The following is a 56,164-nucleotide window of genomic DNA, read 5'->3' as shown; positions in this document are numbered from 1 at the left end:
TCGATTTCAGCTTTGGCGACCTCCGCGCCGGCGAACTCGAGCACTTCTTTGGCACCCTCCTCGGAGTAGCCCTGTTCGATCAGCGCGTCGATCCACGCCGAGCGTTCGTCGTCGTCGAACTCGTTGGCGCTGACCAGCGCGGAGAAGTTGATGTTGTGTTTCTTGTCTTCCCAGAGCTTGCGCTCGAGCGCGCGGCGCAGGCGTTCGTTGTCCTGCGGGTTGAAGGCCTCTCCTTCGCGAGCGCGTCGGGAGACCCAGTTCGAGACCTCCTGACGGAAGTCCTCCTTGCGGTCTTCGGGAATGTCGAGTTTCTCCTCGACCGAGCGCAGGAACGTCTCGTCGGGTTCCTGCTCGCGACCCGTGAGTTCGTCCTCGATCGTGTCGTCGTCGATGTACGCCATCACGTGGTCCATGTACTTCTCGCCCTGGCGCTGGATCTCGTCCAGATCGTACGCGAGCGCGTGGCGGACGTCCTCGATGGCGCGTTCTTTGTACTCCTCGCGGACGGTCTCGAGGTAGCGGTAGTACTTCTCGAAGTTGTCCTCGGGGATGGAGCCGTGGTGTTCCAGGTTCTCCTCGAAGAAGTTGAACACCGTAAGCGGCGAGAGGAACCCGCGAGAGCGGTGTTTCGAATCCATGATCGCTTCGGCGATTTCGTCGCCGATGAAGCGAGGCGAGATGCCGACCATCCCCTCGCCGATCTCGGCTTTCGCCGCGGCCTCCTCGCGGAGTTTCTTGACGTCGATGTCGTCGCCCTCGTCGATCTCGCCGTTGTACGCTTTCGCCTTCGAGAGGAGATCGACCGTCTCGGCGTCGGGCTCTTCGATCCGGGTCAGGACGCCGAACAGCCCCGCCATCTCGAGCGTGTGGGGTTCGACGTTGATGTCGGGGACGTCGGCGTTGTTCAGCATCTTGTTGTAGATGCTGGCCTCGTCTTCGTACGAGAGGACGTACGGGAAGTCGATCCGCTTGGTGCGGTCGTTAAAGGCCTCCATCTTCTCGTCGCCTTTCTTGTCCTTGTACTCGGGCATGTTCGTCCGCCCGACGATCACCTGGTCGATGTCGATCCGCGGGTTGTTCTTGGGCTTGATCGTCTGCTCCTGGGTGGCGTGCAGGAAGTCATAGAGGAACTCCCGCTGGAGCTTGAGTAGCTCCTCGCCGGAGAAGACGCCGCGATTCGCGTTACAGAACGCCCCGGAGTAATCGAACGCCCGTGGGTCCGACTCGCCGTAGATGGCGATCTTCGAGTAGTTGACGTCGCCCGTGAGCTCGGTCTCGTCCTGGTTTTTCTTGTCCTTGGGCTCGAACGTCTCCAGACCCTGGCGTTTGTTCTCGTCGGCGATGAAGCGAACGATCTCGACGTGGTTCTCGAGGACCTGCTGGAGGTCGTCGTCGTAGTACGCGAGCAGTCTGTCCATGTAGAACTCGCTTTCCGGGTCGAGCGCCTGCTCGTTCTGGATGGTGTACGGTGCGTCGAGGCGCTCGTTCAGGTCGTCGATCACCCGCTGGCGCTGCTCGAGCGGGAGGAGGACGAGCGGATCCTGATTCATCGGCGATCGGACGGTGTCGTCGGCAGGATCCTGGTCCTTGATCACGTCACAGAGGTTCGTCCAGCGGAACGTGTACATCCGCCCGTCTTCCCGGAGCGTGTAGTCCTCGAAGTACCGGCGAACTTGCTTGTCGAAGTGGGATTTCCCCGACCCGACGGGACCGAGCAGGAGTTTGATACGTCGTTCGGGACCGAGTCTCCGTGCGCCGGATTTGACCTTGTTCACGAACTCGTGGATCGACTGGTGAATCACCTTCCCGTAGAAGGTGTTCTCGCCGTCGCCCAGCGGATCCTCGCTCGCGAGCTGGTACTCGACGACCCCTTCCGTCTCGTCGTAGGTCGTCCCGTAGTAATCGAACATATCCGCGACGCGTTGGTGGGCGTTGCGGGCGACCTTCGGATCCTCGTAGCACTCTTCTAGGTACCAATCGAAGGCCTTCGTCTCCCGCAGGTCCGCGGGCATCGATTCTTTGTAATCAGTACTGAGCTTCTCGAGGGTCTCGATGTCACCGTTCATGGTATCACTGCTAGTTGTCTTTCCCCCGCCGTCGGGTCGCCAACACCCGTCCGGCATCGATCCAGCGGCCTCCACACGGTCGGTTCCGGTCCGAACGCTCTCGAGGCGTGTGGGCCTCTACTGGCGACGGTCTGTCGGTTCGTACGTGTGCGTTTGCCACTGCTCGCTGTCTGAGACGCCGGTCGAGGGTCTCGTGCGAATCGCGCCGGGGACGGACGCGGAGTGGATCGATCCGCCATTCGGATATCGATAGTATTTAATGAGTGAGTAATCCAGATACTTAAAGCTGGCCCCAAAAGGTATTTACCAGGAGTTAATTGCAGGCAATATCTGCATGTACGTCTGAAGGTCGACACGAGCCACGGCACGGATTTGGGTGTCGGTGTCATAAGTTCGTGGCCTGCATTACCGCGGTTTGCTCGCGCGCGGTATGCACCCGATTACCACACCCGTCACCCTGTATTTCACGTTCGATTGCAATTGATGAGAACGACCTGATCTGCAGAAACCGATAGAGTAACAACTGAAACGAGTTACACATCGTTCGCCGATCCATCCCGCGGTCGAATGTGCACTGACGTTCAGTGGCACCCATACCGAACTGGTACGTACAATCCTTCGTCGACGCCTGCCGCGATTGCTCGCTCGAGGGAGTCGACGATAGGGTCGACCTCGGAGGCGAACGAGGCCCGCTCGGTGGCAGAAAGCTCCGCGAGTGTCTCCTCCTCGAGTGTCTTTGTTCGGAACCCACCAGACCGACGTCGATCGATGCCGACGGAGATTTAGGACGATCAGCCGTACTCGTTTACATGACGGATCTCGAGGGGCTCCCGACAGCCTGGGACGTCTGGTCCGACGGCGACGACGGTCGACTCGTTCTCGCGTACCGTCCGGACGTCTTCGACGGAAGGGAGTTCCCGCCAGCCTGCCTCCCGACGCTGTACCTGACCCACGGCCGGCGTACGCGACGGCCCGGCCGAAACCCCGCCGACACGACCGGGACCGACGACTGGTTCGTCACCCTGTATTTCGAACCCGACGTCTCCCTCGATGAGACGAACCGCTTTTCCGATCGAGCCGACGCCCTCGAGTACGCGGTGGACCTCGCCCGGCGGTTCGACGACGGCGACGTCGACTACCGGGGCAGTTATCAGGTCCCTCGAGAGCGCTACTTCGATCGGCTGGACGAACTGACGCGACAGGATTAACCGCCAGTGGCCCCGAGAGACGGGTATGTCGACCGTCACTCTCGTCGGAACCCGGCTGGCCGAACCGGGGACCGAGTTCGTCTACGAAGGCGAGGCCGACGGCTGTGCGGGCTGTCCCTACCGAAGTCAGTGTCTCAACCTCTCTACAGACACCCGATACCGGATCACCGCAGTTCGCGAGAACGCCCAGACCCTCGAGTGTGCGATGCACGACGGCGGCGTTCGCGCGGTCGAGGTCGAACCCGTCCCGGTGCGAGCGAACATCACCTCGAAGGGCGCGTTCGCCGGGAGCAAAGCCAGCCTCCCCGGACCGTGTCCGTACGTCGAGTGTCCGAGCCACGAATACTGCGAACCCGACGGCCTCGAGTTCGACGAGGAGTACCGAATCGACGAGATCGTCGGCGATCCACCCCACGACGTCTGTCACCTCGACAGAGGCCTACAGCTCGTCGAATTCGACGTCGAGGAGTGAACCGCCTCGGGGTCAAGCCCCGAGGCACTCGCCTTGAACCGCCTGTAGATTTCGACCGGTTACGCCTCGAGTTCGTCGTCCTCGAGCCAGCTCCCTGCCCAACACTCGATCTCGTCGAACACCGGCTCGAGCGACCGCCCCTTCGCAGTGAGGCTGTAGTAGGTGGCGATCGGTGCGTCCTCTTCCATACGTCGCTCGACGAATCCCATCTCCCCGAGATCGTCGAGCACGCGAGAGAGCGTCCGTGCGTTCGCACCGGTCGAGCGCTTGAGTTCGTTGAACCGCTGTTCGCCCGAGAGCAGTTCGTGTAACACCGCCAGCCGCCACTGGGAGCCGATCTGCTCGAGCGATTCGATGACTGGACAGGCCTCTTCGAGGCGCTCGCTTGCATCCGGTCGTTGCGAGGACATCTGGGTCGGAATTCGTCCTGGAGAACAATAGCAGTTCGGTACCGAACGTGGTGACACTGTGTTAGCTTCTGGAGTCGTCGCGCTCTCTAGGCTCGTCGTCGACGATCGTTTCGATTGCTCGAGCGCCTCGAGACAGACCGGGACGGACCCTGCGTCGTGGAGGGGAACCTCGAAGACGACGCGGGATCGCCGTTTCGAGAGGTCGTCGACGCGCTGGCCTGCAGAAGGGACGCCCGGCACGCGCGACGTCCAGCGGCGATCGGTTCGCGACGTGGCGGGAAACGGTACCCAGACCCCGGACAGCCTGATTCGGCCGGTCGTTCCCGTTCCGCCGGAACCGGAATGCCGTTCGATACCGCGAGCCGACGCCCGTCGGAAGTCCGTACGAACTGCACCCGGTAATCGTCGAACGCCTCCGTTTCGGCCGACCAAGGGGGTTTCCCGACTTCCATAGATCGATCGAACTGTCCGGAGCCGCTAGACTTTACTGGCGGGGATCCCTGCCTCGAGTCACGCAATGGCGATAGTCGAAGTCGCGGACCTCCGAAAGGAGTACGGCGGATTCCCCGCGGTCGAGGGAAGTTCGTTCTCGATCGAGCGCGGCGAGGTGTTCGGCGTGGTCGGCCCGAACGGCGCGGGGAAGACGACGACGCTGAAGATGCTCGCCGGACTCGTCGAGCCAAGCGGCGGCTCGGCGACCGTCGTCGGCCACGAGCCGGGTGAACCCGCGATGCAGCGACGGCTCGGGTTTCTCCCGGAGGAGTCGCCGCTGTACGAGGAGATGACCGCCATCGAGTACCTCACTTTTTTCGCCGACCTGTACGACGTCGCCGCGGACGTCGCGCGCGACCGGATCGACGGAACGCTCGATCGCCTCGATCTCGAGCACCGGAATCGGCGGATCGGGAACATGTCGAAGGGAATGAAACGAAAGGTCGCGATCGCTCGAGCGCTGGTGAACGATCCGGACGTGCTTATCTTCGACGAACCCGCCTCGGGGCTCGATCCGCTCACGACGAACTACATCATCGAGTTCACGCGCGAACTGAGCGAGGACGGGAAGACGATCGTCTTCAGCGCGCACAACCTCTTTCACGTCGAGAGCATCTGCGATCGGATCGCCGTCATGAACGACGGACGGATCGTCGCCCGCGGTACGATCGAGGAGATCCGCGAGGCCCACGGCGGAACCGAGTACCACGTCTACGCGACGGCCGACGGGAGCCACGGCGACGGCCTCGGTGAGATCGAGGTCGCTCGAGAGAACGGCCGCGTCAGACACGTCGTCTCGGAGATGAGCGACGTCGAGACGATCCGGGAGATCGTCGAGGCAGACGACGGACGCGTAACCGACATCCAGACGAAGACGCCGACGTTAGAGGAGATCTTCCTCGAGATCGCGAGCACGTCCGATTCCGACGGGGAGGCCGAGGCGTGAACGAAGGGGAGCAGGCCACTGGTCCGATTCGCCACAGGGCGATCCTCGTCGCTCGTCGCCTCGCCGGCTCGGTCGGACGAACCGCGAGAATCGCTCGCTGGGAGGTCAGCCGGAGTACGGGAACGATCGACCGGAAGACGATCCTCGTCGTTGCCGCGATGATCCTCGTCGTCGGTGCCGTCGGCCTCTCGGTCGCCGACGACGGGCTGGGTCTCGAGGACGAACTGTACGTCGTCGGCGTCGACGAGAACGACCCCTACGCCGACGTGGCAGCCGAGAGCGATCGCTTTCGGTCGGTTCCGCTCGAGGCGATCGAAATCTCCGAGGACGGATCCGAGTCGAACGTCGACGTCGTCGTCACTCCCGACGGCGAACTGGGGTACGTCGGTGAAAACGGTCAGCAGGCGTTCGACGCGTTTCGAGACGCCATCGAGTCGTACAACGACGAGCGGATGGCGAACGCTGAGGACGAAATCGCCGCCTATCCGGTGCTCGTAACCGTCGACTATCAGGAACGGGATCCGATCGAGTCTGGCGGGACGAGCCAAAGCGAGAGGGCGGATTCGGACGGAACGACGGATTCGGACGGAACGGGTTCAGACGCCGCCGACGATCCGGCCACCGGATCGATCGAGGACGGCGGAGAAACGGGGACCCTCACGAACGGAGGCGATGACGAGGACGGGCTCCAGGTCCCGGACGTCGGTGGAACGGTCGCGGAGCAGTCGACTCCGGGGACGCCGGAGACGCTCTCGCCGCCGTTTCCCTTCCAGTCGCTCGTGCTCGCGTTTCTGTTTATCGTGCCGATGAACTTCCTCATTCAGGCCTACGGGAGTACGATCATGGACGAGCGAATCAAGCGCCGCGGTGAACTCCTGCTGGTCTCGCCATCCTCCCGATACGAGATCGTCGCCGGAAAGACCCTGCCGTACGTGCTCGGCCTCGTGGCTATCGTCGTCGCGACCGCGGCGGTGATCGGTGGCGGGGTCCTCTCTGTCGCGGCCGCGATACCGATCGCGCTCGTCTTCCTCGGGTCGACGTTCGCCGGCGCGATGCTCGCCCGCTCGTTCAAGGAACTCACGTTCGTCACCGTGACGATCAGCGTCTTCCTGACCACCTATACGTTCGTCCCGGCGATCTTCACGGACGTCACGCCGATCGCGCTGATCTCACCGCTTACGCTCGTCGTCATGGATCTACAGGGGGATCCGGTCGCTGTTGGCGAGTACCTCTTCTCGACGATCCCGTTTTACCTCAGCGCGCTCGTGCTCTTCCTGCTCGGAATCGGAATCTACCGCGAGGAGGATATGTTCGCCCAGAAGCCGATCCCGGCGAAGGTCGTCGACGCGATCACCAGCCAGATCGACGCGATCTCGAGTCGGGTCCACGCCTACTGGAGCCCGTTCGCCCTCTCGATCCTCTTTATCCCCTTCGTCTTCGCCGCACAGTTGCTCGCCGTTGCACTCCTGTTCGTCGTTCCGGAAGCGATCGCCCTGCCGGTGATGTTCATCATCGCGGCCGTGATCGAGGAGTTCGCCAAGAGCATCCACGTCTACGCCGGGTTCGCGCGCGGACGATTCGAATCGTCCATTCGCGTCGCCGTCGTCGTCGGCGCGCTCTCCGGACTCGGCTTTTTCGTCGGCGAGAAGATCACCCACGTCGGCCAGCTCGTCGGCCTTCCGGAGCTGACGATCAGCATGGCGGCGTTCGGTCCCGAACTCTCGAGCGATCTCTCCGTCGCCCTCTTGCTCGCGCTCTTTCTCGCACCGCTTGTACTTCACGTCGTGACGGCGACCGTCTCGGCGGTGGGTGCGAGGCGAGGACCGGCTACCTACGCGGCTGCCCTCGTGGTGGCGACGCTCGTCCACGCCCTCTACAACCTCGGGGTGGTCGCCCTTGTCGTCTGATCGCGAGTCCTGGCGTCGGTCCGACGATGAAACCGGACCGCGAGGGCCGAACCCACCGGCTCCAGTCGACGACGACGGTGCAAATTCGCGAGGAGTCTGGCGGGCTCGCTGGGCGATCGTCCGTCGCGAACTCCGGTCCCTGCGTTCGGAAAAGACGATCCTGCTCGCCGTCGCGATCCAGCTGTTTATCGCGGCGTTCTCCTCGTTTCTCGTCGTCGGGCTCGTCTCGATGTACGACCCCGGTGTCGTCGACGGCTACGAGAGCGACGTCGCGGTCACCGGAAGCGACGCAATCGACGTCGCGCCCGTCGTGGATAGTCAGGACGGACTCGACGCGACGATCTACGAGGACCGTGCCGACGCCCACCGGGCGTTCGACAACCGATGGGACGACGCGGTCCTCGACGCGAACAGGGACGACGACGGGCGACTCGTCGTCAGGGTGACCGCGCCCGACGGCGGACTCGAGACGACGCTACTCGTCGTCCAGCTTCGGGAGGCACTCGAGACGGTCGAGTACGTCGAACGCGTCGAGAACGCCGACCGACTCGAGGAGCCGCCGCTTGCCGTCCCGTCCGGAGCCGACGCCAGTCCGTACGCCGAATTCACCTACACCGTCTTGCTCCCGCTATTGTTGTTCCTTCCGGCGTTCATCAGCGGCTCGATCGTCGTCGACTCGCTGATCGAAGAGCGCCAGCGAGGAACGCTCGAGTTGCTCCGAGTCGCGCCGCTTTCGTTCGTCGACGTCGTCGACGCGAAACTCGTCGCGACCGCGTTGCTCGCGCCGCTGCAGGCGATTGCGTGGCTCGCGTTGCTCGCGATCAACGGAACTGCGATTGCGAACCCGGCTGCGCTGATCGCTCTCGTCTCGGCACTGTCGGTACTCGTCGTCGGAATCGGCGGCGTGGTCGCGCTCTCGGCACCGGATAGGCGTCAGGCCCAACTGCTTTACTCGAGTGCGATCGTCGCCGCGCTCGTCGTTTCGACGCTCCTCCCGGAACACCCGGCCAACACCGTCGCGAAGTTCGCGATCGGATCTGCGACTGGAACGACCTGGCTGTCGCTCGCGCTGTACTGTCTCCTCGGGGCGCTCGCGTTCGCCGCGGTCCGGATCGCGCTCGTTCGCGTCGACCACGAGTCGCTGTGAATCGCGTGTCCGACGGTTATAGTAGCCACTGCAAGTCATCACCAAACGGCCACGCGAGAGTCGTGGCTACGGGGGTAGTCTCTGTCGGGAAGGGGCGTCGGCGCCTGTAGAGAAGCCGCTCATCGGCTGGCGGTCAAAAAACGGTGTTGACGGAAAAACGGCCGATCCTCGACCAGTTCAGCGCCGATCGAACACGCTCTTGATTCGCGAGACGATACCGTTATCTTCGTTCTGGTTCGTCTGTCGGTCGTCGTGTTCTTCCGCCATGATCCAGAGGGAATGTGGGTACTTCTCCCACTAAAAAATGACGGATTTCGACACTTACCGCTAAACTGTCGGTTCCAACCGGGGCGGACTCGAGAGACGGTCGTCGAGTCACGGAAGACCAGTCTGCTTGTTCGACTACCGCTCGAGAATCGGCTGCTCGGTCCGGTGAGTCGGGTGTTTCTCAGCCGAATTTTCCAGTGATGTAGTCTTCGACGCGGTCGCTCTCGGGGTTTTCGAAGATCTTGTTCGTGTCGTCGAACTCGACGAGGTGTCCGCCGGTGAGAAAGACCGCGGTCTTGTCCGAAATACGCGCCGCCTGTTGCATGTTGTGGGTGACGATAACGACGGTGTACTCTTCGGCTAACTCCTCGACCAGGTCCTCGATCTTCGAGGTCGCGACCGGATCCAGCGCGGAGGCCGGTTCGTCCATCAGTATAACCTCGGGATCCGGCGCGATCGCTCGAGCGATACAGAGTCGCTGTTGCTGGCCACCCGAGAGATCGAGCCCCGAGGAATCGAGCTGGTCTTCGACCTCGTCGAGCAGGGCCGCCCGTTCGAGCGCCGTGTGGACCTGTTCGTCGACGTCGTCGGCTTTCCCCTGCACGCGGAGGCCGTACGCGACGTTGTCGTAGATCGATTTCGGGAACGGGTTCGGCTTCTGGAACACCATGCCGATCTTCCGGCGCAGGGCGACCGGATCGACGTCGTCGTCGTAGACGTTCTTGCCGTGAAAGCTCAACTCGCCGTCGACGCGAGCGATCTCGATGAGGTCGTTCATCCGATTGATCGAGCGCAAGAACGTCGACTTTCCACACCCGGAGGGGCCGATGAGCGCAGTGACCTTCCGTTCGGGAATCTCCATGTGGATCCCGTGAAGCGCCTGTTCGTCGCCGTAGTAGACGTCGAGATCTCGAGATTCGATAACGGGATCGGCGACGCGTGGCGTTCCAAGCGGCGCATCTTCCTGTTCGGTTTCCGACCGGAAATCGTCGGTTTCGGACTTCGATACGGTTCGTGGCCCACCGGCGTTCGCGGTCATATACGGTAGTTCATTGTTCGGTGTCAGGCAGTTACCTGTTCCGGATCGATCGTCCGACCCGGCGTTCGCCGGCAGCATCGACCGCGCTCGAGGATCGATACACCGGGAGCGGTTCGTACGGTACAGTACACCGCCCGGTTCCTAAATAGGGTGCTATGATCCCTCCCAATTCGAACTGTGATCTATATAGTACTATGAAGGGCTGGTGGATCCCCGACTGATACGGTTTACGATGATAGAGTACCCGTCGACTGGAATCTCAAAAAAGCCCGCTCAGGATCGGCATCGATCAACTGCGGGGGTCGTACCTGTTTCTGATGAGGATCGCGACGGCGTTCATCAACAGCAAGATCGTGAGCAAGACGACGATCCCAGCGGCGGCGACGTGTTGAAACTCCGGTTCGGGTAGGGTTGCCCACTCGAAGATCATCATCGGCATCGCGCTGAACGAACTCGTGAGTCCGTCGGGTGCGACGAAAAGCGACGTCGCAGCACCGACCATGAGGATCGGAGCCGTCTCGCCGATCGCCCGCGAAAGCGAGAGGATCGTTCCCGTCATGATACCGGGAAGTGCACGCGGCAAAACGACGTCGCGGATGACCTGCCACTGGGTCGCACCGACGCCGTAGGCGGCCTGGCGCTGGGAGTCAGGGACCGCACGGAGCGCCTCCTGCGTGGAGACGATGACGATCGGTAAGATCAACAGCGTAAGCGTCAACGCACCGGCGACGAGACTCGAGCCGAGTTGCATCCCCCGGACGAAAATCGCCAGACCGAGCAGTCCGTAGACGATCGATGGAACGCCCGCGAGGTTCGCGATGTTGGCCTCGATGAACGACGTCAGCCAGTTCTCGGAGGCGTACTCCTCTAAGTACACCGCCGCGCCGACGCCGAGGAAGACGGTGAAGACGGCGGTCAACGCGATGAGAAAGATCGAACCGACGAGCGCGGGGTAAATCCCGGCACCGCGGCCACCGGGGAGGAAGTTCTCGATCACTTGCGACGGCGGATACGTCAGAAACTCCCAGGTGACCCAGCCCCACGATTCGTAGAGAACGTCCGCGATCAGGGCCACGAGTGCGACGATACCGACGAGCGTCGACGCGAAACAGATCGCCACGAAGACCCGACCGATCATCCGCTTTCGCTCGATGTCGTCGGTTCCCTCGGCGAACGGGTTACTCGTACTCATTGGTACTCCTCTCTGTACCGCGATTTGATCCACAGGCTGATCAGGTTCATCGAGAGCGTCATGGCAAACAGCGTCAGGCCGACCGCGAACAAACTCTGATACCCGATCGATCCGACCGAGACGTCGCTAATCCCAATCTGGACCATGTACGCGGTCATCGTCTGGATCGGCTCGAACGGATCAGTCGTTATCTGGGGACTCATCCCGGCTGCGAGCGTCACCGCCATCGTCTCTCCGATCGCCCGCGAAAGCGCGAGAATGTACGACGCGATGACCCCCGACAGAGACGCGGGGACGACAACCCGCGTCGACACCTCGAACTTGGTCGCACCGAGCCCGTACGCTGCGTTCCGGAGATCGTCAGGAACTGCAGACATCGCGTCCTCGCTCAGACTCGAGACCATCGGGATGATCATGATCCCGACGACGATCGCGCCGGCGGCCGCGTTGAACGTCCCGGTGTCGGGAACGAAATACTGGATGATCGGCGTGATAAACGAGAGCGCGAAGAAGCCGTAGACGATCGTCGGAATCCCCGCGAGGATCTCGAGGGTCGGTTTGACGATCTTCCGAACCTGTGGATCGGCGTATTCGGAGAGATAGATCGCCGTCGCAGTGCCGATCGGGATCGCGATGAGCGCCGATCCGACCGTGATGATGAGCGTTCCCCAGACGAGCGGCAACACGCCGTAACTTCGGGGCCGGATGACGGGCGACCACTCGGTTCCGGTCAGATACTCGAGGATCGACACCTGCTGGAAGAACTCGACGGAGCCCTGAATCAGGACGAGAATGATACCGAGGGTCGTGAGAACGGTAACCAGCGCACACGAGAAGAAGACGTACCGGATCGCCGCGTTCTTCCGGTCGTCGATGCCGCGAGCGCCCCCCGTCGTTATCTCGGCCGTTTCCTCGGCCTGGCTCATCCCTGAACCTCCGCGATCGCGTCAGCGAGTTTCGTTTCGCTCGTTTCACGGACCTCGTCCGGGATCGCGTAGTAGCCGACCCGTCTGGCGGCCCACTGCGTCCACGTAAGCTCTTCACCCGGCCTGACGATGTCCGCCTCCGTCGCCTCGCCGTCGATCTCCTCGAAGTAAAACTGCGCGAACCGTCGGAACTCGGTTCGGGCGAGCGCGTCGACCCGGAAATAGGTGTACAACGGCCGTGTCAGCGGCTGGTACTCGCCGCGTTCGATCGTCGCCAGCTCCGGTTTGACGCTCCCGTCGCCGTCGTCGACGCCGAGGAGCTTGAGATCGTCTTCGTTCTCGTAGTAGTAGCCGGCACCGCCGAATCCCAGCGCGTGGCGATCCCCGCGAACGCCACGGACGATCACGTTCGTGTCCGCGCTCGCGGCGTAATCCGAACGAATGTTTCCGATCTCGCCGGTTATCTCCTCCGTGAAGTAGTCGAACGTACCCGACGCCGGATCGCGCCCGTACAGTTCGATCTCCTCGTCGGGCCACCCGTTTCGGACGTCGTTCCACGTCTCGACGTCCGAACCGGACTCCCAGATCCGTGCGAGTTCGTCGACGGTCAGAGACTCACACCAGTCGTTTGCTGGATTCGCGAAGACTGCGATCCCATCTAACGCGGTCTCGAGTTCGACGTACTCGATCCCGTTTCGATCACAGCGTTCCTGCTCTTCCTCGAGGATCGGCCGACTCGCGTTCTGTGCGTGCGTTTCACCGCCACAAAACCGCTGGAATCCCGCTCCCGTTCCGGAGCCGCGTACGGGGATTTCGACCTGATTGTTTCGCCACTGAAATTCCTCGGAGACGACGGCCCCGTGAGGAAGCACCGTATTACTCCCGTCCATCCGGATTTCACCTTCGAGCCCGCTGTCTTTCCCTCGTGTGATACACCCCGCGAGCCCGGAAAGCGCCCCACCGGCAGTGCCGAGCAAAACGCGACGCCGAGAAACCCCGTCGGCCCGACCAGCCTTCGGCTCGTTTGGCATTATCAAGAAAGAGGTGAGATTCCGTCTAAATACCCTACTATGTTTGCTATATATTCCTATATTAGACAACGGTTGACGGGGTCAGTTGTACACACACGGTCCAGAATCCGCGCCTCATATCCCTCAGGGACCAGACAACCGAGGATTTTCTCGAGTACATAGATCGAGCCAGATTTATGTTCTCGGGATCGGAACCCGATACCATGGAGACGCGAAAGGTGCAGGTGACGGGAGGGTCGACGTACACCGTCTCCCTGCCGAAAGACTGGGCGACTGCAAACGACGTCAGTGCCGGAACGACGGTCGAATTTTATCCCGAAGACGACGCTTTGCTGTTGACGCCACAGAGCGACGTCGAACGACAGGAGGGAACGCTCGACGTCTCCGACCTCGAGGGCGAGCGACTCACCCGGGCCGTGATGACGATGTACGTAAGCGGCTTCGACATCATCCGACTCGAGGCCGGCCGTATCACGACCGATCAACGCCGGGCGATCAGGGACGCAACCCAGGGCCTCGTCGGGGTCGAGGTCCTCGAAGAAACGACAGATAGCGTCGTTATTCAGGACCTACTCGACTCCTCGGAACTGTCGATCGTCAACGCCGTCTCCCGAATGCGCCTGATCGCGACGTCGATGCTCGCGGACGCGATCACCGCCCTCGTCGAAAACGACGACGACATCGCCTACGACGTCATCGAGCGCGACGACGACGTCGACCGACTCTGGCTCGTCGTCTCACGCATCTTTCGAGCCACGCTCCGCTCACCGAAAGCAGCCGAAGAACTCGGCGTTCCCCGTGAGGACTGTTTCGACTTTCACTCGAGCGCCCGCCAGCTCGAGCGCGTCGCCGACCACGCGGCCAAGATCAGCAATCTGGCGCTCAAACTCGACGATATCCCCGACGGCGTCGCCGACGGGCTGTCCGACCTTCGCGCCGATGCTGCCGACGTCCTCGAGAAGGCGATGGACGCCCTGTTTGCCGAGGAGAGCGAGGAGGCGAACCGACTCGGCCACGCCGCTCGCGAGGCAGTCCTCGAGATCGACGAACACACCCGCCGGATCGACGATATGCTGCGCGAACTCGATCCGGTCCAGGCACAATCGCTCGGGTTGATCGTCGACTCGCTCTCTCGAAGCGCCGACTACGGCGGGAACATCGCCGAGACGGCCCTCCAGAAGGCGGCACCGCGGCCCTGACTGATCGCTCTCGAGCCCGACAATTCGAACGAAAAAAGACGACGAGTTACTCGAGGAGAACGGCGTTGACCTGGCCGGTCTGGCCCGGTCGGGACGTCACGCGGGCCTCGCCCTCGGAGGTCGCGATGACTGCACCCTTCGTGATGATGTTTCGGCGGACGTAGTTCGGGTTCGCGTCGTTCTCGACGACATCCTCGATATCGGCCGAAAGGGTGTCGCCGCCGTCGTTGACGCTCGCGACGTTCGTCGCCAGCGCTCGCGTCTTCGTGCCGTTTCCGCGGACATCGACGGTGCGGAATCGCGGCTCGCCGACCTGCGTCTCGGTCGGAAGTCGGCCGAGTTCGTCCTTGCGGCGCTTTCGAACGTTCTTCAGTCGACCGCCGGTCCGCTTTCGCGTAGAGCGTCCCTGATCTTGCATACCCGGGAAAAGATCCGGCGAATACTTGAATGCACGCTTTCGTATCGACGATTTCGTCTCGGGGCCCCTCGCGACAACTCGTCGAAATTCGTCATCACTGGCCGCTGTCGCCGCCGGTCGGGTACACTCACAGATCCCGGTGTGAGAGGCGAATCCTGATCGTGAGAGAGCCGTCGTCGATCGAAAATCGACCTCTTGGGCGGCCGTTGTCGGTCAGTTCCGGGACCCACGACACGACTGCGATCTCCGGTTGGCCGGCCGGTCTCACCGGTTGATCGGCCAGTGAGACCGTCCGACTGAGACACCTGCCCGTATCATGCAATTTGCCGCAAGTCGTAATCGGAGCGACCGGGCACCGTCCCGCGGTCTCCGGTACACAGGGACAGCAATCCGTATCAATCGTCCGGCACCAGACAGTACGCGTGACCCGGCTCCTCGAGGACCGTCGGTTCGTCGTCGTCCCAGTAGTTCGAGAAGACGCCGCGTTCGGCGTAGTAGATCCGGTCGCCGTCGGGGATCGCACCGCCGGTGACGTGGCCTCGATTCTCCACTCGCCACCGACGTTCACCGGTCTCACGATCGAGCGCGTAGAGGTGGGTGTCGTAGGAACCGGCGAGGATCGTCTCGGCCGTCGCCGTCACCGAGCCGATGACCCGCCCGTTGACGTTCGCCGACCACAGCTCCTCACCGGTGTCGGTATCGAGCGCGTAGACGTGGCGGTCGTCGCCGCCGACGTAGACGACCCCCTCCTCCGGATCGAGCGCCGGGTTCGACATGATCACCCGACCAGTCTCGAACGACCACTCCTCGCTTCCGTCCTCGAGGTCGAGCCGGTAGAACCGACCGTCCCAGGAGCCGACGAACGCTGCACCGTCGTACACCGGCGTCGTTCCTTTGATCTCCGCGCCGAGATTGAAGCGTCCGCCCGCCATGGAATCGCCGTCCGGTCCGTCCTCGCCGCCGGCCTGATACGACCAGGCGAACTCGAGGGAGGGAAACTCCCAGCAGTAGACGACGCCGTCGTTCGAGCCGGTGACGAGGCGGCCGGCGTCGCAGTCGATCGCGGGCGAGGGATGGGGCATCCCCCAGATCCGATCGTCGCTCCACGTCGGCGTCCCCGTTTCGGCGTCTATCTCCCAGAGTGCGCCGCTTGCGGGATTGCTGTACTCCGCCAGCAGGTAGAGCGTTCCGTCGATGTACGCCGGGCTCGAGCCGATCGCGATCGAGCCGTCGAACTCGCGGACCCCGGTCCGCCAGATCAGTTCTCCCGTCTCGACGGCGATTGCGTACAGCGCGCCGTCGTAGCCGCCGATGTAGGCGACGTCGCCGACGACCGCCGGCGTGCCGTGAAAGCCGAGACTCCACGAGGCCGCCGTCTCGAGCGTCCATCGCCGTTCCCCCTCCGGTGTGACCGCGTGAACGTCGCCCGCGTCGCTCGCGACGAGAACGGTTTCGCCGTCTGGCGTCGGTCGCGGCGTCGATTTGGCCGCCGTGTGACCGATGCGGTTGACGGGGAACGACCAGTCGACGCGAACGTCGGACGGGACGACGGCCTCGGGGTAGTAGCCGTACCGTCGCAATCCCCGGCGAAACATCGTCACGTCGTCGTCGACCGGCCGTGGATCGGTCGGCGAACCGGCCGCTTCGATCGCTCGAGAGCAATCGGGCGCCGTCCGCCTGACGCGCCCGAGCGAGCCGACTAGCGACAGAGTACCGACGGTACCGATGCCCGCGAGCAGCCCCCGCCTCGAGATCCGTTCGCGGCCGACCCCAGGTCGTCCAGCCGCGGATCGTGGTCCGTTCACACCTCTTCTCGTTCGGTTACGCAGACTCGAGTAGCAAAATCCCGTCGCTTTCGACCTGCAGATACTGCCGGACAGAACGATGTGGCGATCGGTCGCCCTCCTGCCGCCGTCTTCGATGGCGACGGCCGCGAATTCGCGACCGCCCTCTCACTGGCTTCTGTCCGACAGTATGAGAATAGACGCTCTCGAGAACTTCGTTACAAAAACCGCTCGACTCCCAGTCTGGCCCGCGGTTCCGCCCATCGAACCGGACATATCTCCTCGGTGCGTTCGCCCCCGCCGTGATGGCGCGAACCGATGTGATACCACCGTTCACGATTCACGCCGTCCGCGGGTTTAACACGGATGACGCGGCCAGATCGGTCGATGGCCGTCGCGTTGCTCGAGTTCGTCGTCGATCCGTCGTTTTCGATCCGGTTGCTCGCGTGGATCCTGGCCGGATCGGCCCTCGGGAGCGTCAGCGGTCTCGTTCCGGGACTTCACGCGAACAACTTCGCCCTCCTGCTGGCCGGATTCGCGGTCGCCGTTCCCGGCCCGCCGCTTTTCGTCGGGTGCGCGATGCTGTCGGCGGGCGTCGTCCACACGTTCCTCAACGCCGTCCCGGCGATGGCACTCGGCGTCCCAGACGCCGAGATGGCGGTGACGGCGCTGCCGGGCCATCGAATGGTTCTCGAGGGACGGGGCTACGAGGCGATCCGCCTGTCGGCGCTGGGAAGCATCCTCGCGGTACTCGCCGCGGTGCCGCTGGCGATTCCGGTCACCTACGCCGTGATGGCCGCGTACCCGACCGTTCGAGCGAACCTTCCGCTCGTACTCGCGATGGTCGTCGTCGCGTTGATCGCCGCGGAACGAACCTGGCGGGCTCGAGCCGGTGGAGCCCTCTCGTTCGTGCTCGCCGCCGGGCTGGGTGCGCTGACGCTCGACCTCTCGCCGGACGCGCCGCTCGAGGCCGGAGGGATGCTAGCACCGCTTTTCGCCGGGCTGTTCGGCGCACCGGTGTTGATCGACGCGGTTTTCGGAAGCGGGATCCCGGAGCAAAACGACGAGACGATCGCGCTCCCGCGGTGGCTCCTCGGTGCAACGGCACTGGCCGGCGCGCTCGCAGGGGCGGTCGTGGGCTACATCCCGGGCATCTCCGCCGCGATAGCCGCCGTTGCGGTGCTGGTACTCGTCCCCGGCGGCTCCGGCAATCGAGGCTACATCGTCGCGACTAGCGGCGTCGATACGGCGAACACCATCTTCGCCCTGTTCGCACTGGTCGCCATCGGCCAGCCCCGGACGGGCGTAATGGTCGCCTTCGAAAACGCGAACGCGCCGCTCGAGCTTCCAGTATTGCTTCTGGCCGTCGTCGTCGCCGGCATACTCGGTTTCGTCCTCGTGATCGTCGTCGGAGATGCCTACCTCGAACTGGTCGGGCACACAGCGTACTGGAAGATTTCGACGGCCGTACTCGGGATCCTGTTCGTCCTCTCGTACCTGTTTACCGGCGTCCCCGGAATCGTGGTGTTCCTCGTTGCGTCCGCGATCGGGCTCGTTCCCGTCAGGTTGCGAGCACGGCGGGTACACCTGATGGGCGTTCTCATCGGCCCGTTGATTCTCTGGACCTGATCGCGGTCGTCGTCTATCACCGGTGGCCGTCGACTCGAACGACGACCGACCCTTCTCGACCTCGACTTTCAACGAACGTGTTCGTCCCCGTCCCAGAGAGTGGGAATCGACGGGGTGTTCAATGGTTTCCTCCCGTAATATCACGGTGAGTTATATGACCAGATTCACCACGAACCGTCGAACGTTCCTGAAGGGAGCGGTCGCGACGGCTGGAACAGCAGTCGTTGCAGGATGTAACGACGACAACGGCAACGGCAACGGTAACGGCGACGACGACGGCAACGGCAACGGCGAAGCCGCGATCGAACCCGGCACGGACATCCGGTTCGACGGCCAGACCGCCGGCTGGGAGGGCCTCGAGCCCTCGGAGATCGAAGGTGAACAGAACCCGACGCTCGTCCTCGAGGAGGGTGAATCGTACACCATCGGCTGGACCGAAGGCGACGGCTCGCTGCACAACATCGAGATCCGCGACGACGGCGGCGACGTCGTCGACGACCTCCAGACGGACGAGGTCGACGACCCGGGCGACGACCAGATCCTCGAGTTCGAAGCCAGCAGCGAGATGGCCGAGTACGTCTGTGACCCCCACGAGACGACGATGGTCGGCGAAATCCAGGTCGAGTAAGGGTATCAGACGAACCGGTCGGCGGTCTGGGCTGTCTCCATCGAATCGGCGCTCGTGTCCGTCCGTGTCGACCGTTTTAGAGGAATACCGTCCCAAACTCTCGAGATTCGATCGTCCCTTTCTCGAATTCGGCGACAGAGACGGTTATAGTAACGGCCCGGTTTCCGGGAGGATATCGTGAGCGGGTGTGCAATGACGTTCAGTGGCTACTATACTCTTCGGCTGGAACGGGTTCGACGTCTTCGTGGCCGATTGTATCGACGGGAAACGTATCGTTACGAACGGCGTGTGTGCGCTGTGGGAACGGGATCGAAATCCCCTCGCGATCGAACGACCGGACGATCGCTTCGATCGCGGCCGTCCGCGCGTCGAGTTTCCGTCGCATCGTCGGATCGGCGATCCAGATCCGACACTCGAGGACGATCGCCGAATCGTCGAATCGTTTGGCGACTACCTGTGGATCGGGTGCGTCTTTGACCAGTTCCAGGTCGGAGACGGCGTCGACGATTATCGAACGGGCGCGTTCGGGGTCGTCCTCGTAGTCGATTCCGACGTCGATGTCGACGCGAAGCTGATCGTTCTGCGAGAAGTTCGTCAGTTGGCTGTCCGTGATCTCGTCGTTCGGAACGAGAACGCTCCGGTCGTCGAACGTCTGAATCTCCGTGGTGAAGATGGTGACGTCGGTGACGATGCCGGTCGTTTCGTTGACCGCGATCCAGTCACCGACCCGGAACGGCCTCGAAAACAACAGGATGAATCCAGCGAGCATCGCCGTCAGCGTCTCTCGAGCGGTCAGCGCGACGATCGCGGTGATCGCGCCGGCACCGATGAAGACGTTCGTCAGGTCGATTCCCCAGAGCGTCAGCAGGACCGTTCCCGCGAACGCAACGATCGCGATGTCGGCAACGTGGTATGCGACTTCGCTCTGGTGTTTCGTGATCGCGTCCGTCTTCGCGAGGGCATCTATCGAACGGTTAACGAATCTGATCGCCATGTACGCGGTCAAAACGATCGCGGCCGTGATGAGTTGTTGTGCGGCGAGCCACCGGTCGATCATCACCGCCTGGAGCGTGTACTCGAGGACGAACGTGACGTGCCAGATGACGCTGAGAGCGTAGACCGCCACGACGACGAGCGAGCCGAGGGCGAGAAGCACCGCGCTTTCTGAAAGTTGGAGACCGTATCGGCGCGCGAGCGCCGGTTGAACTCGGGAGATGCCGCCGATGCCGAGAGCGACGAGGACGCCGAGAGAGAGGGTTGCGAGTAGCTGTGTCTCGAGCGTGGCGAGATACGTCTCCTGTATCTGCGGGATAGGCCGGGGTCGAAGGCGAGATTGAAGCGCAACAGCGCTCCACATCGCTTGGAACATTTCGGGGTCGATGATAACAGACGCAGTCTACTTGTGTTGGAAGCCGGCATGTTCAAGATCTACGGCCGTATAGCGTGGGCCGTCTATCGATCGTGTCGACCTCGTCTTCCGGTATTCTCCCCGGCGGTGAATCGGGCCGGAACCCGTCGCGTTTCCCGTCGACTCCTCCGAGAAACGGATTTCCATACCGGTGTGGCGGTGGGGCTGCAACGCGTCTGCGGTCACACGGTACTGACGGAGCAGACGGTACTGACGGATAGTAGACGGTACTGACGGGTAGTAGACCGACTCAGTCGTCCGTCCACTTGATCGAACAGCCCTGCGACGGTCGCCACTCGAGGTCGACATCCTCTCCCGCGAGGACGGCGTCGATGGCTTCCCGAACGTAGAATTGCGAGGGATCGTCGTCGGGGTTCGGCGCGTCGTCGAGTCGACCCTGATAGACGAGTCGAAACTCCCCAGCGTCGCCGCTCGAGGTGTTGGCGAAGAGGAACGGATCCGGCGTACACATCGCACCGTACTCACGGGCGACCGTCTGGCTCTCGTCGCGGAGGTAGGCGTCGAAGTCGATCCTGCCGTCTGCGACGAACTCCTGCATCCGTTCGAAGGAGTCCTCCGGGTACTCTTCGGCGTCGTTCGGATTGATCCCGACGACGGAGACGTCGCCGTACGCCGCGGCCAGTTCGTTCATCAGGTCGAACTTCGCCTGGGCGTACGGACAGTGATTGCAGGTGAACACGAGCAAGATCGCCTCGTCGTCGGCGAATCGCTCGAGCGTGTACGTCTCGCCGTCCACACCGGGTAGTTCGAACGCTGGTGCTCGGTCTCCGGCGTCCAGTTCCGAATCGGATTCCTGTAGGGCCATGTCGTGTCCTTGCGTGTGCCGATTCAAAACCGTTTGTGAGTTCGAGTCCCTATAGTAGCCACTGAACGTCATTGCACACCCGATCGCGGGACGGATCGGCGATCGGTGTGTACATCGTTTCAGTTGTTACTATAGCCACAAGCCGGGTCGGTACCGTCGCTGGTCGACGGTCCCGGCCTCGAGGAACGCCGGGACGGCCTACATATTTGTACCTGCCACCTCATCGGTGAATTATGAAGACGCTCGAGGTCACTGACGAACAGTACGCTTACGTGCAACACCTCCGGGAGGAGATTTCCGAATCGGTCGTCGGCAAGTACGGATTCGTTCGCGAGCAAGACGCGATCCAGTTTCTGATCGACAACCTCGACGAGGATATCGAAATCGACGGCGAGTTCGATTCCTCGGCGACCGACGACGTCGCGGCCTCCGTCGGCGCGGCGATCGACGGCGATCCCGACCCCCACGAACTCGAGGAAGTCTCCTACGACGAGGCGGAGAAATCGGCCGACAGTCCGGCGGAGTCCGCGACCGAGGTCGGCGAGAAGACCGACGGCGATGCCGACGGTGTCGACGACTCGGAGACGGAGTCCGTCGATGACGAGGTGGACGAACCGGGCGATGAAAGCGGTACCAGTGCCGACGAGGACGCCGAAACCGATGACAGTGTCGACGAAGGCGGAGCCGACCTCGGCTCGAGCGAGAGTGGCGAAGCGGACGACGACGATATGCTAAACGAGATGATGAGCCTGCTCGACACCCACGACGACAAGTGGGAGGAGTCCTCGTCGGCCGACTACCGGTACACCGTCACGCTCCCCGACGACTCGAGCGAAGACGTGCAGACGAAAGACGACGTGCGGGCTCTACTGTTCAAAAACTATCGGTGACCGTCGGACGGCGTTCCACTGCAGGGCCGCGAACGACCGACCGTTATCGACCGCCCAGACCGAGTGTACGAATCGAGGCGTTCGAGCACGCGTCGGCCGACACCAAGAGACAACGCTTTTACTCGCTCTCGCGCATCGAAGTTGTATGAGCGAACGCGAGGTGCTCGAGTCCCTTCGTGAGAACGCGCGGTACTCCGCGGCCGACATCGCGCGAATGACCGACCTCGAGGAAGACGAGGTCGAGGCAATCATCGAGGAACTCGAGGCAGCAGGCGTGGTTCGCGGCTACCAGGCGGTCGTCGACTGGGACAAACTGGAAGACGAACGCGTCCGCGCCGAGGTCGAGTTGAACGTCCGACTCGACCGGGAGACGGGGTACAGCGACATCGCCGACCGCCTCGCACGGTTTCCACAGGTCACGGCGTTGCGTCTGGTCAGCGGCGACTACGACTTCGACATGGAGGTCGAAGGCGACTCGATTCGCGAGGTGTCCCAGTTCATCAGCGAGAAGGTCGCACCGGTCCCGGAGATCACCCAGACGGTCACACACTACGTGATGACCTCCTACAAGGAAAACGGGATCGAACTCGGCGACGGCGACGAGGACGACCGGCTCTCGTTTTCACCCTGATCACCGATGACGATCGAACTCTCAGACCGGGTGAAGACGGTTCCGCCGTCCGGAATCCGGCGGTTTTTCGAGATCGCCGAGGAACGCGACGACGTCATCTCGCTGGGCGTCGGCGAACCCGACTTCTCGACGCCGTGGGCAGCCCGCGACGCCGCGATCACCTCCCTCGAGCAAGGAAAGACGTCTTACACGGCGAACAAAGGCAAACGCGAACTCAGGGAGGCGATCGCCGGCTACGTCGCCGATCGATTCGACCTCGGCTACGATCCCGGCGAGGAGATCATCGTCACCGCCGGAGCGAGCGAGGCGGTCGATCTCGCCTTCCGGGCGCTGGTCGACCCGGGCGATACGGTCGCGATCGCCCAGCCGTCGTACATCTCCTACGAACCGGGGGTGATCTTCGCCGGCGGCGAGGTGTGTCCCGTCCCGACGAAAGAAGAAGACGAGTTCCGACTCACCGTCGATGGACTCGAGGACGCGGGTGCGGCGGACGCGGACCTGCTCGTGTTCTGTTATCCGAACAACCCGACCGGCGCGATCATGCGCGAGTCCGACCTCGAGCCGATCGCGGCGTTCGCACGCGAGCACGACCTGACGGTCCTCTCGGACGAGATCTACGCCGAGTTGACCTACGACGGAGAACACACGTCGATCGCGACGCTGCCGGGCATGCGCGAGCGGACGATCGTCTTCAACGGCTTCTCGAAGGCCCACGCGATGACCGGTCTCCGGCTGGGATACGCGCTCGGTCCCGCGGACGTCGTCGGTGCGATGAACAGGATCCACCAGTACACGATGCTCTCGGCCCCGACGACGGCCCAGTACGCCGCCCTCGAGGCACTCGATTCCTGCGAGGACGACGTCCGCGAGATGATCGACCAGTACGACCGCAGACGGCGGTTCGTCCTCTCGCGCTTTCGCGAGATCGGGATGGACGTCTTCGAGGCGAAAGGCGCGTTTTACTGTTTCCCCGAGGTCCCCTCGGGGTGGACGGCCGAGGAGTTCGCCGAAACGGTCCTTCGCGAGCAGGGCGTCGCCGTCGTCCCGGGCGACGTCTTCGGCGAGGGCGGCGAGGGCCACCTCCGGGTGTCTTACGCGACGAGCCTCGGCGATCTCCGTGAAGCGCTGACCCGTATCGAGGCGTTCCTCGAGGAACAGGCCTAACGGCGCGGTGTCCCCCGCGGGCACGATCTGCCAGTCGCTTTTTCGGTGCCGACCGCTCGACGGCTTCAGGGTAACGATCGATCGAGAGCAGCGGGAGACGGTACCGTCGATCAGGAAGGATTATTCACCTCGCCACCGGTCGCGTTCGTATGACGGAATACCGCCCCATTCCCGACCGGCGGGAGGTCTTTCACGAGTACGCGAGCTACGCGTTCAGCCCGGAATCGGGCGTTCGACCGTACGATCCCGACGAACACGAAACCCCACGAGCGAACCTCGGCGTCCGCCGCGGCGTCTTCGCGCGTGACGGTGACGATCGACCTCGAGCGGTCTGCAAACACTACTGGTTCGAGGGCTACGTTCGCGGCGACCGCTATCCGATCACCGGCCTGGCTTCGGTCGCGACCCCACCGGAGAACCGACGCAGCGGCGACGTTCGACGGCTGATCGCTCACTCGCTCGAGGAGTACCGCGACCGCGGAACCGTCCTGACCGTCCTCTGGCCGTTCAACTACCGGTTTTACCGACGCTTCGGCTGGGAGACGGCACACAGAATCGTCACTCACGAGTTCGACCCGGCCGTTCTCTCGTTCGCGAAAAACGCGGGCGCGACGGGAACGTTCTCTCGAGTCGATCCCGACGAGTTCGAGACGCTCGAAGACGCCTATGCAGCCTCCCCTCCGACTCTCGCGTTCGATCGGACCGAGGGATGGTGGCGACACAGGATCTTCGAGGGGTACGAAACCGATCCGTTCGTCTACGCGTACGAACGAGATGGCTCCGTCGTGGGGTATCTGATCTACCAGATCGACGGCGAGTGGGGGGAGAAAACGATGTCCGTCTCGGAACTCGTCGCCGTCGATCACGAGGCGCTGCTGGCGCTGCTCGGCTTCTGTTACGATCACGACTCCCAGGTCGAAGACGTCGAACTCCGCGTTCCATCCGAGTTTCCGCTGCGCGACCTCTCGATGGACCCCGAAGAGATCGAGACGACTGTGGAAAACGGCCCGATGGTCCGGATCGTGGACGTCGAAACGGCGCTCGCAGCGCTCGCGCAGCCGGACGCGAACGCGTCGATCACCCTCGAGATCGAGGACCCGCTCGCGGACTGGAACGACGGACGATTCCGCCTCGAGACGGCGAACGATCGCACGGTCTGCGAGCGCGTCGACGAGTCCGTAGCCGTCGATCCCGACGCGACGGTCGACGTCGCGGCGCTCTCGCAAATGGTCGTCGGCAGTCGATCCGCGTCCGCCCTCGAGCGAACCGGCCGACTCGAGGTAGGAGATTCCGACGTCGTGGCGGCACTCGAGGAGGCGTTTCCGGAAACGCAGGTCTATCTCGGCGACCGATTTTGATACGCCACTCCTGACGGTCAGCTCACCCCCGTTTGCTCACCGCTGGGGGTTAGATTTGGTTGCGGATCGAGGGCCGGAATTCGACGATTCGAGTCTCGAAGCCGACACTGAAGTCGATGGCTCTCGAGACTCGAGTATGGTTCGCGTTCTCTCCGACGATGCGATCGCGTCGGTTCTCGACCTCGAGGAGCTTCTCCCCGTCGTCGCCGACGCCTTCGAGAAACAGGCGTCGGGGGCGGTCGACCGGCCGGAGCGCCCCCACTACCCGATCGGAACCGGGTTGAAGCCGGACGACCCTGAAGAGCCGGTCGGAACCGGGCTCTGTATGCCCGCGTACCTCCACGGGGCGACGTACGCGGCGACGAAACTCGTCGCCGTCTGCGAGGACAATCCCGAACGTGGGCTCCCGACCGTCACGGCACAGATCTCGCTCGTCGACGCCGAAACGGGCCAGCCCGCCGGTTATCTGGCCGGAAATCGTATCACGAACGCCCGGACCGGTTGCATCGGCGGCCTCGCAGCCAGAGAACTCGCGGCCGACGGGCCGATCGATCTCGCGGTGATCGGTGCCGGAACCCAGGCTCGCTGGCAGACTCGGGCGATCGACGCTGCGGTCGGCTCTCGCCTCGAGTCGGTCCGAATCTACTCGCCGACTGCGTCCCGATTCGACTGCGTCGCCGACCTCGAGGCCGAACTCGACGTCCCGATCGAGGCGGCCTCGGGTCCCATCGAAGCCGTCGACGGTGCGACGGTCGCCGTCACGGCGACGACGAGTACCGAACCGGTGTTTCCCGGGGACGCGCTCGCAGACGGGACGCTCGTGATCGCCGTCGGGGCGTACACGCCCGAGATGCGCGAACTCGACGACACTACGGTCGCTCGAGCGGCCCGCGTTTTCGGGGACGTCCCGGACGAAGCGGCCGAGACCGGGGATTTAAACGGTCACGACGACCTCGCGGTGTTACCCTTCGGCGACGTGGTCACGGGGGATCGAAGCCGGCACTCTGAAGACGAAATTATCGTTCTGGAGTCCGTCGGAACGGCGGTACTGGACGCCGCGAGTGCGGAGTTCGTCTTCGAACGCGCGAGTGCGGAGGGGATCGGAGCGACGGTTTTATTATAGTCTGACTGGAACGAAACAAGAACCAGGGGATCATACGTCGCGTATTCGTCGGCCACGACACTGAAATACGGGCTTCGCAAAGTAATTCCTGACTGTCCGTCGATGCTGTCAACGAAGGGTGTCCTGCCAGGGGGGCCAAATACTGTAAGCGGGCTGGTGGGGGTGAGTGAGCGACAGTGACACGTCGATCGGTACCAATCGTCGATCGCGTCACGGACGCGTTCTTCGCGCTCGATACGGATTTCCGGTTCACGTACGTAAACGATCGGGCGGAGACGCTTCTCAAACGATCGCGGGCCGAACTCATCGGACGCGTCATGTGGGACGAGTTTCCACAGACCGTCGAAACGCAGTTCCCTGACGGGTTCCACCGAGCGATGGACGAACAGGTCCCCGTCTCGTTCGAAATCTACCACGCGCAACTCGAGACGTGGTTCGAGGCGCAAGCCTACCCGTCCGAAGACGGCCTCTCGGTGTACATGCGCGACGTCACGGATCGAAAGAGCCAGGAGACGACGCTGGCCCAACACGCCGCCGTCGTCGAGGCGGTTCACGACGGGATCGCCACGCTCGATCGCAATCGGGAGATCGTCACGGTCAACACCGCGATGGAGGAATTTCTCGGATCCGACCGGGACGAACTCGTCGGCGAACACGTCGAAATCGTTCCCGAACTGGCCGCTATCGACGACGATGACGCAATCGAAATCGGTCGCGCGATCACCGACGTCGACATCGGCACCGCCGAGACACGTACGGTCGAGGCCCCGTTTACCGACGCCGACGGGACCGATCGGATGGGCGAGTTCCGATTCGTCCCGATCGAAGACGACACGGCGACCGTCGCGGTCGTCGTCCGTGACGTCACCGACCAGTACGAGTACGAACGCATCGCCGCCTCGCTCCACGAGATCACGCGATGGCTACTCGAGTCAGACGACCGACAGGAGATCTGTGCGATCGCCGTCCACGCCGGCAGCGACCTGCTGGATCTCCCGATAAGCGGCGTCTGGTTGCTCGAGCAGGAGCAGGGGTATCTCGAACCCGTGGCGGGAACGGCGGGAGCTCACGACGAGTTCGGCGGCCTCCCGCGATTTCACCCGAACGAGGGACTGGTCTGGGAGGTGTTCGAGGCAGGCGACGTCGAACGGTTCGACGACCTCGAGGCCGTCGACGGACTCTACAACCCGGAGACGCCGATCCGGTCGGAGATCATCGCTCCGATCGGAACACACGGCGTCATCATGACCGGCTCGCTCGAGCCCCACCAGTTCGACGAAACCGACGTCGAACTGGTTTCGACGCTCGCAGAGAACACGCGAGCGGCCCTCGACCGCGCCGCTCGAGAGCGCGTTCTCCGGGAACGAACGAGCGAACTCGAGCGCCAGACGGAGCGACTCGAAGGGATCGCGGACGTCCTCTCGAACGATCTGAAACGCCAGCTCAAGAGCGTCGCCAACGGGCTCACCGTCGATTCGGAAACCGACTGGGAGTTCCCCCTCGAGGAGCAATCGATCGACGGCCGAGAACGCGGCGCGGACGATCCGTCCAACGACTGGGAGTTCCCCCTCGCGGAGAACTCCGTCGTGGAGACGCTCGACCGGGCGGAACGTCTCATCGACGACGTCCGCGAGTTTGCTCGCAACGCCTCGACCGTTCGGTCCCGGAGTCGGGTCCGTCTCGACCGCGTGATAGAAGAGGCAGCAACCGCGTCGCGTCTCGAGGAAAACGCCGTCTTCGTCGAGCGAGCGGCGACGCTCAGAGCCGACCCGGATCGACTCATTTACCTCCTCGAGACGGCGTTCGACGACGTCGCGGCACGCGCAAACGCCGAGTCAGTTGCAGTGCGAGTCGGACTCACTGGGATCGACGAACCGGGTCAGAGCCGTGGCTTTTTCATCGAAGACGACGCCCCGGAGAACCCGCCGGTTGCGACCGACCAGCTTCTCGATCCGACGACGGAGTACCACGCGGCGATCGACGGTCTCGGTCTCACCCTCGTTCGGGCGATCGCGGAAGCCCACGACTGGAACCTCGAGATCGAAACGGAGGACACGGTAGGGACGCGAATCGACGTTCGAGGCGTAATGACGCTCGAGGCTCGGGAGTAGCGACGCCGAGGCCCGAGAGTAATGCCGTCGGAGGCTGGTGGTACTGACGTCGAGGCCCGATGATGATTGCCGCTACTCGTCGATGAGCGACTCCCTGGTGATGTCTCGACAGAGCTGTCTGCGATCGTCTCCCTGGAGCAACTCCGAGACGGTCTCGTCGATACGAACGCGCAACACGGTCATCCGATCCTCGAGTCGTGCGTACTCTTCGCTCGCTTTCCGCTCGGCTTCGGACTTGCGTCGGTCGAGTATCACCTTCTTGGATGCGAGCGCGAACAGTTCCTGCAGTTGCTCGTCGTACGTCGATCGGAGCAACAGCTGATCGATTACCTCGATCAACTCGGCTTTCGAGACGGGTTTGACGAGGTAGTCGTCGAATCCCATCTCGACGATGTCGAAATCGGGCTCTACCGCCGTCACCATCGCAACTCGGCAATCCAGACCCCGCTCTCGGATCGTCTCCAGGACCAGATCACCCGACAGTTCCGGCATTCGACGATCGAGCAAAACGACGTCGACGTCCCCGTCGATCGACTCGATCGCTTCCACCCCGTCGTAGGCGGTTCGTACTTCGTATCGCTTCTCGAGCCGAGAGGCGTACAGGTTCGCGAGGTCCGGTTCGTCCTCGGCGATCAGCACGGACGGTCGATCGGGTGTCATCGAACGAGTTTCCTCCACGCTATCGCCGTTATCTGTACGCTGTACCCATATCAAAATAGCGGACAATCCCAGAGAGGCGGGATACTGATCGCGATGTCATCGACCCACGACTGAAGTCGTGGGCTTGTCCGTGGACTCCCCGTCTGCCGACGAAACGTCGGAGGCGGTGTGAAGTGTGCGGTCCGCAGCACCCGGGGGCGGTTCACTCGAGTTCGGTCTCGAGTGTCTCCCGCAGGGAGCCGATCGTTGCCGCGTTCCGCGTGATCGTTCGGTCGCCGACGGAGAGTTCGAGCGCGTCGCCGTCCGTTGCCCGGCCGAGTGAGACGACCGGCGCGATCCCGTCGAAGGCATCCCGGACGGTTTCGGACGAATCGGTCTGGATCAACGCGCGAGCAGGCTGTTCGTGAAAGAGTGTGGCTGCGGGTCCGCCCGCCGACTCCGGGATCGAAATCTCGAGGCCGGCGTCGTCGGAGACCATCTCTGCGAGCGCGACGGCGAGTCCCCCGTGGCTGACGTCGTGGACCGCGAGCGTCGACTCGTCGTCGGCGACCGTCGCGAGCGTCTCGACGATTTCGGATGGGTTCTCGGGCAGGGACGGGAACCGGTCGCTGCCGCCGAACCGGGCGAGATACTCCGAGCCGCCAAGTCCCGCCCCATCCGTCTCGAAGCCGAGGTCGCCGACCAGCAAGAGCTCCCCGCCGGGTTCGACGGACATCGGCGGCGCGTCGTAGCCGTCTTTGGTCCCGACCAGCGCTAGCGTCGGCGTCGGCGGAATCGGTCCCGTCGCGGAGTCGTTGTACAGCGAGACGTTTCCGCCGACGACCGGCGCCGACAGCGACTCACACATCTCGGCGAGCCCGTCGACGATTCCCCTGAAGCCGCCGTAGACGTCGGGTTTCTCCGGATTCCCGCCGTTCAAGCAGTCGACCGCCGCCAGCGGCGTCGCTCCCTTCGCCGCGACGTTCGTCGCGTTCTCGAGTGCGATCGCTCGCGCACCTTCATACGGCGCAACGTCGGTCCAGTTCGGCGCGGCTCCGGCGGAAATCGCCAGCCCGATCCCCGTCTCCTCGCCGCTCGACGTCTCCGCGGCTCGCGAACCCGCACTCGCCTCCCTGATCGCGACGATAGCGGCGTCGTCGCCGGGACCGACGCTCGTCCGGACGCCGACCTCGTGGTCGTACTGGCGGTAGACCCACCGCTTCGAGGCCGTGTTCGGACTCGAGACGACCGCGTCGAACGCCTCCTCGATATCGACGTCGGGCCGGTCGACCTCGGGTTCGGCCGGCTCCTCGTGTGGGAGGTCGTTCATGGGTGCGCCCTCACCGAGGAAGTGGGCGTCGACGTCGACGACCGTCTCCGGCCCGTCGCCGTCGTCGAACGTACAGACGTAGTTTCCGTCAGTCACGTCGCCGATGACCGAACAGCCGAGATCGAACCGATCGGCGATCTCGCGGACGCGGTCGACGTTCTCCGGGTCGACCTCGTAACACATCCGCTCCTGGGACTCCGCGAGCAGGATCTCCAGGGCCGACATGTTCGGCTCGCGCTGGTGAACCCGCTCGAGTTCGATGTGTGCGCCGAGTCCGCCCTTCGCGACCAGTTCGCTCGAGGCCCCGCCCAGCCCAGCAGCGCCGAGGTCCCTGGCGGACTCGATCAGACCCTCCTCGATCAGCACTTCGTTGGCCTCGATCAACAGCTTCTCCGCGTACGGGTCGCCGACCTGGACCGCGGGTCGATCCTCGGTTTCCGCGTCTTCCGCCAGATCCTCGCTCGCGAAACTCGCACCGCCGAGCCCGTCGCGGCCGGTCGCGTTCCCGACGAGCACCAGTTTGTTCCCCGGCTCCTGTGCTTCGGCCGTGACGAGTCGCTCCTCGTTCGTCAGGCCGATACAGGCGACGTTCACCAGCGGATTCCCCTCGTAATCGGGGTGGAAATCGACGCTTCCCGCGACCGTCGGCACGCCGATGCAGTTACCGTAGTGGCTGATCCCCTCGACGACGCCATCGAGGAGGTATCGCGAGTGCTCGCGGTCGAACTCCCCGAAGTAAAGCGAGTCCGCAAGCGCGATCGGGTACGCACCCATCGAGAGCGTGTCCCGAACGATGCCGCCGACACCCGTGGCGGCCCCGTCGAACGGATCCACGTAGGAGGGGTGGTTGTGGCTCTCGATCCCCATCGTGATGTACGTCTTACCGTCTCCATCGGCGTCGCTCTCCGGCAACGCGACGACCGCCGCGTCGTCGCCCGGCCCGATGACGACCTGCTCGCCCTCGCTGTCGAACGCCGAAAGCAACGGTCTCGAGGAGCGGTACGCACAGTGCTCGCTCCAGAGGTTCTCGAACAGCGCCGCCTCGGCCGGGGTCGGCTCGCGCTCGAGTTCCGAAACGACGAGTTCGCGGTCCGAATCGGCTAAACTCATTCACGTCAATGGTGGTCCGTAGCCGGTAAATGGGTTTCTATGTGCACGTTCGTGCATCGTCGACTCGGTTCGCAACTCGCCGGACGTTCGTCCGTCGTCCAAGACCGCTCTCGAACTGATACCTTGAGGGGGACCGTCAACCTCGACGGAGCGACGACGTTCGTTCCGGTCGTTCTCACGTCCAACGGGCGGACCGAGGCGCTTTTCATCAGGCGACGTAAAATATCGATCGTGCTGTCGGTCGAACTCCACGTCCACTCGGAGCTCTCCTACGACGGTCGGGATCCGGTAGATCTCATCCTCGAGCAGGCCGAAGGCGTCGGCCTCGACGCGATTGCGATCACCGACCACGACGAGATCGATGCGAGCCTCGAAGCCGTCGAACGCGCACCGGAGTACGGTCTGGTCGCGATTCCGGGAATGGAGATATCGAGCAAAGCCGGTCACGTGCTGGGCCTGGGCCTCGAGGAGGAGGTGCCACCCGGGCTCTCGTTCGAATCGACGCTCGAGGCGATACACGCCCAAGGCGGGCTGGCGGTGATTCCACACCCGTTCCAGGAGTCGAGACACGGCGTGATGGGACGAATTTCGCGCGAGGAACTCGCGGACGGGGACGCGATCGAGGTGTACAACTCCCGGTTGTTGACCGGGCGGGCGAACCGTCAGGCGAAACGCTTCGCGCAGTCGCGGCAGTTGCCGATGACGGCCGGTAGCGACGCACACATCAGCGAGATGGTCGGACAGGCGGTCACGCGCGTCGACGCCGACGAACGGAGCGCCGACGCGATTCTCGAGGCGATCCGCGAAGGGAAGACGTCGGTCGAGGGCAAGCGAACGCCGTGGCACATCAGCGTCCGCCAGGCCGCCGGCGGCGTCAAACGACGGTTCAGAAACGGCGTCGTGGGGCTGTTTCGATGACCGTCCACGGGGCCGGGCCGGCGGTGATTCGAACGGCGATCGCACAGGCTGACCCGCTCCCCGGAACGCTGGGGTTCGCGGGCGAGGTCGACGGACGGCTCGTTCGGGACGTTCTCGGACGGGAGCCGCTGTTCGTCGAGAGCGCCCGATCACCGGCGGAATCGCCGCCATCGGATCCACTGTCGGCAGAGTCGACGCCGAGGGACCCACTGTCGGCAGAGTCGACGCCGAAGGACTCACTGCCGTCGTGGGCGTTCGACCCGACGAAACTCGAGGAGCCCGTCCCATTCCCCGCAGGGGCAGTCCTCGAGGAAAGCGAGATCGACCGGCTCCTCGAGGGAGACGTCGCCGTCGAAACGAGGTGGTCGCTCCCCGACCCGGACCCCCTGCCGGAACGGGACGCACTCGAGCGTCTCGACGATTCGATTCGGACGGCTATCGACGCGGTTCGCTCGACGGACCGGGAGATCGCCGTCGCCTTCTCGGGCGGCGTCGACTCGGCGCTCGTCGCGGAACTGCTCGACGCGCCGCTTTTCGTCGTCGGCTTTCCGGACAGCCACGACGTCGACGCCGCCCGGACTGCGGCGGCCGCGATGGATCGCGACCTCACCGTGATCGACCTCGAGCCCGCTGACCTCGAGCGAGCCGTCCCGGCAGTCGCGCGGGCGACCGGGCGGACGAACGCGATGGACGTCCAGATCGCCCTGCCGCTGTATCTGGTCGGCGAACGCGTCGCGAGGGAAGGGTTCGACGCGCTCGCGGTCGGGCAGGGCGCGGACGAACTGTTCGGCGGCTACGAGAAGGTCGTTCGCCTCGACCACCGCGTCGAGGCGGAGACGACCCGCGGTGCCGTCCGCGAACAGATTCGAAGCCTGCCCGATCAGCTTCCGCGCGACGTCCTCGCGGTTCGGGCAACCGGCCTCGAGCCCGTCGCCCCGCTTCTCCACGACGCGGTGGTCGACGCGGCGCTTCGGTTGCCGGACGACCTGCTTGCTGACGAGGAGACGCGAAAGCGGGGATTCCGGCGAGTTGCGGCGAGGTATCTTCCCGATGACGTCGCCAGCCGGGACAAGAAGGCGGTCCAGTACGGGAGCCTCGTCGCTCGCGAACTCGACCGACTCGCCCGGCAGGCGGGGTACAAACGCCGGATGGACGACCACGTCTCGAAGTACGTCGCGTCGTTGCTCGAGGACGCGGCCGAGGGGTAAAATAGTCGCCCGACGAGTGAAACCGGTAGCGACGGTGTTTGGGGACGGTAGCGACGGTGTTTGGGGACGGTAGCGACGCCGGTTCAAAACGGCGACGACCGACGGTTCAGGACGGCAGCGGGCACAGACTGGCGGTAAAGATCACCGTCTCGTCGGTCTCGTTTCTCGCGCCGTGCTCGACGCCCCGTTCGTGGAGGACGACGCCGGGTGCCTCGACCCGTTCGCTCTCGTTGCCCTGCAGAACCGTCACCGTCCCCTCGAGGACGTGGAAGACGTTCGTGCTGTCGCCGTGTTCGTGGGCCGGCAGTTCGGCGTCTGGACCGAGCGCGAACGCTTTCACGAGGACGTCGTCGGTGACGACCAGTTCCGTGCTCTCGGTTTCGCCAGCCGCGGGGTCGAGCGATTCGAGTGCGTCGGCGTACCTGTCGAGTGTCATGGGTCAGTGATTCGGCGACGGGAACAATAATCGCACCGCTTCTGACGGGGTGGGGGTTACGAACCGAACAGCCCTCACGGACCGAACCACTCGAGGGGCTGACGAGATTGAGACCGGTCGATCCGCGAGGTCGGTCGGAAGGCGTTGAGACGTCAGTCCTCGAGTTCGGTCGGGAGCGCGTCGTCGGGCGTATCGGAGGTGTTCTCGTCGACGGTGCGACGGTTGATCTCGCCGACGCGGTTGGAGATTTCGGCGACGAGGTCCTCGATGGGGTCCTGGACGTCGCTCTCGTCGTTTTTGACGATCGCACCCTCGCTGCCGTCCGCGCCGAAGTCCGGGTGGATCGGAATCCGTCCGAGCAGCGGGACGTCGTACTTGCCGACGATTCCATCCGCGCCTTCGGTACCGAACAGGCCGTGTTCGTCGCCACAGCTCGGGCAGATGAACGAGCTCATGTTCTCGACGACGCCCAAGACGGGCGTGTTGTGCTTGTTGAACATCTGGATCCCCTTGCTGGTGTCGTCGAGGGCCATCTCCTGGGGCGTCGTGACGACGACCGATCCCGTGACCGGCATCGACTGCAGCAGGTTCAACGTGGCGTCGCCGGTTCCCGGCGGCAGGTCGACGATGAGGTAGTCGAGGCGGCCCCACTCGACTCCCTCGAGGAACTTCAGCATGAACTTGTTGACCATCGGACCGCGGAGGATCGCGGGATCGTCTTCTTCTTCCATCATGAAGCCCATGCTGATGACGCGAACGCCGTCGGAACGTGGCGGCACGATGTCCTCGTTGGGCGTGACGCCGGGCTCGCTTTCGATCGGGAGAATTCGGGGAACGTTGGGGCCGTGGATGTCGGCGTCGAGGATGCCGACCATCGCGCCGCGTTTCTCGAGGCCGGCGGCCAGGTTGGCGGCGACGGTCGTCTTGCCGACGCCACCTTTCCCCGAGGCGACGGCGATCACGTTTCGTACCCGCGGGAGGACCTCGTCGTCGAATCCGTGTTCCGGGCCGGTGTGTGCGCGCAGGTCAGCCTCGAGGCCGGCGTCGTCACAGACCTCGCGAATCCGGTTGCCGATCTCCATCTCGGAGGGTGCATACGGCGTGTTGAACGCGAGTGAGATTCGGGCGGTCTCGTCGTCGATGGTGACGTCGTTGACGAGTCCGAGCGAAACGATGTCCTCGCCGATGTCCGGGTCCTCGATCCCCTCGAGTTCGATCTTGAGTTCGTGTTCTGTAATACTCATGCGTCAGTAATCCTGTTCGAATGGACGGCGTCGAACGGCATACGTGTGATGGTTCGAGACGCTAGTCGATCTCGTCTGGCGGTTTCGCGGACCTGGAGCGGTCGGCGGGAGTCATACGGATTGCTGTAACGGTTTCCCGATGCAACCACAGGACGGGTCGCGGTTTCATCGGAAATGACGTACAGTAAACCGTATCACAGTCCGGGCGAGCCGATGGGTTCGGGCAGCCGACCGAAGAAGATGAGGCCGACGATCAGCGTCATGATGAACATCCCGATCCACATCTGGGCCGTGATTCCGACGAGGTAACCGACGCCCAACAACCCGGTTTTCGTATCCCGAGGGGTGCCGACGAACCACGCGACGACCATGACGTAGATCGGAAGGAGAACGACGCCGAAGATGAGCCAGCTCCCGGTGTTCGGAAACCCGGTCACTCCCTCGGTGGCTTCGTAGCCGTGATACAGGATGTATGCGAGCGTGGACGTCGAAATCATTCGTCTACGTTCGTGACACCTCCGAGGAGGGTGGTGATACTGCCTGCACTCGCAGGGCACCGACACGACTCTTCGAACGGTAGACTCCAACGAATCGGACGAAAAAGCGGATCGGGAAACTCGATCGATCGGGTTACGGCGGTCCGACGGATCCAAGCGGTTCGGGAAGGCCGCCGTAGAAGACGACGCCGATGATCATCGTCAGGATGAACATCCCGATCCACATCTGGGCCGTGATCCCGACGAGGTAGCCGACGCCCATCAGGCCGGTCTTGGAGTCTCGCGGTTCGCCGACGAACCACGCGATTACCATGACGTAGACCGGTACCAGGATGACACCGAAGATGAGGTAGGTGCCGATGTTCGGGAAGCCGGTCAACCCTTCGGTTCCCTCGTAGCCGTGATAGAGGATCCACGAGAACGCACTCGCGAGCGTCGCGGGGGCGATCATGCTTCCACCTCCGGTTCGCCAGCGGATTCACTCGCGGACTCGTGTTCGCCGTGGTCGTGATCGCCACGCAGGTGTTCGACCGCGTGGAGTTCGACGACCGGAACCAGCTTCGAGATGACGAGGAAGAACAACACCACCATCCCGATGGTTCCGACCAGCGAGAGGAGCTCGATCGCGCTCGGGAAGTAATCACCCGGCGTCGCCTCGTAGATGCTGAACGTCGGGTACCAGAAGCCCGAGAGGACGAAGTAGGTCTTCTCGACGAGCGTCGCGATCAGGACGAGCACGCCGGCGACGATCGCCCGTTTCTTGCTAAACAGCGATGGGCGAAGTACCGTCGCGAAGATGAACCCGAGAACGCCGACGACCATCAGCATCGGAACGACATACATCGGGTGCGAGAACTTCGAGTCGGTCGCAGTCGCGTGGTCGACGGTCGGTGCGAAGCTCCCTGCGGTGAGCTGCTGAAGCTGGAGCCAGAGGAACAGCAGACAGAAGAATCCGAGCCACAACAAGAGGCCGCGGAAGATGTCGTCGGTGATGATGTGATCCCAGTCGTAGGCGCGACGGAAGGCGTAGGAAACCAGAATAACGCCGCTGATCGCCGACGTCAGTGCGATCGTCAGGAACTGCGGACCCTGGATCGCACCGAACCAACTCGGGTAGTTCGGCAGGACGGCGAACAGCCACGGAATCACACCGCCGTGGAGCAACAGCGGGGCCATGATGATGATCGCGAGGGCGAGCCACCAGACCATCCGCTCGATGATCTCGTCTTCTTTCTCCGTGTATCCGAGGGTCAACCCGTCGTAGATCTTTCCGTAGAGGTCCGGAAGCTGTACGCTTCCGAGTTGAGGGGCATACGATGGGAGCTGATCGCGCAGTCGCGAGACGTCGTAGCGAAGCGTCAGCCCGAGGTAGGTCGCCGTCAACACGAAGTAGGCCGTGATGACGGTGACGTCCCACACCAGTGGCGAGTTGTTCACCGTGATGTGGTAGTGGCCGATGACGCTCGTGACCATCCGGTCTGGACGGCCCATGTGAACGAGAATGTAAAAGCCGGCGGCCGAGAGGCCAGCCAGCGTCAACATCTCCGCGAGACGCGCGACCGGCATGTACCGCTCCATGCCGAGCAGGCGGACGGCCGCCGAGAGGATGATCCCGCCGTGGGCGATTCCGACCCACCAGATGAACGCGCCGATGTACAGCCCCCACGTCACGCCGCCACCGCTCCCCCAGTCGGAGAGGCCGGTGACGACCAGACCCTGGCTGAGCTGGTACATCCACCCAACCAGAAACGCACCGAGGGCGAGCGCACAGACGCCGAACAGGGCGAAGTACTTCTTGCTGAACCCTTCGGTCGGTCGGAGGATGTCCTCCTCCGTCGGCATCTTGGTGCTCATAGCGACACCCCTGGGTCACCGACGGTTCCTTCGTCGAGGATCTCTTTCCGGTTGTCCGTCTGGCCGACGTCCTCGTAGGAGATCCAACTTTCTACCTGCTCGGCGTTCGGTCCGGGGTTCTGTCCGATGTACGTGATGTTCGGATTCGTTCCGATGTCCTCGAGCAGCTTGAACTTCGAGCCGGCAATGCCGGCGTACTGACGGAGTCGAAGGTTGGCGTCGTCTTCGCTGCCGTCACCGAGTTGCAACTCGGCGAGTACGTCCTCGCTTTCGAGATCGACGTACTGTTCGAGCGCCTCGAGGGATTCGAGGACCGCCTGTTCTTGCTCGAGGATGGTGTCGTTCGTCTCCTCGGCCGGCTCTTCCCCGCCGCTGACGATCTCGATCGCCTTCATGATGCTGACGAGTTCCTGATCGAGGTCGTCGTCTTCGTCCTCATCGAACGCCTCGAGTGCGGACTCGAGGTCGTCGTCTTCGCTGAGAAGGTTGTCGATCGCATCCGGCGACGGGATGTTGCGGACGATGTCGATAATTGCTCGGCTCTTGCTCGGATACTCGCCGTGCTGGTACGCGTCGCTGCGTTCGTCGTTGACGTCGCCAAACTGGATCGCGTCCGGTGGACAGGCGTCCTCGCAGGCCGTCGTTCCGACGCGGTCGTCGCCCATCAGGCCGTCCTGTCGAGTCGGACAGAACGTACACTTGCTCATGACGCCGCGAGGTGCGCGACTGTCGACCCATCGACCGCGCTCGTCGGTCATGTGATCGCCTTCTTCGCCGGGTTCGACACCCATCTGATCGGCGATTTCCGCTTCGGTGGCTTCCTGGGGCTCTTCCCACTGGAAGTAGTTGACGCCGTACGGACAGGCGACCTGACAGTACCGACAGCCGATACAGACGTCGTAATCCGTCAGGACGAGACCGTCCTTGTCACGAGTGTGGCGGGCCGTCGTCGGACAGACCTTCTCACAGGGCGCGTCCGTACAGTGTTGACACGGTCGGACGAGAAAATTGAAATCGTCGTTACCGCCTCGCACGTCAGGTGTCGGATTGCCGCCGGCGGTGGTGTCGTCCTCGAACGCGAGGACGTACATCCAGTTGACACCCTGGTCGGTCTGGTTCTCTTGTTGACACGCAGTCACACAAGTTAGACACCCGTCACACCGCTCGAGGTCGATCGTCATCCCCCACTGGGTGCCGTCTTGCTCGTCGACTTGCTGCTGTGTGTCGGCGACTGCCGCTTCGGGTTCGCCGTCGTCGACGGTTCCCCACGCACCGAGACCGACGGCCGCCGCGCCGGCGCCCATCTTCTTCATCGCGCCGCGACGGCTATCCTCGCCGTCGCCCTCGAACTTCGAGAGCATCCGGGAGAACGTGCCTTCCTCTGCGGCTTTCATCTCTTCGTAGGCTTCTTCCGTCGGTCGGTTGTCCTCGCCGAATTCTTCCATCACGTCGTCGTGATACATCTCGTGGAATTCGGCTTCGGACAGTTCGCCTTTGGTGACGCGCATCGCGTCTTTAGCCATCTCCATACCGAGGTCGCTATCGTACTCGGTATCGTCGAGCATGGTCTCGAGTTCGTCTTCCCACTCCCCGCCGAGTGGATGGAACGATTCGTCGTCCGCGCTCATCCGCTTAGAACACCTCCTGACATGCCGTCTTTCTCACAGAGTGGATACTCAGCGACAGGTACTTGAATACGTTCATTTGCGATTCACTACACCCGACTCACGACTAGACGCGGTTGAAGTATCGACCCGATTTCCACGCCGTGAGAATGGACGGTAACATGTTCGAGTATACAAGTAGGCAGTCGGCCTGAATGGCGATCAGTACGCCGCGAGCTGTTCCTCGAGCGGCTCGTCTTCGTCGAGTCCCGGAAGATCCTCGACGAAGCGCTTGACGATCGCCTCTTCGGCGCGGTGAAGCGTCTCGCTGCAGGTCGATTTCGCGATATCGAGGTGATCGGCGAGTTCGGTCAGCGAACTCCGACGTGGCGTGTCGTAGTACCCCTCCTCGACGGCGGCGACGACGACCTCGAGCTGGCGTTCCGAGAGGAGCTGACTCTCGTGTAGTCGCTCGCTCACGTTTTCGATGCGATACTGAAGTCCGAAGAACTCGAGCTGTTCGGCGAGTTCGGCGAGCCGTTCGCGGGAGCCGGTGACGTCGACTGTCGCCTCGCCGTCCTGGATCTCGACGGGGAGTTCGATCGGCATTCCGGACTCTCGAGAGGAGAACAACAGCAGGGGAGCCGTCGTCTCGAAGTGGATCGTCGCCTCGTTGTCGCTCCACTGGATGAGAGAGAGTTCAGTGATCTGTGGGTGGTCGTTGACGTCGTCGACCACGTCGGGAACGTCCGGACCGGTGATTCTGACGAGTGCGAATCCCGACTCGGAGCCGGGGACCGCGGCCAGCACCTGAAACGTGGCCTCGGGGTACGCCACCGACACCTGCTGGATCCAGACCTGTTCGGGCATCGTCACGGAGAGAGTCGCCTGGGCCATTTGATACGAACTCCTTCTAACCGTACGTATAAACCCGTGACCACGAATATATTCGCCCGGTTCCTACGCCGTGGGAATTCCTCTCTCGAAGCGGGACGGGTTCGCCCTCGAGGCGGGATGGTTTCGCTCTCGAGGTGGAACGGCCGAACTGATTCGGCCCAACATCCAATCGGCGATGGCCCGAAGAGAGCGATGATGGCAACCGACATCGCCGACCAGACGCTCGACGTCAGGAAAATCGACGGCCCGCCATTCGACGACATCGTCTCCGCGCTCGAGGACCTCGAGACCGACGAACGGCTGCGGCTGATCGCACCGTTCGAACCGGCGCCGCTGTACGAGGTGCTCGATGCGCGCGGGTTCAGCCACGAGGCCGAAAACCGGGACGGCGTCTGGTACGTCCACATCGTACACGACGAGGGATCTGCATCGGTCTGACTGCGGGACGTACCGACCCAATATTCGAAATCTGTACCGCCGACCGGCGAACATATTCGTACCAACACCGATCCCGCTTCGCCGTCCACTCAGACTCGCATGACACGACTCGACGTTCGAGACATTCCACCGGTGAACCGCCATCCGACCATCCACGAAACGTTCGAGGACCTCGAGCCCGGCGAGACGCTGACGATCGTCAACGATCACGAGCCCAAACCACTGTTCTACGAGTTTCAGGCCGAAGTCGAGAGCTTCGACGCCGACGGCTACGAGGTCGAACGCGTCGCACCCGAGGAGTTCGTCGCGCGGTTCCCGAAAGTCGAAGCCTAGGTGGCGTTTCGGTTCCTGAGTGAGCGAGTTCGGGGACGAACACGTCCGGCAGGAGAGATAGGGTGGCGGAGGTCGACCGAATACGTATGCAGTATACAGCCGTCGTCGACCGAACGGATGCGCCGCCGGATCGACCACGAACGACGCTCGACGTCCGCTCGCTCGGCCCGCCGGAACCGCTCAAACGAACGCTCGAGCAACTCGTCGATCTCCCCGACGAGGCGGTGTTGCTCCAGCGAAACGACCGCGTCCCCCAGTTCCTCTTTCCGAAACTCGATGACCGAGGGTACACGTACGAGAGCCTCGAGCTGGACGACGAAGTCGTCACCGCGATCTGGCGGCCCTAACCTACTGCCGACCATTTTCGGACTGCGCCTCGGCTGGTGGGGAATGGCCCCTTCAGCGGCGAAACGAGTCTACCATCAGTTCCGTGGTTCGCTCGGGTCGTTCGTGAAGGACCCAGTGGCTCGCCTCCGGCAGGAACTCGAGTCGACCGTTCGGACAGAAGTCGTAGCTGTCGATCGCCAGTTCCGGGACGAGCGCGACGTCGTCTCGCCCCCAGACGACGAGCGTCGGGACGTCGACGTCCGTACGCGGTGGCTTCGGGGGATAGCGCGCGCTCGCACGATACCAGGCGAGCATTCCGCTCAGCACACCCTCCTGACGCCAGGCCTGCCGATATCGCTTTATGTCCTCGTCGGTGAACGTGTCCGGGGCCGAGGTTTCCCGCAGTACCTGCTCGAGCAGGCGATATTCGTCGTACCGACAGGCCCACTCCGGAACCGCGGGCAACTGGAAGAAGAAGGCGTACCAGCTCCGACGGAGCTGTTCCGGGTTCGAGAGGAGTTGCCGGCGAAACGCCACCGGATGGGGTGCGTTGACGATGCCGAGGGTATCGATGGCTGACGGGTGATGAAGTGCGAGTGACCACGCGACCATACCGCCCCAATCGTGGCCGACGACGTGGGCGGAGTCGCGACCCTCGGTTCCGATGAGCTCGACGACGTCCGTCGCCAACGTTCGCTGTCGGTATTCGCGGACCGGACCGGGCTTCTCGCTCAGGTTGTACCCGCGCTGGTCGGGGACGAGCACTCGATAGCCGGCGTCGACGAGGGGGTCGATCTGGTGACGCCAGGTGTACCAGAATCCGGGGAATCCGTGAAGCAATACGACGAGCGGGGCGCTCTCGTCCCCTGCCACGACGGCGTGTAACTCGACGCCGTTGACCGTCCGCCTGATCGACTCTGCGTCCGGACACAGCGATGCATCGGTCTCCGGCGGCGACGATTCCGTTCTCATGCGGTCGTATTCCGTTCGTTTTTCTGCGGACACATCAGTACCGCCCCTGCAGGCTGAGTACCCTCCCAAGCGTCGACCGATGAGCGAAATCGGATCACACCGCGTGATTTCGCTCATCAGTGCAGGCTTGGGACGCCACTGAGTACCTCACCGCGCCGGTCACTTCCTCGGCTGGACACACCGGCTCGTTCCGAATTGGGTTCGATCAGGGATCCCCCGAAAGCGTGACGATCTCGCAACCTGGACGAACATGTTCGGCTGAGTTCCCTCCCCGTAAGAATTGTCGATGGAGGTGTACATATGGGCAGTATTTGTAGAGTTGAGGGGAAATACAATGCAACCTAACGCAGTAAATCGACGTTCATTCATTCAGGCGGCAGGTGCAACCGGTGCGGTCGCGATCGCAGGCTGTCTTTCGGACGGCACGGCCGAGAACGACCCGGTCCCGGAATCGACCGAGGCAGAACAGGGCCTCCCAGACGCGGCAGCGGTCGACGTCGACCACGTAGCGGCGGATCCGACGGCAATCCCGCCCCCGGTCGACTGGGACGAACCCCGGACCCACGAGATTACGCTCGAGTCGATCGAAGTGACGGCCGAGGTCGAACCGGGTGTGACGCTGGATTTCATGACCTACGAGGGTCAGATCCCCGGACCGATGATTCGGGTCCGCGAGGGTGACACGATCGACCTCACCTTCGAAGTGCCCGACGATCACAACCGCGACGCTCACAACGTCGACTTCCACGCGGTGTACGGACCAGGCGGCGGCGCCGAAGCGACGACGCTCGCACCGGGTGACGAACCGGCACGACTCCGGTTCAAGACGACGTATCCCGGCATCCACATCTACCACTGTGCGGTCCCGAACATGGACCAGCACATCAGCCTGGGGATGTTCGGCGCGATCCTCGTCGAGCCGAAAGAGGGACTCCCGGAAGTCGACCGAGAGTTCTACTTCGGCCAGCACGAGGTCTACACCGACGGCGACACCGGCGAAGAGGGACACCACACCTTCGCCTTCGACGACGCCGCGGACGAGGACCCGACGTACGTCCTCATGAACGGCGAAGCCTACGGCTTCAGTGACGCCGGCCAGCACGGCCCCGTCCACGCCGAAGTCGGAGAGACCGTCCGGGTATACTTCGCCAACGGTGGCCCGAACCTCACCAGCGCGCTCCACCCGATCGGCAACGTCTGGTCGCGGTTCTACCGCGACGGCGACCTGCTCTCGGACCCCGGGCGAAACGTCGAGACCGCACCCATCGCACCGGGGACCGTCGTCGCCGGCGAGATGGAACTCCCCGTTCCGGGCCCGATCAAGATCGTCGACCACGCGCTCTCCCGGGTCGCTCGCAAAGGGATGCTCGCCGTCATCGACGTCGAAGGCGAGCCCAACCCCGATATCTACGACGACGACCTGTAGTCGGGCGCGACGACCGTCACCGCTCTTTCTCTCCACCCGTTCGCGTCGGGACAGAAGATACTTGTCCGAATCGATACGACGAACCGATATGTCCCCGACGCGACGGCGGCTCCTCCAGTCGACCGTTCCCGCCGCTTTGGCCTCGCCGGCTGTGCGCAATCCGATACCACGACGGATCCGAACGGCGACGATTCGGCCGACGGACGGTCCCGCGGCACCGAGTACGATCCCGACGTCAGCAAACCACGGACCCTCGAGGACGGCCCGGTGCTCGTCGAGTCCGACGGCGATGCCGACGGAGTCGGCCAGTCCGGAACCGGGATTCGGCGAGGGCTCGTAACGAGTCGATCCCAGGCCGCTGATCTCGTATTCGCCGACGGCGTCCCGCAAGCGGACGTCGAATCGACGCGCGAGTTTTTCGACGAGACAGCGTTCGACGAGGAAACGATCTACGTCACACACGTCGGCGTCGAATCCTGCTCGCAGTACCGAATCCACTCGGTCACGTGGGAGCCCAACCGAGTCGAGTACGAGTACTGCCGCGAATTGCGTCCGCCCGAGGACGACTGCACTGCCGACGCCCGCGAACAGGTAGCGCTGTGTATCCGAATTCCCGAACCGCTCGAGATGACCGTCAGAGGCGCGGGCTCGAGCGGCCGGTCCCCGTGTCGAGAGACGGATACGGAGTACGAGACGATCGAACCGGAGGAGCCGGACGGCCGAGTGGAGGGTGAGGACGAATGAGCCGACGGTGTACCAGGCGCCGCGTGCTGGCAACGGCCGGTACCGTTGTGGGAACGTTCGCACTCGCGGGCTGTGTGAACAACGAAAGCCGATACTGGGACTCGCCCCCGTCGTTCGACGACGACGGCCTCGAGTCGGTGACCGACCGGACGGTTCCCGATCGACCGACGGTGATCCCCGTCGCCATTGCGGACGACCGACGCCGGGCGATCGGCGGTCGAGTCGACGAGCTTCTCGAACCGATTCCTGAACCGCTCACGGTAGATACGCTGCCGAACGGGGCGATACGCGAGGAGATCACGAGCGAGCGCGAAGCCGCCCGCAGTTGCGTCGGTCAGATGGAAGATACGACGACGACCCTGGATACCGCGACGGTAGCCGCCGACGCCCGCGAACACGCCGGCAGGGCGGCCGGTGTCTGGGCGGCCGTGAGCACGGCCCACTCTCTCGAGGATGTGACGCTGTCCGAGAGCGAGGTTTCGTCCGAGATGTCCCAGCTGGCAGACGACCTTCCCGGCGACGCGGCGAGCCCGCTCGAGGGAAGCGTCGTCTACGGCCCGATCGAGTCCTGGCTCGACACCGCGCGTCGGAGCACGCTCGTCGGCCGGTCGTCGATCGGGAACCGGGCGAACCCGGTTCGAGAGGGGTCAGCGGTCGGGGACGTCGAACGCATCCGTGCGGAGATCGAGGTCGGCGAACACCTCCGGGATCGGTACGTCGAGCACCTCGAGCGACCACGAGCGATCGAGGGGGACCTCGAGACCGCCCTCGAGGAATTCGCGCCCCACGTTCGTGATCGCTTCCTCGAGTTTCACGGCGAGGAGGACGTCGAGCGCCCCTGGATGGCACCCTCGCTCGACGACGTACTCGGAAGCGACCGCCCACGGGACCACCCCGGCGTCAGGCTCTTCTCGACCGAGATGTACGACCTGTTCGACGAGATCAGGTTCGAACCTATCGCCTGGCCGGAGATGACGGTCGATCACCCGGCACACAGGCTCCGGACGACCCACTGGGCGCTCGCGGGGCTCGAGACCCTCGAGCGAATCGGGGAGCGCGTCGACGACGGCGACGAACTGTTCCCTGGAGACGCCGACGAGCTCCGAAGAAATCGCAACGCGGCGATCGACGCCGTCGACGACCTTCTCGGATCGGGGGCACCGCTCGAGCGCTGGTCGGCCCGACGGCTCGTCGACCGGTTCGGCGATCCCGACGAACTGGTCGCGTCGGGCGTCGACGCCGATCCTCGAGAGATCGCCGACGCTAACGGTTCCTACGTCTGGATCGCGACGATGGCCGACACGGCGACCGAGGCGTCGTCGCTCGTCGAATCGTTGCTCCCGTAAGTCAGACGGCAAACGTCACGTCCAGACGCGAAGACAGTCGTTCGAACAGAAGTGGAGATCGATCGGTTCGTCGGGGCCCCCGTCGACGTACGTTCGGAGCGTGTACGCGATCGCCGCGTCGGACTCGCAGTTGTCACACGTCGCGTCGACGGACGGTTCGTCGCGGTTTGCCCTCGCATCGGCGGTCGGTTCGTCGCGGTCCGTCGCCGTGGCGACGGGCGGTTCGTCGTCCGCCTCGACGGTGGTATCGGCGTACATATCGATCGAAGGCACCTGCTACCCCCTTGAGTATGCCCCGATTAGCGGGAGTGTCCGCTGGTAAAGACAGTACTAATTCCGATCAATATCAGATTGAGGAAGTGAAACGAGTTCGATCGTGTCCCCACAGGGGACGGACCGTCCCTGCTGAATCGGCTTCGCTGGACCCTGCTGAATCGACTTCTCTGACTCCCTGCTGAATCGGCTTCGCTGGACCCTGCTGAATCGACTACGCCGGCGCGCTACCTTCGGCCTCGAGCAGTTCGTGATACCGGTTGCGGATGGTAACCTCGGAGATGCTGGCGACCTCGCTGACCTCGTTCTGGGTGACCTTCTCGTTGGTCAGCAACGCGGCGGCGTAGACGGCCGCTGCGGCGAGACCGACGGGCGACTTGCCGCTGTGGATCCCGTCGTCTTTCGCCGTCTTGAGCAGCCGCCGAGCACGGCGCTCGGTCTCCTCGGAGAGATCGAGATCGCTCGCAAACCGCGGGACGTAGCTCTCGGGGTCGGCCGGCTGGACCTCGAGGCCGAGTTCGCGGACCACGTAGCGGTACGTTCTGGCGATTTCGTCTTTCTCGACGCGGCTGACGGCCGAGATTTCGTCGAGGCTGCGCGGGGTGCCGGCCTGACGAGCGGACGCGTACAGCGACGACGTGGCGACGCCTTCGATCGACCGGCCGGGCAGCAGGTCCTCCTCGAGGGCGCGTCGGTAGATGACGCTGGCGGTCTCGCGGACGTTCTCGGGGAGGCCGAGCGCGCTGGCCATGCGGTCGATCTCGCCCAGTGCCTGTTTCAGGTTGCGTTCCTTGCTATCACGCGTGCGGAATCGCTCGTTCCAGGTGCGAAGCCGCTGCATCTTCTGGCGCTGGCGGCTCGAGAGGGACTTGCCGTAGGCGTCTTTGTCCTGCCAGCCGATGTTGGTCGACAGCCCCTGGTCGTGCATCATGTTCGTCGTCGGGGCACCGACGCGGCTCTTCTCGTCCTTTTCGGCGGCGTCGAACGCGCGCCACTCGGGACCGCGGTCGATCTCGCCCTCTTCGACGACGAGTCCACACTCGCTGCAGACGGTCTCGGCGTGTTCGGCGTCGCTGACCAGTCGCCCTTCACACTCTGGACATCGCTCTCGTTCTCCCGTTTCCTCGGCGGACTCCTCTCGCTCGGTCTGGCGGCGCTCGTCGCCGTGCGTTTTGATCGTGGAGTCGGTCATTGTGTTGGAACAGATGGAAACCCAGTGAAAACTGTTCTCGCGTAAGGAGAATATAACGCCGGTCACTCACTTAAAAACTACGGTTGCAAGGGCAGTAACGGGGGTCGACGAACCGTCGACGCTCGCCGTATCGAAACCCTTACTCTCCGGAGGCCGGTCCGAACAGGTATGAGCAACGACGCCGTCAGTCCCGAGGAGGTCCGCCACGTCGCGGAACTGGCCCGCGTCGACCTCGCGGACGGCGAGGTCGACCAGTTTACACGACAGTTCGCGGACATCCTCGAGTACTTCGAGACCCTGGACGAAGTGCCGGAGGTCGACCGCGACGCCGACCTCGCGAACGTGATGCGACCGGACGAAGCGCGCGACTCACTGGACAGCGACGAGGCGCTACGAAACGCCGCCGAGACCGAGGACGGCTACTTCAAGGGGCCGAACGTTTCCTGATCATGGCGGAGAACATCTTCATTACCGAGGAGACGATCGAGGGAGCCGACGACGGCCCCCTCGCCGGCCGAACCGTCGCAATCAAGGACAACATCTCGACGGCGGACGTTCGAACCACCTGCGGCTCGGCGATGCTCGAGGAGTACGTGCCGCCGTACGACGCGACGGTGGTCTCCCGTCTGAAAGAGGCGGGTGCGACGATCGTCGGTAAGGCGAACATGGACGAGTTCGGCATGGGGTCGACGACGGAGACTTCCGCGTTCGGGTCGACGGACAACCCCGCCGCGCCCGGTCGCGTTCCCGGCGGCTCGTCGGGTGGCTCCGCGGCCGCGGTCGCCGCGGGCGAAGCGGACCTCGCGCTCGGGTCGGACACCGGCGGCTCGATCCGGTGTCCTGCCGCGTTCTGTGGCGTCGTCGGTATCAAACCCACCTACGGGCTCGTCTCGCGATACGGGCTGGTCGCCTACGCCAACAGCTTAGAACAGATCGGGCCGTTCGCCGACTCCGTCGAGGACGCAGCCGCGTTACTCGACGTGATCGCCGGCCCGGACGAGCGCGACGCGACGACGCGCGAGCCCGAACCGAACGGCGAGCGAACGAGCTACGCGGAGGCGGCGACGGGCGACGTCGACGGCCTCTCGATCGGCGTTCCCACGGAACTGCTCGAGGGAGCCGACGACGGCGTCCTCGAGACGTTCTGGGACGCACTCGAGGGACTCGAGGACTGCGGCGCGGCGTATCACGAGGTGTCGCTGCCGTCGGTCGAACACGCCGTCGAGGCCTATTACGTGATCGCGATGTCGGAAGCGTCTTCGAACCTCGCACGGTTCGACGGCGTCCGGTACGGCAACTCCGGCGGCTACGACGGCAACTGGAACGAGGTGTTCTCGGCGGCCCGCAGGGAAGGGTTCGGCGACGAGGTCAAGCGACGGATCCTGCTCGGCACCTACGCCCTCTCGGCTGGCTACCACGACAAGTACTACAAGAAGGCACAGGACGCTCGAGCGTGGGTCAAACAGGACTTCGACCGGGTACTCGACGAGGTAGACGTTTTGGCTTCGCCGACGATGCCCGTTCCTCCTTTCGAACTCGGGGAGAGTCTCGACGACCCGCTTCAGATGTACCTCGCGGACGCGAACACCGTCCCGGTCAATCTCGCCGATCTGCCCGCGATTTCGGTCCCTGCAGGCGAGACCGATGGACTACCGGTCGGGTTGCAATTCGTCGGACCGGCGTTTGGCGAGCGCCGGTTGATCGAAGCCGCGAGCGCCCTCGACTGATACGGTTGGTACTACTACCGCCCACCGGTCGTGTCAGGAGATAGATTTTTGTACGCCGACGAACTCTAGGAAACTAGCACGGTAACAGGTCGGTCCCGTTCATGAAGATTGCACGAGATCAAGAGGTCGCGTTCGACGAGTTCTCTCGAGCGTGCGATCTCGTCGACGATTACTTCGGCCAGACGATCGACGAGGTCGCGCTACACGCACCGGTGTCCCGCCGTCAGCTGGTCGCAGTGTTGGCCCGGGCACAGCTGACCGGCCGACAACTGGCAGTCGACGGACTCACCGAAGAGGGAAACGTCGTCTACCGGTCGGCCCACGAGACGTTGTTCTGGTACGACGCAGGGTTCTGGTCTGCGATGGGCGACCGCCACAACCTTTCTGCCGACGAGAGTCGAGCCGCACGGGAAGTTCACAGACGAATCATCGAAGTCATCGACGGCGACGTTTCCTACTACAACCGCGAACGGGATCCGTTCGTTCTGATCCAGCGATTGGGCGACTCCGATTGAGTGTTCCCGAATTCGTCGACGTGATCCGGAGACCGTCTCCTCGAGCACCACGTGATATCTGTGAGAGTTTCCACTATTAGGATCAAAGCCGGTTGTACGGTGTATATGGGCCGTTGCACGTCGGTTTCGCTAGAACTGCAGATGGGACGGTTCCGGGAGGTCTACAACCGGTCCCGGTCGCGGTCTCCGGTCGCTCGGTTCGACGGATCGTGTTATTCCTCGTACGCGAGGTTCATGATCCACTGGGAGAACGCGTCGCTGTTCGGATCGACCTCTTCCTCGCCGATAAACGGCGAGAGCATGTCTCCGGCCATCAACAGCGTGAAATCGAGGTCTCGGGCCGTCGGAGTGATGTAATAAGTGTTGTGACCGGCGTAGACAGTCTCCTCACGATCGACGAGTTCCTTCTCGACGAGGGACTCGACGATACGACTTCCCTTGCGCGAGGAGACGTCGAGTTCCTTCCAGAAATCGCTCTGGTGAATGCCACCGGTCTCGCGAACGAGTTCGAGGCCGGCGCGCTCGTCCTCGGAGAGTTCGGCTTCGATCGCGGCAACGCTCACGGCGACCACCTCTCCGTGCTCAGCGCTAGGGGCGGGAGTGCGTCCATGTGCGTATGAGAGACAGGGAGCCGCTTAAATGTGCCCTTCGATGTCGGTCACGACCGACCGATCGAGTTCGACCGGACGGTAGGTCGTCCGGCAGGGCGGTCCCGGTGCGAACCGGTAGGTCGTCGTCTCGCCGACTGCGAGTAGCGACGACGACCGCGTTCCGAACCCGTCCCCGTGGAGACAGACGCCGTACTCGTGATCGCCCAGCACGTCGCCGGCTCGCTCGAGCCACTCGGTCACCGACTCACCGGGCTCGGATCCCGTCGCGGTGTCGGGAGACAGTTCACGACGGACGGTCCGGGCGTTTGCGGCCTGTTCCCTGGCGGCGTCGGCTCGAGAGGCGGGGACGGTGACGTCGTCGTCGACGGCGACGTTGACCACGACGTGAACGCCGGGATCGAACCTCGTCACCGACAGCTCGCCGTCCCACCGGTAGCAAGCGGCGTCGTCGGCGTCGGCGATTACGAGGAAAAAGCCGTCGTACTCGTCGGCGGTCGTTGCTTCCTCGACGATCGACCCCGCTTCGGCCGCCGACTCCGCCTCGAGGACGTCAGCGACGAGCAATCCGCGCGAGCGTTCGCCGGCGAGATCGGCGTCGGTCCACCCGTTGGTGACGCCGGCGAAAACGCCGAACCCGTTGTACCCGATCCAGGTGCCGCCGACCTCCGCGTCCGCCGGCGCGACGACGAGGGGGTCGTCGTCGTACACGCCGGGAGGGGACGAGTCGCGCTCGAGCGATTCGTCCCGATTGGCGGCGACTGCGACCGGGGCATCCTCGAAAACCTGCCAGGCGAGTGCAAGGGTACACACGTGTAGATCGACGGCTCCCAGCGGTTTAATTCTCGCTTTGTCGGTAGTCGGCTCCGCCGCCTTCCCAGCGGATCATCGCGGCGAGTCGGAGTTGATCGTCACTGGGAGTCGGAATTGATCGTCGCTATGAGTCGCGGCTGGTCCTCACGGCGAGTTCTCGACGGTGAGCGTGACGGTCACGTCAGCACCGTCGGCGAGGGCTTCGACGAGGGTGCGATCGAACCCGTCGGCCGCGAACTCGGCACCGAGGAGGATCGTCCGTTCGTCGACGTACTCGCTCGTGCGGCCGACGGCGCTGCGTTCGCTTGTGAACTCGAGGGCTGGATCGCCACGTCCTTCGACCGAGTCGCGGTGGCCGTCGGCCTCGAGCGTGACGGTGATCGTCGCATCGGCGTCCCGACAGGCCTCGACGAAGGCGGGATCGAAGTCGGCCGGCGACCGGTCGGCCTCGATCGCGAGGATGCAATCACCCGCGGGGGTGAGGTAGTCGTCGGTCGTCACCTCGAACGTGCTCGCGTGTTCGGCCCGGACGTTTTCGTGGCCGCGGGCGTGGATGATCTCCTCCATACGACGACGTTCACCGCCGGGCGGAAAACGTCCGCGAAAATCGGCCACGAGTGTCCGCGAATTCGATCGCGTTCGATCGGAGCGGCAGTAAAAGGGGCTCGAGAGTCGAATACGAGACCGCTCGAGGGTTAAACCAGACTCGCGCCGTCGAACTCGCCGCGACGGTACTCGATGTCCATCAGGTCGAGGATCGTCGGCGTGATGTCGAAGAGGTCGGCCTCACCGATGGACGCGTCCGGGTGATCGATGTACAGCGCCGTGTCGTCGAAGCTGTGCATCCCGTTTCGCGGTCCCGTATCGAACACGTCCGAATCGGCTTTGAACCCGGATTTCAGGTCGAAGCCGTGGTTCGGAATCGCCACCAGATCGGGTGCGATGTCGTCGTGGTCGCCGCGGAACGCCTCCTCTTTCTCGACGACGCGCTCGACCACGTTCCGTCCCTCCGGCCCCTCGAGCGCCTCGAGGTCGGCTCTGAGTTGATCGCGGACGTCGTCGTACTCGTCTTCGGGGACGGTGCCGCGAGGTTCCCGGCCCTCGAGATTGATGTAAAACCGGCCGGGGATAAAGGAGTAGGCTCTCGTCTCGTCGGCGATGTCGCCCAGTTCGGTGGGTTCGTCGGTGTTGAACGAGAGCCACCCCTCCTCTCGAAGCCACTCGTTGAAGTGGACCTCGTAGTCGAGGGTGGTAAATCCGTGATCGGAGGCGACGATCAGGGTGACGTCGTCCGGGAGGCTCTGGCGCAGGCGGCCGATGTAGTCGTCGACCTTGCGGTAGAACTCGAGGAACTCCTCTTTGTACTCGCCGTCGCGCTCGTAGTCCTCGAACAGGAAGTGATTGACCCGGTCGGTCGTCATGAACACGCCGAAAAACAGGTCCCAGTCGTCTTGCTCGAAATAGTGTTCGAACGCCTCGAACCGCGCGTCTATGGTTTCGTGGGCGTCCTCGATGAACGCAGTCTTGTCCGCCTCGTGGCCGAGTTTCGGATCGACGTCGATCCGATAATCGATCGACTCGAGGTACTCGCGGACGTCGTCGGGGAAGGCGGCCTTATCGAGACCCGACGAGAGGAACCCGGAGACCATCCGCTGGACGGTTCGCTGTGGCGGAAACGTGACGGGAACGTTCATCACCGTCGCTCGTCGGTCCGCCTCCTGGACGTGATCCCAGACCCGGTCGGCCTGCACGTCGTTGCCCATCGGGACGTAGGTGTCGTAGGTCCCGATCTCCCGGTCCTGAAAGCCGTAAACGCCGGTCTCACCGGGGTTTTTCCCGGTCGATAACGACGGCCAGCAGGCGCTCGATTCGGGGGGAACGATACTCGAAATTTCGCTCGCTGTCCCTTCGTCTGCGATCGCTGCAAAGTTCGGGAACAGTTCCTCGTTCTCCGACAGGAGACTGTACGGCACTCCATCGACTCCGATAAACGCGACCCGGGGAGTTTCCTCGCCCCGTAATCGGTCGAACAGGCCCATGGGCGGTCGTAGTTCGACCGCATACAAGAAGGTTCGTTTCGAGAAACTGTTTTGAGAAAATGCGGGAACGGACGGCACGATTCCCGACATCCGGTGGGGTCACGACTCGCTCCCGGTTTTACCGCGAGATCGATACGAGAGAACGTATGCGGGGAGACGGCGGAAATCCGATCACTCGTCTCGTCCGCTCGGGGCGTCCGGATCGAAGTTGGTTGGAACGACGGTCGGGTGAGCCAACCCGACGCGTTGATCCTCCCTGTCACCGGTTTCTGTCGGGTCGTGGACGGACGGATCGGTTGCTGCCATAACGAGTGAATCTACGAGACTGACCCGGATAAAATTACCCATGCTCATAATGCATGAGGAAACGCGGTGAAATAACTCGAGTGAATCGGCGGTCGAGTTAGGTGAAGTCGAATTACCCGAAGTGTTGCTCGTAGAGATCCTGTGCGTGTTCGATCGCGTCGTATGCGGCCTGTCGGTCCTCCCAGCCGAGGGTTTCGACTTCTTTGCCTTCCTCGAGATTCTTGTAGGTCGCGAAGAACTCGTCGATCTCCTCACGCTGCTGTCGAGGAATGTCCTCGAGATCCTCGATGTGATCGAAGCGGGGATCTTCGGTGGGGACGGCGATGACTTTGTCGTCCTGTTCGCCGTCGTCGTCCATCTTCATCAGTGCGACGGGGCGAGCCTCGATGACACAGCCGGGGAACGTCTGGTCCTCGACGAGGACGAGTACGTCGAACGGATCCTCGTCGTCGTAGTACGATTGCGGGATGAAGCCGTAATCGCTCGGGTAGTGGACGTTGCTGTGCAAGACGCGGTCGAGAACGACACCGGGGACGTCCTTGTCGTACTCGTACTTATTGCGCTCGCCCTTGAGACACTCGACGACGGCATAGATCTCTTCTGGCGGATTCGGTCCGGTTTCGAGGTCTTCCCAGAGATTGACCATGTACCTGAGAATCTGTCGTGGATCAAAAAGTACTTTCGTAATCACGTTCGAACGGTAATTGACGGCTACCAGACAGCCGACAGACGCGACCGGACGGGGACCGTTCGGCCGCCACCAGCGGTTACACACCGCCTGGCCGCCTCAGAAACCAAATAGTTGGCAAGTCTTAAATAGTCTGGTGACATTTACAGAAGTATGTCAGAGGCACAATCAATCACCGGCGAACAGAGCATTGCACGTGAACTTACCGCGTTCCAGACCAACATCCTCACCATCCTCGCGAAGGAACCGATGTACGGGCTGGCGATCAAACGCGAACTCGAGGAGTACTACGGCACCGAGGTGAACCACGGTCGCCTCTACCCGAACCTCGACGAACTCGTCGAACTCGGACTGGTCGAAAAGAGCGAACTCGACAAGCGAACGAACCAGTACTCCCTGACCGACGACGGCTACGACGCCGTCCTCGACGGCGTCCGCTGGACGCTCTCGAAGGTCGTCACCGGCGACGACCGCGCGGACGAAATCCGCGACATCGTAGACGAAAGCTACTGAAGCGTACGGGTGGTCTACCGAACCCGGAACTCGGGCACCGGTTCGTCGACCTCCTCGTACACCAACTCGATCGATTCTTCGACGGCGTCACGCTGGGCACGTGACGGCCAGGCGTTGCGAACGAAGTACTCGGTGAGAAACTCCGAAAGCTCCGGTCCCGTCAGCGAGTCGATCCGCTTCGCGTAGTGATTGCCGACGAAATCCGCGAGCGCGGCCGCATTTTCGCCGTGAACCTCGCCGTAGCGCTCTCTGACACGCGCAGCGAGTTCGCGGTTGTGAGCGTCGACTGCGTCCCAGTCGTCGGGATCGCCGGTCCCCTCGAGGGCCACTTCGACCGCTCGTGAGAGGTCATCGATCCGGTCCGGGTGGACGACGCCGTCTTCGTGCCACTCCTCGGGATGGACGACGAGCACCGCGTCGCCGTCGTCCTCGCGGATCCGGGCAGTGAATCCGTACTCCTCGAGGAGCGCGTCCCGGCGTCGCCTGCGGGCACGCCGCTCGTTGTCGTCGGTCGCCGTTCGCTCGAGACGGGTGAGGCGTTCGGCCTCCTCGACGACGGCATCGGATAGTTCGTCGTCCCCGCCGTTTCGGTCGTTGTCGACGCTAATCCCGTTGGCTTCGCCCTCGTCCTCAGTCTCGGCACCGTCGTCCGCGTCGCGGACCTCGACGCGTTCGGTCGTATCGTCCGCGCGGCCGAGATCTTGCCCGTCGAAATCACTCATGAGTGGGTGTTGTGTCGCGAGCGTTTTTCCCTTGCCGATTCGGGCCACGTCGACAGCCGTCGTCTCGCCGGCCGATCACCGCTCGTCTAGCGCTTCGTTTGCTAGCCGGTCCGCGCGGTCGTTCACCTCGCGCGGGACGTGCTCGAGGCTCCACTCGTCGAAGTTCGCGAGCAGTTCGTGGACGGTGACGCGTTTCTCGCGGAGTTCGGGGTCGTTGGTATTGTACTCGCCGCGAACCTGTTTGACGATCAGTTCGGAGTCTCCGCGGACGTCGACCTCGTCGTAGCCGTAGTCGCGGGCCGCCTCGAGTGCCGTGATGAGCGCCTCGTACTCGGCCTGGTTGTTCGTCGCGCGACCGATCGTCTCCTTTCCTTCGGCGACGATCCCCTCGCTCGTGACGATCACCCAGCCGATCCCCGCTGGACCGGGATTGCCGCGCGCGCCGCCGTCGAAGTAGACGTGTGCACGACCGCCGCCGTCCCGAAGCACCGCTTCGAGGTCCCGCGGGGTGTCACCCTGTACGACGACTTTGTCGTCGTAGGCGACTGCCGTTGCGCCCCCTCGGCTCGCTCGCCAGCGCTCGTGGTCGGTGTTTCCGGCTTCGACACTCACGCCCGCACCCTCGAGGCGCTCGCGCGCCGCTTCGACGTCACATTCGATAACCGGCATCCGTTGTCCATCGCCGATTTCCGGATAAAGTCTTTCCGGTTTTTAATCGGAAACTACAGCTTTGACCGCCTCTACTGCCAGTATTTCGCGGATAACCGCTAACGGAGAAAAACAGAGTCCAAGGGTTTATATACTATGGTGATACTACTATAAAAGTGCGATGACACGGTCCACCCGCCAGCGGGAGCGAACGCGTGAGACGGACGAGACTGAGGATCAGGAGGGAGTACGTGCGTGTCCCGAGTGTGAATCGGATAATCTCGTTAAGGACTCTGACCGGGGTGAGCTCATCTGTGAAGACTGTGGGCTCGTCGTGGAAGAAGAGAAGATAGACCCCGGTCCGGAGTGGCGGGCGTTCAACCACCAGGAACGGCAGGAAAAGTCCCGCGTCGGCGCGCCGACGACGCAGACGATGCACGACAAGGGACTGACGACGACCATCGACTGGAAGGACAAAGACGCCTACGGTCGCTCTATTTCCTCGAAAAAACGCAGCCAGATGCA

The 56,164-nt window shown here is 63.3% G+C and carries 57 protein-coding genes (2 of these 57 only partly in view); 27 read left to right on the top strand and 30 right to left on the bottom strand.

What is annotated here, in order from left to right:
• Nucleotides 1-2,066, bottom strand: the 5' portion of a protein-coding gene (locus tag EA473_RS06800) for a PrkA family serine protein kinase (protein WP_124194912.1). It extends 7 nt beyond the left edge of the window; only the first 2,066 of its 2,073 coding nucleotides appear in the window; it begins with the start codon at nt 2,064-2,066; the stop codon falls past the left edge of the window.
• Nucleotides 2,067-2,875: 809 nt separating this feature from the next.
• Here EA473_RS06800 and EA473_RS06795 point away from each other — a divergent pair.
• Nucleotides 2,876-3,274 (top strand): DUF5820 family protein, encoded by a 399-nt coding sequence (locus EA473_RS06795; protein ID WP_124194911.1) that lies wholly within the window; start codon nt 2,876-2,878, stop codon nt 3,272-3,274.
• A gap of 25 nt (nt 3,275-3,299) precedes the next feature.
• Nucleotides 3,300-3,746, top strand: a complete 447-nt coding sequence (locus tag EA473_RS06790; protein ID WP_124194910.1) for a UPF0179 family protein — start codon at nt 3,300-3,302, stop codon at nt 3,744-3,746.
• Between the two features lie 59 nt (nt 3,747-3,805).
• Here EA473_RS06790 and EA473_RS06785 read toward each other — a convergent pair whose 3' ends face one another.
• The gene (locus EA473_RS06785; RefSeq protein WP_124194909.1) at nt 3,806-4,156 is read right to left on the bottom strand and encodes a winged helix-turn-helix transcriptional regulator; all 351 of its coding nucleotides are present in this window, start codon (nt 4,154-4,156) and stop codon (nt 3,806-3,808) included.
• A 517-nt stretch (nt 4,157-4,673) separates the two neighbouring features.
• Here EA473_RS06785 and EA473_RS06780 point away from each other — a divergent pair.
• The 3 genes from EA473_RS06780 to EA473_RS06770 are packed head-to-tail and all read left to right on the top strand — an operon-like array spanning nt 4,674 to nt 8,648.
• Nucleotides 4,674-5,594: an ABC transporter ATP-binding protein gene (locus EA473_RS06780; protein WP_124194908.1), complete on the top strand. Its 921-nt coding sequence runs from the start codon at nt 4,674-4,676 to the stop codon at nt 5,592-5,594.
• On the top strand, nt 5,591-7,501 hold the full coding sequence (locus EA473_RS06775; protein ID WP_124194907.1) for a PrsW family glutamic-type intramembrane protease: 1,911 nt from the start codon (nt 5,591-5,593) through the stop codon (nt 7,499-7,501). The genes EA473_RS06780 and EA473_RS06775 overlap by 4 nt, the downstream gene beginning before the upstream one ends.
• On the top strand, nt 7,491-8,648 hold the full coding sequence (locus EA473_RS06770) for an ABC transporter permease (RefSeq protein ID WP_124194906.1): 1,158 nt from the start codon (nt 7,491-7,493) through the stop codon (nt 8,646-8,648). The genes EA473_RS06775 and EA473_RS06770 overlap by 11 nt, the downstream gene beginning before the upstream one ends.
• 448 nt (nt 8,649-9,096) lie before the next feature.
• Here the strand turns inward: EA473_RS06770 and pstB are convergent, their stop codons facing one another.
• The 4 genes from pstB to EA473_RS06750 form a co-directional block, all read right to left on the bottom strand.
• Nucleotides 9,097-9,954, bottom strand: coding sequence for a phosphate ABC transporter ATP-binding protein PstB (gene pstB / locus EA473_RS06765; RefSeq protein ID WP_124194905.1), 858 nt, complete (start codon nt 9,952-9,954; stop codon nt 9,097-9,099).
• Nucleotides 9,955-10,243: 289 nt separating this feature from the next.
• The gene (gene pstA / locus EA473_RS06760) at nt 10,244-11,146 is read right to left on the bottom strand and encodes a phosphate ABC transporter permease PstA (protein ID WP_124194904.1); all 903 of its coding nucleotides are present in this window, start codon (nt 11,144-11,146) and stop codon (nt 10,244-10,246) included.
• On the bottom strand, nt 11,143-12,072 hold the full coding sequence (gene pstC / locus EA473_RS06755) for a phosphate ABC transporter permease subunit PstC (RefSeq protein WP_124194903.1): 930 nt from the start codon (nt 12,070-12,072) through the stop codon (nt 11,143-11,145). Before pstC ends, pstA begins: the two co-directional genes overlap by 4 nt.
• The gene (locus EA473_RS06750) at nt 12,069-13,103 is read right to left on the bottom strand and encodes a PstS family phosphate ABC transporter substrate-binding protein (RefSeq protein WP_124194902.1); all 1,035 of its coding nucleotides are present in this window, start codon (nt 13,101-13,103) and stop codon (nt 12,069-12,071) included. Before EA473_RS06750 ends, pstC begins: the two co-directional genes overlap by 4 nt.
• A 203-nt stretch (nt 13,104-13,306) precedes the next feature.
• Here EA473_RS06750 and EA473_RS06745 point away from each other — a divergent pair, with 203 nt between their 5' ends.
• On the top strand, nt 13,307-14,302 hold the full coding sequence (locus EA473_RS06745; protein ID WP_124194901.1) for a phosphate uptake regulator PhoU: 996 nt from the start codon (nt 13,307-13,309) through the stop codon (nt 14,300-14,302).
• A 46-nt stretch (nt 14,303-14,348) separates the two neighbouring features.
• Here EA473_RS06745 and EA473_RS06740 read toward each other — a convergent pair whose 3' ends face one another.
• Nucleotides 14,349-14,720, bottom strand: a complete 372-nt coding sequence (locus EA473_RS06740; RefSeq protein WP_124194900.1) for a 30S ribosomal protein S8e — start codon at nt 14,718-14,720, stop codon at nt 14,349-14,351.
• A 395-nt stretch (nt 14,721-15,115) separates the two neighbouring features.
• Nucleotides 15,116-16,525, bottom strand: a complete 1,410-nt coding sequence (locus EA473_RS06735) for an outer membrane protein assembly factor BamB family protein (RefSeq protein ID WP_124194899.1) — start codon at nt 16,523-16,525, stop codon at nt 15,116-15,118.
• 366 nt (nt 16,526-16,891) lie between these two features.
• On the opposite strand from EA473_RS06735, the gene EA473_RS06725 reads away from it, so the two are divergent.
• Entirely contained in the window at nt 16,892-18,133 is a 1,242-nt protein-coding gene (locus EA473_RS06725) for a tripartite tricarboxylate transporter permease (RefSeq protein ID WP_124195050.1), read from the top strand.
• Nucleotides 18,134-18,287: 154 nt separating this feature from the next.
• Nucleotides 18,288-18,761: a twin-arginine translocation signal domain-containing protein gene (locus EA473_RS06720; protein WP_124194897.1), complete on the top strand. Its 474-nt coding sequence runs from the start codon at nt 18,288-18,290 to the stop codon at nt 18,759-18,761.
• Nucleotides 18,762-18,960: 199 nt separating this feature from the next.
• Here EA473_RS06720 and EA473_RS06715 read toward each other — a convergent pair whose 3' ends face one another.
• Together EA473_RS06715 and EA473_RS06710 are read right to left on the bottom strand one after the other, a co-directional pair.
• Nucleotides 18,961-20,118 carry a mechanosensitive ion channel family protein gene (locus tag EA473_RS06715; protein ID WP_243645200.1) on the bottom strand — a complete coding sequence of 386 codons (1,158 nt, stop codon included), beginning with the start codon at nt 20,116-20,118 and terminating at the stop codon, nt 18,961-18,963.
• A 301-nt stretch (nt 20,119-20,419) separates the two neighbouring features.
• Nucleotides 20,420-20,995, bottom strand: coding sequence for a thioredoxin family protein (locus EA473_RS06710; RefSeq protein ID WP_124194895.1), 576 nt, complete (start codon nt 20,993-20,995; stop codon nt 20,420-20,422).
• 233 nt (nt 20,996-21,228) lie between these two features.
• Here EA473_RS06710 and EA473_RS06705 point away from each other — a divergent pair, with 233 nt between their 5' ends.
• From EA473_RS06705 to EA473_RS06680, 6 genes are all read left to right on the top strand, one after another.
• Entirely contained in the window at nt 21,229-21,885 is a 657-nt protein-coding gene (locus EA473_RS06705) for a hypothetical protein (RefSeq protein ID WP_124194894.1), read from the top strand.
• Nucleotides 21,886-22,030: 145 nt separating this feature from the next.
• On the top strand, nt 22,031-22,516 hold the full coding sequence (locus EA473_RS06700) for an Lrp/AsnC family transcriptional regulator (RefSeq protein ID WP_124194893.1): 486 nt from the start codon (nt 22,031-22,033) through the stop codon (nt 22,514-22,516).
• Nucleotides 22,517-22,522: 6 nt separating this feature from the next.
• Entirely contained in the window at nt 22,523-23,680 is a 1,158-nt protein-coding gene (locus EA473_RS06695) for a pyridoxal phosphate-dependent aminotransferase (protein WP_124194892.1), read from the top strand.
• A gap of 149 nt (nt 23,681-23,829) precedes the next feature.
• The gene (locus EA473_RS06690) at nt 23,830-25,038 is read left to right on the top strand and encodes a GNAT family N-acetyltransferase (RefSeq protein WP_124194891.1); all 1,209 of its coding nucleotides are present in this window, start codon (nt 23,830-23,832) and stop codon (nt 25,036-25,038) included.
• Nucleotides 25,039-25,174: 136 nt separating this feature from the next.
• Nucleotides 25,175-26,161: an ornithine cyclodeaminase family protein gene (locus EA473_RS06685; RefSeq protein WP_124194890.1), complete on the top strand. Its 987-nt coding sequence runs from the start codon at nt 25,175-25,177 to the stop codon at nt 26,159-26,161.
• A 176-nt stretch (nt 26,162-26,337) separates the two neighbouring features.
• The gene (locus tag EA473_RS06680; RefSeq protein ID WP_124194889.1) at nt 26,338-28,272 is read left to right on the top strand and encodes a PAS domain-containing sensor histidine kinase; all 1,935 of its coding nucleotides are present in this window, start codon (nt 26,338-26,340) and stop codon (nt 28,270-28,272) included.
• Nucleotides 28,273-28,344: 72 nt separating this feature from the next.
• Here EA473_RS06680 and EA473_RS06675 read toward each other — a convergent pair whose 3' ends face one another.
• Together EA473_RS06675 and purL are read right to left on the bottom strand one after the other, a co-directional pair.
• Entirely contained in the window at nt 28,345-28,932 is a 588-nt protein-coding gene (locus EA473_RS06675) for a response regulator transcription factor (RefSeq protein ID WP_124194888.1), read from the bottom strand.
• A gap of 202 nt (nt 28,933-29,134) precedes the next feature.
• On the bottom strand, nt 29,135-31,351 hold the full coding sequence (gene purL, locus EA473_RS06665; RefSeq protein ID WP_124194887.1) for a phosphoribosylformylglycinamidine synthase subunit PurL: 2,217 nt from the start codon (nt 31,349-31,351) through the stop codon (nt 29,135-29,137).
• A gap of 231 nt (nt 31,352-31,582) precedes the next feature.
• On the opposite strand from purL, the gene EA473_RS06660 reads away from it, so the two are divergent.
• Both EA473_RS06660 and EA473_RS06655 read left to right on the top strand, forming a co-directional pair.
• Nucleotides 31,583-32,269 (top strand): PHP domain-containing protein, encoded by a 687-nt coding sequence (locus EA473_RS06660; protein WP_124195049.1) that lies wholly within the window; start codon nt 31,583-31,585, stop codon nt 32,267-32,269.
• Nucleotides 32,266-33,477, top strand: coding sequence for an asparagine synthase C-terminal domain-containing protein (locus tag EA473_RS06655; RefSeq protein WP_124194886.1), 1,212 nt, complete (start codon nt 32,266-32,268; stop codon nt 33,475-33,477). Before EA473_RS06660 ends, EA473_RS06655 begins: the two co-directional genes overlap by 4 nt.
• A 106-nt stretch (nt 33,478-33,583) precedes the next feature.
• On the opposite strand, the gene EA473_RS06650 is transcribed toward EA473_RS06655, so the two are convergent.
• The 7 genes from EA473_RS06650 to EA473_RS06620 all read right to left on the bottom strand — a co-directional run bounded on the left by EA473_RS06650 (nt 33,584) and on the right by EA473_RS06620 (nt 40,009).
• The gene (locus EA473_RS06650; RefSeq protein ID WP_124194885.1) at nt 33,584-33,913 is read right to left on the bottom strand and encodes a cupin domain-containing protein; all 330 of its coding nucleotides are present in this window, start codon (nt 33,911-33,913) and stop codon (nt 33,584-33,586) included.
• Nucleotides 33,914-34,065: 152 nt separating this feature from the next.
• Nucleotides 34,066-35,157, bottom strand: a complete 1,092-nt coding sequence (locus tag EA473_RS06645) for an Mrp/NBP35 family ATP-binding protein (RefSeq protein WP_124194884.1) — start codon at nt 35,155-35,157, stop codon at nt 34,066-34,068.
• A gap of 194 nt (nt 35,158-35,351) precedes the next feature.
• Complete coding sequence (locus EA473_RS06640; RefSeq protein WP_124194883.1) at nt 35,352-35,654, bottom strand: hypothetical protein; 303 nt, start codon at nt 35,652-35,654, stop codon at nt 35,352-35,354.
• A gap of 133 nt (nt 35,655-35,787) precedes the next feature.
• A complete protein-coding gene (locus EA473_RS06635) occupies nt 35,788-36,105 on the bottom strand; it encodes a hypothetical protein (RefSeq protein WP_124194882.1) in 318 nt (105 codons plus the stop codon).
• Nucleotides 36,102-37,508 (bottom strand): NrfD/PsrC family molybdoenzyme membrane anchor subunit, encoded by a 1,407-nt coding sequence (gene nrfD, locus EA473_RS06630; RefSeq protein WP_124194881.1) that lies wholly within the window; start codon nt 37,506-37,508, stop codon nt 36,102-36,104. Before nrfD ends, EA473_RS06635 begins: the two co-directional genes overlap by 4 nt.
• On the bottom strand, nt 37,505-39,136 hold the full coding sequence (locus EA473_RS06625) for a 4Fe-4S ferredoxin N-terminal domain-containing protein (RefSeq protein WP_124194880.1): 1,632 nt from the start codon (nt 39,134-39,136) through the stop codon (nt 37,505-37,507). Before EA473_RS06625 ends, nrfD begins: the two co-directional genes overlap by 4 nt.
• A gap of 198 nt (nt 39,137-39,334) precedes the next feature.
• Nucleotides 39,335-40,009, bottom strand: coding sequence for a helix-turn-helix domain-containing protein (locus tag EA473_RS06620; RefSeq protein WP_124194879.1), 675 nt, complete (start codon nt 40,007-40,009; stop codon nt 39,335-39,337).
• Nucleotides 40,010-40,204: 195 nt separating this feature from the next.
• On the opposite strand from EA473_RS06620, the gene EA473_RS06615 reads away from it, so the two are divergent.
• The 3 genes from EA473_RS06615 (at nt 40,205) to EA473_RS06605 (ending at nt 41,127) form a co-directional block, all read left to right on the top strand.
• Nucleotides 40,205-40,447, top strand: a complete 243-nt coding sequence (locus tag EA473_RS06615; protein WP_124194878.1) for a DUF2249 domain-containing protein — start codon at nt 40,205-40,207, stop codon at nt 40,445-40,447.
• A 99-nt stretch (nt 40,448-40,546) separates the two neighbouring features.
• Complete coding sequence (locus EA473_RS06610) at nt 40,547-40,780, top strand: DUF2249 domain-containing protein (protein WP_124194877.1); 234 nt, start codon at nt 40,547-40,549, stop codon at nt 40,778-40,780.
• Between the two features lie 86 nt (nt 40,781-40,866).
• Nucleotides 40,867-41,127 carry a DUF2249 domain-containing protein gene (locus tag EA473_RS06605; RefSeq protein WP_124194876.1) on the top strand — a complete coding sequence of 87 codons (261 nt, stop codon included), beginning with the start codon at nt 40,867-40,869 and terminating at the stop codon, nt 41,125-41,127.
• Nucleotides 41,128-41,179: 52 nt separating this feature from the next.
• On the opposite strand, the gene EA473_RS06600 is transcribed toward EA473_RS06605, so the two are convergent.
• Nucleotides 41,180-42,079 (bottom strand): alpha/beta fold hydrolase, encoded by a 900-nt coding sequence (locus EA473_RS06600; protein ID WP_124194875.1) that lies wholly within the window; start codon nt 42,077-42,079, stop codon nt 41,180-41,182.
• Nucleotides 42,080-42,413: 334 nt separating this feature from the next.
• On the opposite strand from EA473_RS06600, the gene nirK reads away from it, so the two are divergent.
• The 3 genes from nirK (at nt 42,414) to EA473_RS06585 (ending at nt 45,595) form a co-directional block, all read left to right on the top strand.
• Nucleotides 42,414-43,505, top strand: coding sequence for a copper-containing nitrite reductase (gene nirK / locus EA473_RS06595; protein ID WP_124194874.1), 1,092 nt, complete (start codon nt 42,414-42,416; stop codon nt 43,503-43,505).
• Between the two features lie 267 nt (nt 43,506-43,772).
• On the top strand, nt 43,773-44,249 hold the full coding sequence (locus EA473_RS06590) for a hypothetical protein (protein ID WP_207890150.1): 477 nt from the start codon (nt 43,773-43,775) through the stop codon (nt 44,247-44,249).
• A complete protein-coding gene (locus EA473_RS06585) occupies nt 44,246-45,595 on the top strand; it encodes a hypothetical protein (protein WP_124194873.1) in 1,350 nt (449 codons plus the stop codon). Before EA473_RS06590 ends, EA473_RS06585 begins: the two co-directional genes overlap by 4 nt.
• 15 nt (nt 45,596-45,610) lie before the next feature.
• Here EA473_RS06585 and EA473_RS06580 read toward each other — a convergent pair whose 3' ends face one another.
• Nucleotides 45,611-45,853, bottom strand: coding sequence for a hypothetical protein (locus EA473_RS06580; RefSeq protein ID WP_124194872.1), 243 nt, complete (start codon nt 45,851-45,853; stop codon nt 45,611-45,613).
• A 229-nt stretch (nt 45,854-46,082) separates the two neighbouring features.
• Entirely contained in the window at nt 46,083-47,060 is a 978-nt protein-coding gene (locus EA473_RS06575) for a transcription initiation factor IIB (protein ID WP_124194871.1), read from the bottom strand.
• A gap of 168 nt (nt 47,061-47,228) precedes the next feature.
• On the opposite strand from EA473_RS06575, the gene gatC reads away from it, so the two are divergent.
• The 3 genes from gatC to EA473_RS06560 all read left to right on the top strand — a co-directional run bounded on the left by gatC (nt 47,229) and on the right by EA473_RS06560 (nt 49,302).
• Complete coding sequence (gene gatC, locus EA473_RS06570) at nt 47,229-47,507, top strand: Asp-tRNA(Asn)/Glu-tRNA(Gln) amidotransferase subunit GatC (protein WP_124194870.1); 279 nt, start codon at nt 47,229-47,231, stop codon at nt 47,505-47,507.
• Nucleotides 47,508-47,509: 2 nt separating this feature from the next.
• Nucleotides 47,510-48,787: an Asp-tRNA(Asn)/Glu-tRNA(Gln) amidotransferase subunit GatA gene (gatA, locus tag EA473_RS06565; RefSeq protein WP_124194869.1), complete on the top strand. Its 1,278-nt coding sequence runs from the start codon at nt 47,510-47,512 to the stop codon at nt 48,785-48,787.
• 101 nt (nt 48,788-48,888) lie between these two features.
• Entirely contained in the window at nt 48,889-49,302 is a 414-nt protein-coding gene (locus tag EA473_RS06560) for a hypothetical protein (protein WP_124194868.1), read from the top strand.
• Nucleotides 49,303-49,514: 212 nt separating this feature from the next.
• Here the strand turns inward: EA473_RS06560 and EA473_RS06555 are convergent, their stop codons facing one another.
• The 6 genes from EA473_RS06555 to EA473_RS06535 form a co-directional block, all read right to left on the bottom strand.
• A complete protein-coding gene (locus EA473_RS06555) occupies nt 49,515-49,865 on the bottom strand; it encodes a helix-turn-helix transcriptional regulator (RefSeq protein WP_124194867.1) in 351 nt (116 codons plus the stop codon).
• Between the two features lie 72 nt (nt 49,866-49,937).
• A complete protein-coding gene (locus EA473_RS06550) occupies nt 49,938-50,723 on the bottom strand; it encodes an NRDE family protein (protein ID WP_124194866.1) in 786 nt (261 codons plus the stop codon).
• Nucleotides 50,724-50,867: 144 nt separating this feature from the next.
• Nucleotides 50,868-51,290 carry a DUF371 domain-containing protein gene (locus tag EA473_RS06545; protein WP_124194865.1) on the bottom strand — a complete coding sequence of 141 codons (423 nt, stop codon included), beginning with the start codon at nt 51,288-51,290 and terminating at the stop codon, nt 50,868-50,870.
• 128 nt (nt 51,291-51,418) lie between these two features.
• Entirely contained in the window at nt 51,419-52,762 is a 1,344-nt protein-coding gene (locus tag EA473_RS06540; RefSeq protein ID WP_124194864.1) for an alkaline phosphatase family protein, read from the bottom strand.
• 171 nt (nt 52,763-52,933) lie between these two features.
• Nucleotides 52,934-53,068, bottom strand: coding sequence for a hypothetical protein (locus EA473_RS23025; protein ID WP_279387649.1), 135 nt, complete (start codon nt 53,066-53,068; stop codon nt 52,934-52,936).
• Between the two features lie 112 nt (nt 53,069-53,180).
• Nucleotides 53,181-53,714 (bottom strand): inorganic diphosphatase, encoded by a 534-nt coding sequence (locus tag EA473_RS06535; protein ID WP_124194863.1) that lies wholly within the window; start codon nt 53,712-53,714, stop codon nt 53,181-53,183.
• Nucleotides 53,715-53,909: 195 nt separating this feature from the next.
• Here EA473_RS06535 and EA473_RS06530 point away from each other — a divergent pair, with 195 nt between their 5' ends.
• Nucleotides 53,910-54,269: a PadR family transcriptional regulator gene (locus EA473_RS06530; RefSeq protein WP_124194862.1), complete on the top strand. Its 360-nt coding sequence runs from the start codon at nt 53,910-53,912 to the stop codon at nt 54,267-54,269.
• A gap of 14 nt (nt 54,270-54,283) precedes the next feature.
• On the opposite strand, the gene EA473_RS06525 is transcribed toward EA473_RS06530, so the two are convergent.
• Both EA473_RS06525 and rnhA read right to left on the bottom strand, forming a co-directional pair.
• Entirely contained in the window at nt 54,284-54,991 is a 708-nt protein-coding gene (locus tag EA473_RS06525) for a DUF7108 family protein (RefSeq protein WP_243645199.1), read from the bottom strand.
• 75 nt (nt 54,992-55,066) lie between these two features.
• Nucleotides 55,067-55,660, bottom strand: a complete 594-nt coding sequence (rnhA, locus tag EA473_RS06520) for a ribonuclease HI (RefSeq protein WP_124194861.1) — start codon at nt 55,658-55,660, stop codon at nt 55,067-55,069.
• A 160-nt stretch (nt 55,661-55,820) separates the two neighbouring features.
• Between rnhA and EA473_RS06515 the strand changes: the two genes are divergently transcribed.
• Nucleotides 55,821-56,164, top strand: partial view of a transcription initiation factor IIB gene (locus EA473_RS06515; protein ID WP_006108914.1) — the 5' portion only. Its footprint extends 619 nt past the window's final position; 344 of the gene's 963 nt are visible here — the first part of the coding sequence; its start codon is at nt 55,821-55,823; its stop codon lies off the right edge, out of view.

The organism is Natrarchaeobius chitinivorans (assembly GCF_003841505.1).
In the GTDB taxonomy this organism is placed as follows: Archaea; Halobacteriota; Halobacteria; order Halobacteriales; family Natrialbaceae; genus Natrarchaeobius; species Natrarchaeobius chitinivorans.
Note: the sequence above shows the minus strand (reverse complement) of the source record. Positions and strands in the feature narration are given on the sequence as shown.

Excerpts from the sequence above, each read along its gene's own strand:
- EA473_RS06795 (WP_124194911.1), top strand. The coding sequence starts at position 2,876 with ATGACGGATCTCGAGGGGCTCCCGACAGCCTGGGACGTCTGGTCCGAC.
- EA473_RS06790 (WP_124194910.1), top strand. The coding sequence starts at position 3,300 with ATGTCGACCGTCACTCTCGTCGGAACCCGGCTGGCCGAACCGGGGACC.
- EA473_RS06785 (WP_124194909.1), bottom strand. The coding sequence starts at position 4,156 with ATGTCCTCGCAACGACCGGATGCAAGCGAGCGCCTCGAAGAGGCCTGT.
- EA473_RS06780 (WP_124194908.1), top strand. The coding sequence starts at position 4,674 with ATGGCGATAGTCGAAGTCGCGGACCTCCGAAAGGAGTACGGCGGATTC.
- pstB (WP_124194905.1), bottom strand. The coding sequence starts at position 9,954 with ATGACCGCGAACGCCGGTGGGCCACGAACCGTATCGAAGTCCGAAACC.
- pstA (WP_124194904.1), bottom strand. The coding sequence starts at position 11,146 with ATGAGTACGAGTAACCCGTTCGCCGAGGGAACCGACGACATCGAGCGA.
- pstC (WP_124194903.1), bottom strand. The coding sequence starts at position 12,072 with ATGAGCCAGGCCGAGGAAACGGCCGAGATAACGACGGGGGGCGCTCGC.
- EA473_RS06750 (WP_124194902.1), bottom strand. The coding sequence starts at position 13,103 with ATGCCAAACGAGCCGAAGGCTGGTCGGGCCGACGGGGTTTCTCGGCGT.
- EA473_RS06745 (WP_124194901.1), top strand. The coding sequence starts at position 13,307 with ATGGAGACGCGAAAGGTGCAGGTGACGGGAGGGTCGACGTACACCGTC.
- EA473_RS06740 (WP_124194900.1), bottom strand. The coding sequence starts at position 14,720 with ATGCAAGATCAGGGACGCTCTACGCGAAAGCGGACCGGCGGTCGACTG.
- EA473_RS06725 (WP_124195050.1), top strand. The coding sequence starts at position 16,892 with ATGGCCGTCGCGTTGCTCGAGTTCGTCGTCGATCCGTCGTTTTCGATC.
- EA473_RS06720 (WP_124194897.1), top strand. The coding sequence starts at position 18,288 with ATGACCAGATTCACCACGAACCGTCGAACGTTCCTGAAGGGAGCGGTC.
- EA473_RS06715 (WP_243645200.1), bottom strand. The coding sequence starts at position 20,118 with ATGTGGAGCGCTGTTGCGCTTCAATCTCGCCTTCGACCCCGGCCTATC.
- EA473_RS06710 (WP_124194895.1), bottom strand. The coding sequence starts at position 20,995 with ATGGCCCTACAGGAATCCGATTCGGAACTGGACGCCGGAGACCGAGCA.
- EA473_RS06705 (WP_124194894.1), top strand. The coding sequence starts at position 21,229 with ATGAAGACGCTCGAGGTCACTGACGAACAGTACGCTTACGTGCAACAC.
- EA473_RS06700 (WP_124194893.1), top strand. The coding sequence starts at position 22,031 with ATGAGCGAACGCGAGGTGCTCGAGTCCCTTCGTGAGAACGCGCGGTAC.
- EA473_RS06695 (WP_124194892.1), top strand. The coding sequence starts at position 22,523 with ATGACGATCGAACTCTCAGACCGGGTGAAGACGGTTCCGCCGTCCGGA.
- EA473_RS06690 (WP_124194891.1), top strand. The coding sequence starts at position 23,830 with ATGACGGAATACCGCCCCATTCCCGACCGGCGGGAGGTCTTTCACGAG.
- EA473_RS06685 (WP_124194890.1), top strand. The coding sequence starts at position 25,175 with ATGGTTCGCGTTCTCTCCGACGATGCGATCGCGTCGGTTCTCGACCTC.
- EA473_RS06675 (WP_124194888.1), bottom strand. The coding sequence starts at position 28,932 with ATGACACCCGATCGACCGTCCGTGCTGATCGCCGAGGACGAACCGGAC.
- purL (WP_124194887.1), bottom strand. The coding sequence starts at position 31,351 with ATGAGTTTAGCCGATTCGGACCGCGAACTCGTCGTTTCGGAACTCGAG.
- EA473_RS06655 (WP_124194886.1), top strand. The coding sequence starts at position 32,266 with ATGACCGTCCACGGGGCCGGGCCGGCGGTGATTCGAACGGCGATCGCA.
- EA473_RS06650 (WP_124194885.1), bottom strand. The coding sequence starts at position 33,913 with ATGACACTCGACAGGTACGCCGACGCACTCGAATCGCTCGACCCCGCG.
- EA473_RS06645 (WP_124194884.1), bottom strand. The coding sequence starts at position 35,157 with ATGAGTATTACAGAACACGAACTCAAGATCGAACTCGAGGGGATCGAG.
- EA473_RS06640 (WP_124194883.1), bottom strand. The coding sequence starts at position 35,654 with ATGATTTCGACGTCCACGCTCGCATACATCCTGTATCACGGCTACGAA.
- EA473_RS06635 (WP_124194882.1), bottom strand. The coding sequence starts at position 36,105 with ATGATCGCCCCCGCGACGCTCGCGAGTGCGTTCTCGTGGATCCTCTAT.
- nrfD (WP_124194881.1), bottom strand. The coding sequence starts at position 37,508 with ATGAGCACCAAGATGCCGACGGAGGAGGACATCCTCCGACCGACCGAA.
- EA473_RS06625 (WP_124194880.1), bottom strand. The coding sequence starts at position 39,136 with ATGAGCGCGGACGACGAATCGTTCCATCCACTCGGCGGGGAGTGGGAA.
- EA473_RS06620 (WP_124194879.1), bottom strand. The coding sequence starts at position 40,009 with ATGGCCCAGGCGACTCTCTCCGTGACGATGCCCGAACAGGTCTGGATC.
- EA473_RS06615 (WP_124194878.1), top strand. The coding sequence starts at position 40,205 with ATGGCAACCGACATCGCCGACCAGACGCTCGACGTCAGGAAAATCGAC.
- EA473_RS06610 (WP_124194877.1), top strand. The coding sequence starts at position 40,547 with ATGACACGACTCGACGTTCGAGACATTCCACCGGTGAACCGCCATCCG.
- EA473_RS06605 (WP_124194876.1), top strand. The coding sequence starts at position 40,867 with ATGCAGTATACAGCCGTCGTCGACCGAACGGATGCGCCGCCGGATCGA.
- EA473_RS06600 (WP_124194875.1), bottom strand. The coding sequence starts at position 42,079 with ATGAGAACGGAATCGTCGCCGCCGGAGACCGATGCATCGCTGTGTCCG.
- nirK (WP_124194874.1), top strand. The coding sequence starts at position 42,414 with ATGCAACCTAACGCAGTAAATCGACGTTCATTCATTCAGGCGGCAGGT.
- EA473_RS06585 (WP_124194873.1), top strand. The coding sequence starts at position 44,246 with ATGAGCCGACGGTGTACCAGGCGCCGCGTGCTGGCAACGGCCGGTACC.
- EA473_RS06580 (WP_124194872.1), bottom strand. The coding sequence starts at position 45,853 with ATGTACGCCGATACCACCGTCGAGGCGGACGACGAACCGCCCGTCGCC.
- EA473_RS06575 (WP_124194871.1), bottom strand. The coding sequence starts at position 47,060 with ATGACCGACTCCACGATCAAAACGCACGGCGACGAGCGCCGCCAGACC.
- gatC (WP_124194870.1), top strand. The coding sequence starts at position 47,229 with ATGAGCAACGACGCCGTCAGTCCCGAGGAGGTCCGCCACGTCGCGGAA.
- gatA (WP_124194869.1), top strand. The coding sequence starts at position 47,510 with ATGGCGGAGAACATCTTCATTACCGAGGAGACGATCGAGGGAGCCGAC.
- EA473_RS06560 (WP_124194868.1), top strand. The coding sequence starts at position 48,889 with ATGAAGATTGCACGAGATCAAGAGGTCGCGTTCGACGAGTTCTCTCGA.
- EA473_RS06545 (WP_124194865.1), bottom strand. The coding sequence starts at position 51,290 with ATGGAGGAGATCATCCACGCCCGCGGCCACGAAAACGTCCGGGCCGAA.
- EA473_RS06540 (WP_124194864.1), bottom strand. The coding sequence starts at position 52,762 with ATGGGCCTGTTCGACCGATTACGGGGCGAGGAAACTCCCCGGGTCGCG.
- EA473_RS23025 (WP_279387649.1), bottom strand. The coding sequence starts at position 53,068 with ATGGCAGCAACCGATCCGTCCGTCCACGACCCGACAGAAACCGGTGAC.
- EA473_RS06535 (WP_124194863.1), bottom strand. The coding sequence starts at position 53,714 with ATGGTCAATCTCTGGGAAGACCTCGAAACCGGACCGAATCCGCCAGAA.
- EA473_RS06530 (WP_124194862.1), top strand. The coding sequence starts at position 53,910 with ATGTCAGAGGCACAATCAATCACCGGCGAACAGAGCATTGCACGTGAA.
- EA473_RS06525 (WP_243645199.1), bottom strand. The coding sequence starts at position 54,991 with ATGAGTGATTTCGACGGGCAAGATCTCGGCCGCGCGGACGATACGACC.
- rnhA (WP_124194861.1), bottom strand. The coding sequence starts at position 55,660 with ATGCCGGTTATCGAATGTGACGTCGAAGCGGCGCGCGAGCGCCTCGAG.